The 54,262-nt window shown below is 72.5% G+C and carries 53 protein-coding genes and 2 pseudogenes (2 of these 55 only partly in view); 29 read left to right on the top strand and 26 right to left on the bottom strand.

Features of this window, described 5'->3' with window-relative positions; all coding sequences use genetic code 11:
* Positions 1-261, bottom strand: the 5' portion of a protein-coding gene (locus tag AC07DS_RS01670) for an FBP domain-containing protein (protein WP_479142133.1). 234 nt of this gene lie to the left of the window's left edge; 261 of the gene's 495 nt are visible here — the first part of the coding sequence; the start codon lies at positions 259-261; its stop codon lies off the left edge, out of view.
* Between the two features lie 113 nt (positions 262-374).
* A complete protein-coding gene (locus AC07DS_RS01665) occupies positions 375-1,019 on the bottom strand; it encodes a PAS domain-containing protein (protein WP_479141629.1) in 645 nt (214 codons plus the stop codon).
* Between the two features lie 189 nt (positions 1,020-1,208).
* On the opposite strand from AC07DS_RS01665, the gene AC07DS_RS01660 reads away from it, so the two are divergent.
* The 3 genes and pseudogenes from AC07DS_RS01660 to AC07DS_RS01650 all read left to right on the top strand — a co-directional run bounded on the left by AC07DS_RS01660 (position 1,209) and on the right by AC07DS_RS01650 (position 6,317).
* Positions 1,209-4,424, top strand: a complete 3,216-nt coding sequence (locus AC07DS_RS01660; RefSeq protein ID WP_479141627.1) for a bifunctional cytochrome P450/NADPH--P450 reductase — start codon at positions 1,209-1,211, stop codon at positions 4,422-4,424.
* A 24-nt stretch (positions 4,425-4,448) separates the two neighbouring features.
* Positions 4,449-4,781 (top strand): annotated as a pseudogene (locus tag AC07DS_RS01655) (aminoglycoside phosphotransferase family protein); the annotation flags it as partial.
* 246 nt (positions 4,782-5,027) lie between these two features.
* The gene (locus AC07DS_RS01650) at positions 5,028-6,317 is read left to right on the top strand and encodes an ROK family transcriptional regulator (protein WP_479141625.1); all 1,290 of its coding nucleotides are present in this window, start codon (positions 5,028-5,030) and stop codon (positions 6,315-6,317) included.
* Between the two features lie 225 nt (positions 6,318-6,542).
* Here AC07DS_RS01650 and AC07DS_RS01645 read toward each other — a convergent pair whose 3' ends face one another.
* The gene (locus tag AC07DS_RS01645; RefSeq protein WP_479141624.1) at positions 6,543-7,577 is read right to left on the bottom strand and encodes a PHP domain-containing protein; all 1,035 of its coding nucleotides are present in this window, start codon (positions 7,575-7,577) and stop codon (positions 6,543-6,545) included.
* Between the two features lie 165 nt (positions 7,578-7,742).
* Between AC07DS_RS01645 and AC07DS_RS01640 the strand changes: the two genes are divergently transcribed.
* Positions 7,743-7,988, top strand: coding sequence for a hypothetical protein (locus AC07DS_RS01640; RefSeq protein WP_145876901.1), 246 nt, complete (start codon positions 7,743-7,745; stop codon positions 7,986-7,988).
* 12 nt (positions 7,989-8,000) lie between these two features.
* Here AC07DS_RS01640 and AC07DS_RS01635 read toward each other — a convergent pair whose 3' ends face one another.
* The gene (locus tag AC07DS_RS01635) at positions 8,001-9,233 is read right to left on the bottom strand and encodes a ricin-type beta-trefoil lectin domain protein (protein WP_479141622.1); all 1,233 of its coding nucleotides are present in this window, start codon (positions 9,231-9,233) and stop codon (positions 8,001-8,003) included.
* Between the two features lie 326 nt (positions 9,234-9,559).
* Between AC07DS_RS01635 and AC07DS_RS01630 the strand changes: the two genes are divergently transcribed.
* The 7 genes from AC07DS_RS01630 to AC07DS_RS01600 all read left to right on the top strand — a co-directional run bounded on the left by AC07DS_RS01630 (position 9,560) and on the right by AC07DS_RS01600 (position 14,378).
* Positions 9,560-9,742: a hypothetical protein gene (locus AC07DS_RS01630; protein WP_479141620.1), complete on the top strand. Its 183-nt coding sequence runs from the start codon at positions 9,560-9,562 to the stop codon at positions 9,740-9,742.
* Positions 9,739-10,191, top strand: a complete 453-nt coding sequence (locus tag AC07DS_RS01625; protein ID WP_479141618.1) for an MrpF/PhaF family protein — start codon at positions 9,739-9,741, stop codon at positions 10,189-10,191. Before AC07DS_RS01630 ends, AC07DS_RS01625 begins: the two co-directional genes overlap by 4 nt.
* 35 nt (positions 10,192-10,226) lie before the next feature.
* Entirely contained in the window at positions 10,227-10,487 is a 261-nt protein-coding gene (locus tag AC07DS_RS01620) for a Na(+)/H(+) antiporter subunit B (protein WP_479141616.1), read from the top strand.
* Entirely contained in the window at positions 10,484-11,224 is a 741-nt protein-coding gene (locus AC07DS_RS01615) for an MnhB domain-containing protein (protein WP_479141614.1), read from the top strand. The genes AC07DS_RS01620 and AC07DS_RS01615 overlap by 4 nt, the downstream gene beginning before the upstream one ends.
* A 10-nt stretch (positions 11,225-11,234) precedes the next feature.
* The gene (locus AC07DS_RS01610; RefSeq protein WP_479142131.1) at positions 11,235-11,582 is read left to right on the top strand and encodes an NADH-quinone oxidoreductase subunit K; all 348 of its coding nucleotides are present in this window, start codon (positions 11,235-11,237) and stop codon (positions 11,580-11,582) included.
* Entirely contained in the window at positions 11,582-13,348 is a 1,767-nt protein-coding gene (locus AC07DS_RS01605) for a complex I subunit 5 family protein (RefSeq protein ID WP_479141612.1), read from the top strand. Before AC07DS_RS01610 ends, AC07DS_RS01605 begins: the two co-directional genes overlap by 1 nt.
* Before the next feature lie 76 nt (positions 13,349-13,424).
* The gene (locus AC07DS_RS01600) at positions 13,425-14,378 is read left to right on the top strand and encodes a ribose-phosphate diphosphokinase (RefSeq protein ID WP_479141610.1); all 954 of its coding nucleotides are present in this window, start codon (positions 13,425-13,427) and stop codon (positions 14,376-14,378) included.
* Positions 14,379-14,395: 17 nt separating this feature from the next.
* Here the strand turns inward: AC07DS_RS01600 and AC07DS_RS01595 are convergent, their stop codons facing one another.
* Positions 14,396-14,776, bottom strand: a complete 381-nt coding sequence (locus tag AC07DS_RS01595; RefSeq protein WP_479141609.1) for an anti-sigma factor antagonist — start codon at positions 14,774-14,776, stop codon at positions 14,396-14,398.
* 270 nt (positions 14,777-15,046) lie between these two features.
* Between AC07DS_RS01595 and AC07DS_RS01590 the strand changes: the two genes are divergently transcribed.
* Entirely contained in the window at positions 15,047-15,622 is a 576-nt protein-coding gene (locus tag AC07DS_RS01590) for a hypothetical protein (RefSeq protein WP_479141608.1), read from the top strand.
* A 4-nt stretch (positions 15,623-15,626) separates the two neighbouring features.
* On the opposite strand, the gene AC07DS_RS01585 is transcribed toward AC07DS_RS01590, so the two are convergent.
* The 5 genes from AC07DS_RS01585 to AC07DS_RS01565 all read right to left on the bottom strand — a co-directional run bounded on the left by AC07DS_RS01585 (position 15,627) and on the right by AC07DS_RS01565 (position 21,095).
* Complete coding sequence (locus AC07DS_RS01585; RefSeq protein WP_479141606.1) at positions 15,627-16,190, bottom strand: TetR/AcrR family transcriptional regulator; 564 nt, start codon at positions 16,188-16,190, stop codon at positions 15,627-15,629.
* A complete protein-coding gene (locus tag AC07DS_RS01580) occupies positions 16,187-16,549 on the bottom strand; it encodes a DUF1304 domain-containing protein (protein WP_479141604.1) in 363 nt (120 codons plus the stop codon). The genes AC07DS_RS01585 and AC07DS_RS01580 overlap by 4 nt, the downstream gene beginning before the upstream one ends.
* A gap of 63 nt (positions 16,550-16,612) precedes the next feature.
* The gene (locus tag AC07DS_RS01575; RefSeq protein ID WP_479141602.1) at positions 16,613-17,851 is read right to left on the bottom strand and encodes a PucR-like N-terminal domain-containing protein; all 1,239 of its coding nucleotides are present in this window, start codon (positions 17,849-17,851) and stop codon (positions 16,613-16,615) included.
* A gap of 94 nt (positions 17,852-17,945) precedes the next feature.
* On the bottom strand, positions 17,946-19,574 hold the full coding sequence (locus tag AC07DS_RS01570) for an amidohydrolase (protein ID WP_479141600.1): 1,629 nt from the start codon (positions 19,572-19,574) through the stop codon (positions 17,946-17,948).
* A gap of 18 nt (positions 19,575-19,592) precedes the next feature.
* The gene (locus tag AC07DS_RS01565) at positions 19,593-21,095 is read right to left on the bottom strand and encodes an APC family permease (protein ID WP_479141598.1); all 1,503 of its coding nucleotides are present in this window, start codon (positions 21,093-21,095) and stop codon (positions 19,593-19,595) included.
* Between the two features lie 125 nt (positions 21,096-21,220).
* On the opposite strand from AC07DS_RS01565, the gene AC07DS_RS01560 reads away from it, so the two are divergent.
* Both AC07DS_RS01560 and AC07DS_RS01555 read left to right on the top strand, forming a co-directional pair.
* On the top strand, positions 21,221-21,940 hold the full coding sequence (locus tag AC07DS_RS01560; protein ID WP_479141596.1) for a TetR/AcrR family transcriptional regulator: 720 nt from the start codon (positions 21,221-21,223) through the stop codon (positions 21,938-21,940).
* A gap of 65 nt (positions 21,941-22,005) precedes the next feature.
* Complete coding sequence (locus AC07DS_RS01555) at positions 22,006-22,470, top strand: pyridoxamine 5'-phosphate oxidase family protein (protein ID WP_479141595.1); 465 nt, start codon at positions 22,006-22,008, stop codon at positions 22,468-22,470.
* Between the two features lie 34 nt (positions 22,471-22,504).
* Here the strand turns inward: AC07DS_RS01555 and AC07DS_RS01550 are convergent, their stop codons facing one another.
* Together AC07DS_RS01550 and AC07DS_RS01545 are read right to left on the bottom strand one after the other, a co-directional pair.
* On the bottom strand, positions 22,505-22,813 hold the full coding sequence (locus tag AC07DS_RS01550) for a DUF4235 domain-containing protein (RefSeq protein ID WP_479141594.1): 309 nt from the start codon (positions 22,811-22,813) through the stop codon (positions 22,505-22,507).
* Between the two features lie 225 nt (positions 22,814-23,038).
* Positions 23,039-23,488, bottom strand: coding sequence for a nitroreductase family deazaflavin-dependent oxidoreductase (locus AC07DS_RS01545; RefSeq protein WP_479141592.1), 450 nt, complete (start codon positions 23,486-23,488; stop codon positions 23,039-23,041).
* 231 nt (positions 23,489-23,719) lie between these two features.
* Here AC07DS_RS01545 and AC07DS_RS01540 point away from each other — a divergent pair, with 231 nt between their 5' ends.
* Positions 23,720-24,160, top strand: coding sequence for a nuclear transport factor 2 family protein (locus AC07DS_RS01540; RefSeq protein WP_479141590.1), 441 nt, complete (start codon positions 23,720-23,722; stop codon positions 24,158-24,160).
* A gap of 48 nt (positions 24,161-24,208) precedes the next feature.
* On the opposite strand, the gene AC07DS_RS01535 is transcribed toward AC07DS_RS01540, so the two are convergent.
* A complete protein-coding gene (locus tag AC07DS_RS01535; RefSeq protein WP_479141588.1) occupies positions 24,209-24,841 on the bottom strand; it encodes a LysE family transporter in 633 nt (210 codons plus the stop codon).
* Positions 24,842-25,135: 294 nt separating this feature from the next.
* Between AC07DS_RS01535 and AC07DS_RS01530 the strand changes: the two genes are divergently transcribed.
* Positions 25,136-26,365: a cytochrome P450 gene (locus AC07DS_RS01530; protein ID WP_479141586.1), complete on the top strand. Its 1,230-nt coding sequence runs from the start codon at positions 25,136-25,138 to the stop codon at positions 26,363-26,365.
* Positions 26,366-26,377: 12 nt separating this feature from the next.
* Entirely contained in the window at positions 26,378-26,578 is a 201-nt protein-coding gene (locus AC07DS_RS01525) for a ferredoxin (RefSeq protein ID WP_479141585.1), read from the top strand.
* A 385-nt stretch (positions 26,579-26,963) separates the two neighbouring features.
* Here the strand turns inward: AC07DS_RS01525 and AC07DS_RS01520 are convergent.
* Positions 26,964-27,509, bottom strand: a pseudogene (locus AC07DS_RS01520) (TetR/AcrR family transcriptional regulator); the annotation flags it as partial.
* Between the two features lie 119 nt (positions 27,510-27,628).
* Here AC07DS_RS01520 and AC07DS_RS01515 point away from each other — a divergent pair.
* Positions 27,629-28,087 carry a nuclear transport factor 2 family protein gene (locus tag AC07DS_RS01515; protein ID WP_479141583.1) on the top strand — a complete coding sequence of 153 codons (459 nt, stop codon included), beginning with the start codon at positions 27,629-27,631 and terminating at the stop codon, positions 28,085-28,087.
* Positions 28,088-28,096: 9 nt separating this feature from the next.
* A complete protein-coding gene (locus AC07DS_RS01510) occupies positions 28,097-28,630 on the top strand; it encodes a flavoprotein (protein ID WP_479141582.1) in 534 nt (177 codons plus the stop codon).
* Between the two features lie 24 nt (positions 28,631-28,654).
* On the opposite strand, the gene AC07DS_RS01505 is transcribed toward AC07DS_RS01510, so the two are convergent.
* Positions 28,655-29,428: an endo alpha-1,4 polygalactosaminidase gene (locus AC07DS_RS01505; protein ID WP_479142129.1), complete on the bottom strand. Its 774-nt coding sequence runs from the start codon at positions 29,426-29,428 to the stop codon at positions 28,655-28,657.
* A gap of 199 nt (positions 29,429-29,627) precedes the next feature.
* On the opposite strand from AC07DS_RS01505, the gene AC07DS_RS01500 reads away from it, so the two are divergent.
* Positions 29,628-30,596 carry an aldo/keto reductase gene (locus AC07DS_RS01500; RefSeq protein WP_479141581.1) on the top strand — a complete coding sequence of 323 codons (969 nt, stop codon included), beginning with the start codon at positions 29,628-29,630 and terminating at the stop codon, positions 30,594-30,596.
* A 22-nt stretch (positions 30,597-30,618) separates the two neighbouring features.
* Here the strand turns inward: AC07DS_RS01500 and AC07DS_RS01495 are convergent, their stop codons facing one another.
* On the bottom strand, positions 30,619-31,428 hold the full coding sequence (locus AC07DS_RS01495) for a phytanoyl-CoA dioxygenase family protein (RefSeq protein ID WP_479141579.1): 810 nt from the start codon (positions 31,426-31,428) through the stop codon (positions 30,619-30,621).
* Between the two features lie 69 nt (positions 31,429-31,497).
* Between AC07DS_RS01495 and AC07DS_RS01490 the strand changes: the two genes are divergently transcribed.
* Entirely contained in the window at positions 31,498-32,394 is an 897-nt protein-coding gene (locus AC07DS_RS01490) for a helix-turn-helix domain-containing protein (protein WP_479141578.1), read from the top strand.
* Positions 32,395-32,670: 276 nt separating this feature from the next.
* Positions 32,671-34,536 carry an RICIN domain-containing protein gene (locus tag AC07DS_RS01485; protein WP_479141576.1) on the top strand — a complete coding sequence of 622 codons (1,866 nt, stop codon included), beginning with the start codon at positions 32,671-32,673 and terminating at the stop codon, positions 34,534-34,536.
* A 172-nt stretch (positions 34,537-34,708) separates the two neighbouring features.
* On the opposite strand, the gene AC07DS_RS01480 is transcribed toward AC07DS_RS01485, so the two are convergent.
* Positions 34,709-34,990, bottom strand: a complete 282-nt coding sequence (locus AC07DS_RS01480; RefSeq protein ID WP_479141574.1) for a hypothetical protein — start codon at positions 34,988-34,990, stop codon at positions 34,709-34,711.
* 364 nt (positions 34,991-35,354) lie between these two features.
* The gene (locus AC07DS_RS01475) at positions 35,355-35,963 is read right to left on the bottom strand and encodes a TetR/AcrR family transcriptional regulator (RefSeq protein ID WP_479141572.1); all 609 of its coding nucleotides are present in this window, start codon (positions 35,961-35,963) and stop codon (positions 35,355-35,357) included.
* Between the two features lie 120 nt (positions 35,964-36,083).
* On the opposite strand from AC07DS_RS01475, the gene AC07DS_RS01470 reads away from it, so the two are divergent.
* Positions 36,084-36,845, top strand: coding sequence for an SDR family NAD(P)-dependent oxidoreductase (locus AC07DS_RS01470; RefSeq protein ID WP_479141571.1), 762 nt, complete (start codon positions 36,084-36,086; stop codon positions 36,843-36,845).
* A gap of 188 nt (positions 36,846-37,033) precedes the next feature.
* Entirely contained in the window at positions 37,034-37,420 is a 387-nt protein-coding gene (locus AC07DS_RS01465; RefSeq protein WP_479141569.1) for a PPOX class F420-dependent oxidoreductase, read from the top strand.
* A 316-nt stretch (positions 37,421-37,736) separates the two neighbouring features.
* Here AC07DS_RS01465 and AC07DS_RS01460 read toward each other — a convergent pair whose 3' ends face one another.
* The 5 genes from AC07DS_RS01460 to AC07DS_RS01440 form a co-directional block, all read right to left on the bottom strand.
* Positions 37,737-38,234 carry a universal stress protein gene (locus AC07DS_RS01460; RefSeq protein WP_479141567.1) on the bottom strand — a complete coding sequence of 166 codons (498 nt, stop codon included), beginning with the start codon at positions 38,232-38,234 and terminating at the stop codon, positions 37,737-37,739.
* A 65-nt stretch (positions 38,235-38,299) separates the two neighbouring features.
* Positions 38,300-39,553 carry an SLC13 family permease gene (locus AC07DS_RS01455; RefSeq protein WP_479142127.1) on the bottom strand — a complete coding sequence of 418 codons (1,254 nt, stop codon included), beginning with the start codon at positions 39,551-39,553 and terminating at the stop codon, positions 38,300-38,302.
* A gap of 61 nt (positions 39,554-39,614) precedes the next feature.
* Complete coding sequence (locus tag AC07DS_RS01450) at positions 39,615-40,856, bottom strand: polysaccharide deacetylase family protein (protein WP_479141566.1); 1,242 nt, start codon at positions 40,854-40,856, stop codon at positions 39,615-39,617.
* Between the two features lie 191 nt (positions 40,857-41,047).
* Positions 41,048-41,734, bottom strand: a complete 687-nt coding sequence (locus tag AC07DS_RS01445) for a DUF4232 domain-containing protein (RefSeq protein ID WP_479141564.1) — start codon at positions 41,732-41,734, stop codon at positions 41,048-41,050.
* Positions 41,735-41,892: 158 nt separating this feature from the next.
* Complete coding sequence (locus AC07DS_RS01440) at positions 41,893-43,281, bottom strand: serine/threonine-protein kinase (RefSeq protein WP_479141563.1); 1,389 nt, start codon at positions 43,279-43,281, stop codon at positions 41,893-41,895.
* Positions 43,282-43,328: 47 nt separating this feature from the next.
* Here AC07DS_RS01440 and AC07DS_RS01435 point away from each other — a divergent pair, with 47 nt between their 5' ends.
* On the top strand, positions 43,329-43,877 hold the full coding sequence (locus AC07DS_RS01435; protein WP_479141561.1) for an RNA polymerase sigma factor: 549 nt from the start codon (positions 43,329-43,331) through the stop codon (positions 43,875-43,877).
* A 72-nt stretch (positions 43,878-43,949) separates the two neighbouring features.
* On the opposite strand, the gene AC07DS_RS01430 is transcribed toward AC07DS_RS01435, so the two are convergent.
* Complete coding sequence (locus tag AC07DS_RS01430) at positions 43,950-46,325, bottom strand: SpoIIE family protein phosphatase (protein WP_479141559.1); 2,376 nt, start codon at positions 46,323-46,325, stop codon at positions 43,950-43,952.
* Between the two features lie 265 nt (positions 46,326-46,590).
* Here AC07DS_RS01430 and AC07DS_RS01425 point away from each other — a divergent pair, with 265 nt between their 5' ends.
* Positions 46,591-49,689, top strand: coding sequence for a glycoside hydrolase family 2 TIM barrel-domain containing protein (locus AC07DS_RS01425; protein WP_479141557.1), 3,099 nt, complete (start codon positions 46,591-46,593; stop codon positions 49,687-49,689).
* Positions 49,690-49,872: 183 nt separating this feature from the next.
* On the opposite strand, the gene AC07DS_RS01420 is transcribed toward AC07DS_RS01425, so the two are convergent.
* Together AC07DS_RS01420 and AC07DS_RS01415 are read right to left on the bottom strand one after the other, a co-directional pair.
* The gene (locus tag AC07DS_RS01420; RefSeq protein ID WP_479141555.1) at positions 49,873-51,501 is read right to left on the bottom strand and encodes a multicopper oxidase family protein; all 1,629 of its coding nucleotides are present in this window, start codon (positions 51,499-51,501) and stop codon (positions 49,873-49,875) included.
* A 95-nt stretch (positions 51,502-51,596) separates the two neighbouring features.
* Positions 51,597-52,319 (bottom strand): 2OG-Fe(II) oxygenase, encoded by a 723-nt coding sequence (locus AC07DS_RS01415; protein ID WP_479141553.1) that lies wholly within the window; start codon positions 52,317-52,319, stop codon positions 51,597-51,599.
* Between the two features lie 137 nt (positions 52,320-52,456).
* Between AC07DS_RS01415 and AC07DS_RS01410 the strand changes: the two genes are divergently transcribed.
* From AC07DS_RS01410 to AC07DS_RS01400, 3 genes are all read left to right on the top strand, one after another.
* Positions 52,457-52,696, top strand: coding sequence for a hypothetical protein (locus AC07DS_RS01410; protein ID WP_094221974.1), 240 nt, complete (start codon positions 52,457-52,459; stop codon positions 52,694-52,696).
* A 3-nt stretch (positions 52,697-52,699) separates the two neighbouring features.
* Complete coding sequence (locus AC07DS_RS01405) at positions 52,700-53,077, top strand: toxin Doc (protein WP_479141552.1); 378 nt, start codon at positions 52,700-52,702, stop codon at positions 53,075-53,077.
* Positions 53,078-53,596: 519 nt separating this feature from the next.
* On the top strand, positions 53,597-54,262 hold the 5' portion of the coding sequence (locus AC07DS_RS01400; protein ID WP_479141550.1) for an RICIN domain-containing protein. It continues 1,020 nt past the right edge of the window; only the first 666 of its 1,686 coding nucleotides appear in the window; it begins with the start codon at positions 53,597-53,599; its stop codon lies off the right edge, out of view.

Raw genomic sequence — 54,262 nt, 5'->3', positions numbered from 1 at the left:
CGTCAGGCACACCGAACACATGCTGCGGTGCAGGAACCCGCGCCGCGAGGCCGGAAAGCGCAGCGCGACACCGACGAGCCTGCCCTCCCGCTCGGTGACCAGATAACTGCGGTCGGGTGCACCGGGATCGCGCCAGCCGAGGAAGTCCAGGTCGTCCCACGGCTGTTCGCCGAGGTCGCGCGGGATCGCCAGGCGCTTGGCGTCGCCCTTGGAGCAGTTGACGAACGAGTTGCGGATGTCCTGCTCGGTGAGGGACTTCATGGGGAGGCCTTCCGGGTTCGATGCCATGAACCTAGAGGCTCTAGGTTCATGGCTAGCCTAGGCAGCCAAGAGGAGGGTCGGCGAACGGTTTTCCGGGCGGCCGGTGCCATGCCCTACTCCGCCTCGGCGACCCTCGCCGCCGGCGGCCACACGCCCGGTGCGAGCACCCCCGAGGCGTAGGCGCGGGCGACCAGTTCGGTGCGGTTGGCCGCGCCCCAGCGGGCCGACAGCCGGCGCAGGTGATAGGTGACGCCGTCCCTGCTCAGGCCCAGCTCACGCGCCGCCCGGGTCGTGGTGGCACCCCCGGCCAGAAGCGCCAGTACCTGGCCTTCCACCGGGGTGACCGGCGGTGGCTCCGGCTCGCGCCGGGCCTCGCGCTCGCCCTGGACGTGCAGCATCACGAGCAGGGCGGGCGTCTCGTCCACGCTGTCGCTCACCGGGTCCGCCGTCAGTTCGCCGTACCGCTCGGCCCCGCCGGGGGAGCGCCAGCACACCGACACCTCATAGCGCGAGCGGTGCCGCAGCCGCAGCGCCTCGGCGATCCGGTCGACCTGAGTGGCCTCCTGCGGCCGGAACAGCTCCAGCACGTCCCGGCCCCGCAGCCGCCCCGGAGTCGTACCGCACTCGGCGGCCATCGCCGGGTTGGCGAGTCGGACCCGGCCGTGCACGTCGCAGACCGCGACCGGTACGGAGACCCGGTCGAAGAGGGTCAGCGCACGGTTGCGCCACACCACGGCCTCGCTCCGGCCCAGGTCCATCCGCACCTCCCGACGTCCCGCCCATCCAAGAGGAACAGCCAGGTCAGCGGCAAACGCGTGGTTGTCGCGCAAGCCCTCGTACCGACTTTTGACTGCACGATCGTGTAGTGCCGCGGCCCGTGCGCCCCTCAGCGGTCGACCACGCTGGAACGCAGTACTCCCCGTACCGCGAAAGGCAGTTGTCGCGCCATGCCCCCCACCGCACTGCGCCCCGAGACCGCCGGTGTCCTCCCCGGTGTCCCCGTCGTGGACATCACCGCCACCGGGCCCGGCCGTACCCCCATCCAGCAGGTCATGGAGCTGATGCGCGCCCACGGGCCGGTGCTGGTGCGCCGGCTGCACGGGCGTCACGTGATGTTCGTCGCCGATGCCGACCTGGTCGCCGACCTGGCCGACGAGGAGCGGTTCGCCAAGCACGTCGGGCCCGCCCTGGAGAACGTCCGCGCCTTCACCGCCGACGGCCTGTTCACCGCCTACAACGACGAGCCCAACTGGGCCAGGGCGCACGACATCCTCATGCCCGCCTTCGCGCTCGGCTCGATGCGGACCTACCACCCGGTGATGCTGAAGGTGGCCCGCCGGCTCATCGACTCCTGGGACCGGGCCGCGCACGGCGGTCAGCCGGTGAACGTTCCCGACGACATGACCCGCATGACCCTCGACACCATCGGACTGGCCGGATTCGGCTACGACTTCGGCTCCTTCGAGCGGGCCGAGCCGCACCCCTTCGTGGAGTCGATGGTGCGCTGCCTGGAGTGGGCCATGACCCGGCTCGCCCGCACCCCGGGCCAGGACCACACGGCGGCCGACGCCGCCTTCCGCGCGGATGCCGATCACCTCACGCAGGTCGTGGACGACGTCATCGCCTCCCGCACCGGCACCGACCAGAGCACGGCCGACGACCTCCTCGGACTGATGCTCAGCGCCCCGCACCCGGCCGACGGCACCACCCTGGACCCGGCCAACATCCGCAACCAGGTCATCACCTTCCTGATCGCCGGCCACGAGACCACCTCCGGCGCGATGTCCTTCGCCCTGTACTACCTCGCCAAGCACCCGGCCGTGCTCCGCCTCGTCCAGCGCGAGGCCGACGCGCTGTGGGGCGACGCCCCGGACCCCGAGCCCACGTACGACGACATCGGCCGCCTCACCTACACCCGCCAGGTCCTCAACGAGGCGCTGCGGCTGTGGCCGACGGCCGCCGCCTTCAGCCGGCACGCCCGCGAGGACACCCTGCTCGGCGGCCGGATCCCGATGCGCGCCGGACAGGCCGTCACCGTGCTCGCCCCGATGCTGCACCGGCAGCCCGTGTGGGGCGACAACCCCGAGCTGTTCGACCCGGAGCGCTTCACCCCCGAGGCGGAGGCGGCCCGGCCGGTGCACGCCTTCAAGCCCTTCGGCACCGGTGAACGTGCCTGCATCGGACGGCAGTTCGCGCTGCACGAGGCGACCATGCTGCTGGCCATGCTGGTCCATCGCTACCGGCTGCACGACCACGCCGACTACGCGCTCACGGTGAAGGAGACGCTGACCCTCAAGCCCGAGGGCTTCACCCTGACCCTGACCCCGCGCACCGACGCCGATCGCGTCCACGCTCCGCTTCCCGGTGCGGCGGCCGCTCTCGGCGCCCCGGCCCCGGCCCCGGACACCCTCCCGGCCCGCGTCCGCCCCGGCACGGGCGCCCTCTTCCTGCACGGCAGCAACTACGGCACCTGCCGTGCCTTCGCCGACCAGCTCGCCGACGAGGCCGCCGCCGTCGGCTGCGCCACCGAGGTCGCCGCCCTGGACGAGTACGCGGACGGCCTGCCCACCGACCGGCCCGTCGTCATCACCGCCGCCTCCTACAACGGCCGCCCCACCGACGACGCCACCGCCTTCACCGCCTGGCTCGACGGCACCCCCGACCTCACCGGCGTGACCTACGCCGTCCTCGGCGTCGGCGACCGCAACTGGGCCGCCACCTACCAGCACGTCCCCACCCGCGTCGACGCCCGCCTCGCCGAACTCGGCGCCTCCCGGCTGACCGACCGCGCCGCCGCCGACGCCTCCGGCGACCTGAGCGGCACCGTCCGCGACTTCACCGCCCGGCTGCGCACCGCCCTGCTCCAGGAGTACGGGGACCCGGACGCCGTCACCGGCCCCGAAGAGGAGCCCGCCACGGCGTACGAGGTCCGCCCCGTCACCGGCGGCCCGCTGGACGGCGTGGCCGAGCGGCACGGGCTGGTCCCCATGACCGTCACCGAGGCGTACGACCTCACCGCGCCCGGACACCCGCGCACCAAGCGGTTCCTGCGCATCGCCCTGCCCGAAGGTGTCGCCTACCGCACCGCCGACCACCTGACCGTGCTCCCCGCCAACGCCCCCGGTCTCGTGGAGCGTGCCGCCGCCGCGCTCGGCGTCGACCTCGACGCCGTCCTGGACATCCGGGCCACCCGCCCGCGCCGCGACGGCCTCGCCGTGGACCGTCCGCTCACCGTACGGCAACTGCTCACGCACCACGTCGAGTTGCAGGAGCGGCCGACCGCACGCCGGCTGAGCCTGCTCGCCGAGGCCAACCCCTGCCCGCCCGAGCGCGCCGCCCTCGCGGCCCTGGCCGGCGACGATCCGCGCACCCTGGTGGAGATCGCGGAGGACCACCCCGCCCTGCGCGGCGCACTGGACTGGCCGCACCTCCTCGACCTGCTGACCCCGCTGCGTCCGCGCCACTACTCCATCTCCTCGTCCCCCGCGGCCGACCCGCGCCACGCAGACCTGATGGTCTCCGTGCTGGACGCCCCCGCACGCTCCCACTCCCGGCTGCGCTCCAGCGGGGGGACCCCCATGGGCAGGGACCGCTACCGGGGCACCTGCTCCGGGTACCTCGCCGCCCTGCGACCCGGTGACACCGTGTACGCCCGTGTCCAGCCCTGCCGGGAGGTGTTCCGGACCGACGGCGGCGCACCCGTCGTGATGATCGCCGCGGGTACCGGCCTCGCGCCGTTCCGCGGAGCCGTCGCCGACCGCACCGCGGCCCGTGCCGCCGGCACCGAACTCCCGCCGGCTCTGCTCTACTTCGGCTGCGACGCCCCCGACGCCGACTTCCTGCACGCCGGTGAACTCCGGGCCGCCGAGGCCGCCGGAGCCGTCCGCCTGCGCCCGGCCTTCAGCGCCGCCCCCGAGAACGGCGCCCTGTTCGTGCAGCACCGCATCGCCGCCGAGGCCGACGAGGTCTGGGAACTGCTCCGCGCAGGGGCCCGGGTCCATGTCTGCGGCGACGGCTCCCGCATGGCACCCGGAGTTCGCGAAGTGTTCCGTACCCTGTACCGGGAACGGACTCCCGGCGCCGATGAGGCGGCCGCCGGGCGGTGGCTCGACTCGTTGATGGCGGACGGGCGTTACGTCGAGGACGTGTACGCGGCGGGCTGACCGCCAGGGGGAAGGGGGCGCACGATGCGGGAGCCGGAGGAGCGGGCCCGGCGGGTCCTGACCGCTGCGGGCATCGACCCCGGCCGGCCGGCCGCTGTGCGCCCGCTGGGCTGCGGCACCTGCAACACCGTCGAGGAACTGCGGCTCACCGACGGCACCCGCTGCGCCCTGAAGACCGCGCCGACGGCACCGGGCCTGCGCCACGAGCCCCGGCTGCTGCAGACCGCCTGCCCCGGAACCCCTCGGGACGACTCCCTCTCCGACGCGGAACGAGCCGACCTGTGCGGGGAGCCGGGGCCGGTCGCCCGCCTGCACCGGGTGACCGGCCCCGGCTTCGGCTGTCCGTCCGGCGGCCTGATCGACGGTGAGAGCATGTTTTGGGGCGGTCCTGATCATGCTGATCGTGACGTTCCCGCGAGCGGCCGACGAAGGGCGCTCCCGCCGGGCCCGGGACACCGTCGCCCCGGAGCCCGTCGCCGCGCTGGACGGGATCAAGGCGGCCGACGCTTAGCTCATCACATGAAATAAGGGTTGTCCGAAAGTCGCGTGCAGCCGGTTCCGAGGGGTATGTTGCAGGTCGGGACATGGTTCGAAGGGAGCCACATGGCGGGGCGGAACGGGCGAACGGTACGCGACCTCAGACGGGGAAACCGCACGGCCGTGCTGCAACGGCTCTACTTCGACGGCCCGCTCAGCCGCTTCGAACTGGGCCCGGTCACCGGACTGAGCTCCGGCTCGGTCAGCAACGTGGTCGCGGACCTGGTCGCCGACGGACTGGTCGAGGAGGCCGGCAGCGTCGACTCCGACGGCGGCCGCCCCCGGACCCTGCTGCGCGTCTCCCCGCACAGCGGCCAGATGATCGGCGTCGACGTCGGCGAGACCCGCGTCCGCGTCGAGCTGTTCGACCTGGCCCTCACCGAACTCGCCCGCACCGAACGCCCGCTCACCCAGCAGGGCTACGACGTCGACGTGATCGTCGGGCACATCCGTGACGGCATCGCCGAGGTCCTCGAGGCCGAGGGGGCCTCGCCCGAGCGGCTGCTCGGCGTAGGCGTCGGCGTCCCGGGCATCGTCGAGCACACGCCGGACAGGGGTGCCGTCGTGCATGGGCAGACCATCGGCTGGGACGCGGTACCGCTGGAGCGGCTGCTCCGCTCGACCTCCCGGCTGCCGGACACCGTGCGGTACTTCATCGACAACGGCGCCAAGACCCTGGGCCAGGCCGAGATGTGGTTCGGCGGCGGGCGCGGCGCCCGCAACGCGGTGGTCGTGCTTTTCGGCTCCGGCGTCGGCGCCTGCCTGGTCACCCCCGAGGTGGAGTACGGGCGGGCCGTCGAATGGGGCCATCTGACCGTGCGGGTCCGTGGGCGCCGCTGCCGGTGCGGTGCGCCGGGCTGCCTCGAGGCCTACGCCGGTGCCGAGTCGCTGCTCGCCCGCTGGAGCGAGGAGGGCGGACGGCCGCCCGAGGGCGCCGACGAGGAGACCGCGCTCACCGCGATGCTCGCCGCCGCCTACCCGGCCGAGGGCAGGGACCCCGACCCGGTCGCGCTCGCCGTTCTGGAGGAGACCGCCGAGTACCTCGGTGCCGGCCTGTCCGACCTGATCAACCTCTTCCAGCCCGAGCGGATCCTCATCGGCGGCTGGGCCGGACTCCAGCTCGGCACCAGGTTCCTGCCCGCCGTACGCCGTCACGCGTCGACGTACGCCCTGCGGTACCCGGCGGACAAGGTCAGCATCGATCTCGGCCGGCTCGGTCCCGACGCGGTCACCGTCGGCGCGGCGATCCTGCCCCTGGCCGACTTCTTCGCGCGCGGCGGCCGCCGCGCCGAACAGGCGACCGAGGACCGGAACCCCGCCTGGCGGGCCGCGCTGGAGGAACGCATACCGCGCTGACCCTCGTGACACACCTCATGGACCCCGGCTGGACCACCACGAGACGGTTGCCCGTTGAACCAGCCGTGGGTGCGGACGGGACAGTGTCCCCGGGCCTCACCATCCGCCCGCAGGGACGATCGTCCGGCTGAAGCCCTGTGGTGCCCATCGCCGAGAGGCGACCGCCGTCCGTGCCCACCACCTGGCCGCCCCGGCCGTGATTCCCCCGTCGCGGTCGGGGCTTTCTCATGACGCCCGGGCGGGTGTACGGCCCTCCCGTGTCCAGGCCAGCAGCTCCTCGGCCGGCCAGGCCGTCACCACCCGTTCGGCGGGCACCTCGCACTCCTCGGCCCGGGCGCAGCCGAGGATCTGCCAGTCCAGCTGGCCGGGCGCGTGCGCGTCGGTGTCGATCGAGAACAGCACCCCGGCCGCCACGGCCCGGCGCAGCAGCCGCCGCGGCGGGTCCAGCCGCTCGGGACGGCTGTTGATCTCCACGGCCGTACCCGCCTCGGCGCAGGCGGCGAACACCTCGTCCGCGTCGAACTCCGACTCCGTCCGGCCACGGCCCGTGACCAGGCGTCCCGTGCAGTGGCCGAGGATGTCCGCGTGTGGATCGCGTACGGCGGCCACCATGCGGCGGGTCATCGAGCGGGCGTCCATCCGCAGCTTGGAGTGCACGGACACCACCACGACGTCCAGGCGCTCCAGCAGCTCGGGCTCCTGGTCCAGCGAGCCGTCCTCCAGGATGTCGCACTCGATGCCGGTGAGCAGCCGGAACGGCGCCCACCGCGCGTTCAGCTCCGCCACGACCTGCAGTTGCTCGCGCAGCCGCTCCGGGCTGAGGCCCCGGGCCACGGTCAGCCGGGGGGAGTGGTCGGTCAGGGCCGTCCACTCGTGGCCCAGCCGGGCCGCCGCGCGCCCCATCTCCTCGATCGGGCTGCCGCCGTCCGACCAGTCCGAATGCGTGTGGCAGTCACCGCGCAGCAGCGCCCGCAGCTCGGCGCCGCCCTCGGCGGTGAGCGGTCCGCCGCTCTCCTCCTCCACCCTGCGCAGATAGCCGGGCACCTCCCCGGCCAGCGCCTCCCGCACCACCTGCGCGGTCTTCGGCCCGACCCCCTTCAGCGACTCCAGCGTCCCGGCCGCCGCACGCGCGGCGACCTCGTCCCCGGGCAGCTGGGACAGCACCCGGGCGGCGGTCCGGAAGGCCCGCACCCGGTAGGTGGGCGCCAGCGCCCGTTCCAGCAGGAAGGCGATCCGGTCGAGGGCCGCGACGGGGTCCATGGTCACCTCCAGCGAGCGATGCCCCCGAGCGATGCCCCTCCAGGGTTCCCCGGGCGGACCCGCCCCGCACGCCCGCCGGCCCGCGCCCGAATTGCCGAGGGGCGAGGGGCCTGGACGGCGGCACGGACGAGTCGTCGGCCCCGGTTGCGTTCTACGCTCTATTGCATGACCGAACAAGCAGTGCCCTACATCTCCCATCCGCGGGTCCTGGTGCACGGCGTGTGCGCGGGCAGGCCGGGGGAGCCGCCCTTCCGGGTGGTGGAGATCGACGGCGAGGTGGTCGGCCGGGCCAGGACCGCGACCGACGTGCTGGAGGTCGCCGCCGCCCACGGCATCACGATCCACGACCTGAACGATCCGGACTCGGTCCGCTGGGTGGGCGGCGGCCAGTACCACTGGACACCCATCTGATCCGCAGGCGGCTCAGCCGACCGTCCACTTCTGGTTGCCGCCGCCGGTGCACGTCCAGATCTGCAGCCGGGTGCCGTTGGCCGAGTTGTTCCCGGTCACGTCGAGGCACTTGTTCGCCTGCGGATTGACGATGTCGTGCGCCGCCGAGACGGCCCACTTCTGGTTGGGGCCGCCCGTGCAGTCCCACAGCTGGACGGTCGAGCCGTCCGCCGTACCGTTGCCGGTGACGTCCAGGCACTTTCCGAGCGCCCGTATCGTGCCGTCCGAGCCGACCTTCCACTGCTGGGCGCCCGTGCCGTTGCAGTCGTAGAGCTGGACCGGGGTGCCGTTGGCGGAGTCCGCGCCGGCCACGTCCACACACTTGCCCGCCAGTCCCCGGATCGGGACACCGGCCGAGCTGTCGCTCGTCGTCACCGACACCGAGTCGACGACCAACTGCTGCGGGAACTGCGTGGAGCCGTCCGGGTCGCCGGGCCAGTAGCCGCCGACCGCAAGGTTCAGGATCAGGAAGAACGGCTTGTTGAACACCCAGGTCTTCCCGCCGAGGTCGGCGGGCGTGCGCCGCTGGTAGACGTTCCCGTCCACGGACCAGGTGATCGAGTCGGGCGCCCAGTCGACGGCGAAGGTGTGGAACGCGTCCGCGAAGGCCTGCCCGTTCGGCAGGGTGTAGCCGGCGCCGATACCGCCCGAACCGGAGTAGCCCGGGCCGTGGATGGTGCCGTGCACGGTCGAGGGCTCGAAGCCGACGTTCTCCATCACGTCGATCTCTCCCGAGTCCGGCCAGTTCACCGGAGTGCCGAGCATCCAGAACGCGGGCCACATGCCCTGCCCGCGCGGGATCTTCATCCGGGCCTCGACATGGCCGTACTGCGCGTTGAACTTCCCGGCGGTGTTCATCCGCGCAGAGGTGTACTGGCAGCTGCCGTACCAGCACTGGTAGCCGGCCGGGTTCTCCTTGCGGGCCGTGATCACCAGATGACCCTGGCCGTCCAATGCCGCGTTCCTGGTCCCGGAGGTGTAGTACTGCCGCTCGTGATTGTTGACGTTGTCGCCGGTCTCCAGCGTCCACTTCGAGGAGTCGACCGCGGCGCCCGCGGGCCCGTCGAAGCCGTCGGAGAAGGTGGTCACGGCCGCGGCCGCCGGGGCCGCGGCCTGCGCCCGGGCCGGACCGACGGCGGCCGAGCCGACCAGCACGGCGGACAGAGCGGCGAACAGACATCTGCGGAGCAGGCGTGGGGAGGCCATGACTCTCCGTTCATGTGGGGGGCGAGATGACTCTTGATTTAAGGAGTGAAGTAAGAAGGCGTCAATACCTTGGTACGGACCTCTCGTCGGCGACCGCTCGGTCGACGGCCCAGTCAAGTCCCGCGTTTCGCAGGGCGGTTGGACGGTAGGGCGGCGCCCCGGCCGTGTCGGACGCCTGTCCGCCGTTTCGACTCGTGCTCCCGGGGCACCCGCTTCCGAGCCCGCGTGCCGCCGCCGATGGCAGGGCTCGCGGTGCTTGGATGCCCCAAGCGGCGCACCGGACAAAGGTGTGCAAAGCACTGCGGAACGGACCGAGGAGGAGGCGGATGACCTGGCGCGCGGCCTTCCTCGTCCTCGGTGAACTCCTCGCCTGGTGGGCCGGACTGGCCCTGCTGTGGCTGGTGTTCATCAGCTCGGTCGACACCCTGGAGCGGATCGTCGGCGCGAGCGCCGCCGCCGTGGGCGCGCTGCTGGCCCGGGCCGGACGACGGGCGGTGACCTGGCGGTGAACGGCTGGATCCTCGCCGCGACCGTCGAACTCGGCGGCGCAGGTACGGCAGTGCTGTGGGGGACGGCCACCGGCCCGCTGCCCCGCCGGGTCATGGCCCAGAACCTGGCCACCTCCGCGGTCTGCCCGGCCCTGCTGCTCCTCGCCCAGGGCTACGGCCGCCCCGCCTACGTCGACCTCGCCCTGCTGATGGCCCTGCTGGGCCCGGTCGGCACCCTCGTCTTCGCCCGTCTGCTCGCCGACGACCTGGCGGACGGGCCGCCGCGCGCCTGGGCACTGACCTGGGCCGCCGTCGGCCTGGCAACGACGGTCGTGGTGGCGGTGTGCGTGGCCACCGGCCCGAGCCGGGCGATGGTGAAACTGCTGGTGATCGGTGCCCTGCTGATCGGCGGCAACATCATCGCGTCCCGGGCCCTGGCGGGTGGCTTCCGGGCGGTGGGCGATGCCTGACGCGGCAGCGGCGCGGGGCGGGAGCGAGGTGCGGCATGACTGATGCCGTGATCGTCGTGGCCCTGCTGCTCGTGGCAGCCTCCGCCACCGCCGCCGTGGCCCAGCGCGAACCGGCCCGGCAGGCCCTGGTGCTGTCCGTGCTCGGTGTCGTCCTGGCCGTCCTGTTCACCGTGCTCCAGGCCCCGGACGTCGCCCTGTCCCAGCTCGCCGTGGGCTCCGCGCTCACCCCGCTGCTCATCATGCTGTCGGTGCGAAAGGTCAGACGGCGGGGCCGCACGAAGGACCGCGCGCGATGACCCGGCGGCTGCGGCTGTGGCTGCTCGCCGTGGGCGGCGCCGGGGTGGCCGCCCTGCTGGTCGCCGCCGGCCTCGACCTGCCCGCATTCGGCGGCCGGTGGCACCCGTACGGCGAGCGGGCCGTCCGCGCCTCCCTCGCCCGGCACACCGCCAACACGATCGCCTCCGTCAACTTCGACCAGCGCGCCTACGACACCCTCGGCGAGACGAGCATCCTGTTCGCCGCCGTCCTGGGCTGCCTGGTCCTCCTGCGCCAGGCCCAGGACGAGCACCGGGTACGGCCGCAGCCCGCCGAGGTGGCCCGGCCCGTCCGCCGCTACGCCCTGATCGTGCTGCCCGTCGCCCTCCTCACCGGCGTCTACGTCATCGCCCACGGCCAGCTCAGCCCCGGCGGCGGCTTCCAGGGCGGGGTCGTCGCCGCGACCGCCCTGCACCTGCTGTACCTCGGCGCCGACTACCGCGCCCTGGAACGCGTCCGCCCCCTCGGCGTGTTCGACGTCTGCGACGCGCTCGCCGTCTCCGCCTACGCCGTCCTCGGCCTCGCCGGCCTCCTCGCGGGCACCGCGTTCCTGGCCAACACACTGCTGCCGTACGGCACCTTCAACACCCTGTCCTCCGGCGGCACCGTCCCCCTGCTGAACGCGGCCGTCGGCATGGAGGTCACCAGCGCGGTCGTCCTCCTGCTCGCGAGTTTTCTGGACCAGGCCGTCGAGATCGAGGAGGAACACGGGAGTTGAGAACGCCGTGATGCACGTCCTTCCCTACCTGATCGCCGCCTACGTCTTCCTGACCGGCTGCTACGGCCTCGCCACCAGCCGCAACCTGATCCACACCGTGGGCTGTCTGGCCGTGTGCCAGTCGTCCACGTACGTCCTGCTGCTGGCCGTCGGCTACCGCGACGGGGCGACCGCGCCGGTCTTCTCCGACATCGAGCCGGGGTCCCGGCCCGTCGTGGACCCGGTCGTGCAGGCGCTCACCCTCACCGACATCGTCGTCGGCGCCACCGTCACCGCGCTGCTGCTCGCCCTGGTCCTGCAGGTCGCCAAGCGGCACGGCATCCTCGACCCGGACGAGCTGAGAGAGCTGCGCGGCTGATGCACCACCTGCTTCCGCTGCTCTTCGCGGTGCCACTGCTCGGGGCCGCCCTGCTGGTGGCCACGGGCCGCCGGCTGTCCAGGGTCGTGGCCGAGACCACCGGGTGCGCCGTCTCCGGCGCCACGGCCGCCCTCGCGCTCGTGCTGCTCCTCAACTCCTCTCCGCCGCTGGTGGAATGGGTCGGCGGCTGGCGACCCGTCGACGGGGAGAGCGTCGGCATCGTGCTGGTCGGGGACGGTCCGGCGCTGGGCATGGCCGCGCTCGTCGCGCTGCTCACCCTGTCGGCGCTGGTGTACTCCTGGCGCTACTTCGACGAGCCGCCGATCGGCCACGCCGGCTCGTACCCCGCGCTGATGCTGGTCTTCCAGGGAGCGATGTGCGGCTTCGCGCTCGCGGGCGACCTGTTCAACGCGTTCGTGTTCTTCGAGCTGATGAGCGTCGCCGCCTACGCGCTGACCGGCTACCGGATCGACGAGGCGAAGGCCGTGCAGGGCGCGCTGACCTTCGGGGTGGTCAACTCCCTCGGTGCGTACGCGATGCTGTCGGGCATCGGTCTGCTGTACGCCCGCACGGGTGAACTGACCATGGCGAAGATCGGACGCGGCCTGGACGGCGCGGCCGTGCAGGGCGGGCCGGACGCCCTCGTGCTCGCAGCCTTCGTGCTGGTCATGACCGGGCTGCTGGTGAAGGCGGCCGCAGTGCCGTTCCACTTCTGGCTCCCCGACGCGCACGCGGTCGCCCCCACCCCGGTGTGCATGCTGCTGTCCGGCGTCATGGTCGAACTCGGCGCCTACGGCGTCTGGCGCGTGTACGGCACCGTCTTCGCCGGGCCAGGCGGCATCCCCGCCGCCGACCTGACCCGGGCCCTGGTGACCCTGGGCACCCTCACCGCCGCGGTCGGTGCCGTCATGTGCTGGTACCAGCGGCACATCAAACGGCTGCTCGCCTACTCCACCGTCGCGCACACCGGCCTGTTCCTCGTGGGCCTCGGCCTGCTCACCCCCGAAGGGGACGACGGGGTCGCCCTGTACCTCGTCGGGCACGCCGGGGTGAAGGCCGCGCTGTTCGCCTGCGCCGGCGCCCTCCTGAACCGTTTCGGCAGCGTCGACGAGCACGCCCTGCACGGCAGGGCCCGCGGGATGCGCGCGTTCGCCGTGATGTTCGCGATCGGCGGGCTCGCCCTCGCGGGCCTTCCCCCGTTCGGGACGGCCCTCGGCAAGGCGGTCACCGAGGAGACGGCCGGCGGCCCGCTCACCATGGTGTACGTGCTCGCCTCCGCGGTGACCGCGGGCGCGGTGCTGCGGGTCACCGCCCGGGTGTTCCTCGGGCTCGGGCCGCGCCCGGAGGACGCCGCGTACGAGACCAGCGGGTCCGGGGAGCAGCCCGAGACCGGCAGGAGACTGGCCCGCATCCCGTACTCCATGACCGCGGTGCCCGCCGTGCTGCTCGCCGCGGCCTTCGCCGTCGGCGTGACCCCCGGCTTCGCGGCACTGGTGGCCCGCTCGGTCAACGAGGCCGGGTCGGGCGGTGCCCACGCCGCCGTCCACTGGACAGCGCACGGCGTCCTGCTGGGCCTGGTCTCCGCCCTGCTGGCCGTGGGTCTCGCAGCTCTCGCCGTGACCCGCCCGCGCTGGGCGGCCGCCCCGGGCCGGGCGCTGCCGTTGCGCCGCCTGCAGTCGGGCCACATCGGCGACTACGTGGCCTGGCTCCTGGTCGGCGCCACCGTGCTGGGCGCGCTGACCCTGCCCGGGGTGCTGGGTGGCTGACCGTGCGATGCCCCGCCTCCCCGGCCGCCAGTAGCATGATCGACGCAGCCCGTGCTGATCATGCGAGGAGCGGATCGTGCGAGACATCGCCGTCTTCAGTGGCAGTGCCCATCCCGAACTGGCCCAGGAGGTCTGCGCCCACCTGGGCGTGCCGCTCAGCCCGACCCGGGTCAGCCGTTTCGCCAACGACTGTCTGGAGGTGCAGCTTCAGGCCAACTGCCGGGAACGGGACGTCTTCCTGATCCAGCCGCTGGTCAGACCCGTCCAGGAGCACCTGGTGGAGCTGCTGCTGATGTGCGACGCGGCCCGGGGTGCCTCGGCCGGCCGGATCACCGTCGTCATGCCCCACTACTCCTACGCCCGCTCCGACAAGAAGGACGCGCCCCGCATCTCCCTCGGCGGACGGCTGGTCGCCGACCTGCTGGTGGCGGCGGGCGCCGGCCGGGTCCTCGCCATGACCCTGCACGCGCCGCAGGTGCACGGCTTCTTCTCGGTGCCGGTGGACCATCTGCACGCGCTGCGCGAACTGGCCGCGCACTTCAGGCGGTACGACCTCTCGCGCACCACGGTCGTCTCCCCGGACCTCGGCAACGCCAAGGAGGCCGCCGCCTTCGCCCGGCTGATCGGCGCGCAGGTGGCGGCCGGGGCCAAGCAGCGGTTCGCCGACGACCGGGTGAGCATCAGCTCCGTGATCGGGGACGTGGCCGACCGGGACGTCATCGTCCTGGACGACGAGATCGCCAAGGGCAGCACCGTCATCGAACTCCTGGAGAAGCTGCGCGAGCTGGGGCCGCGCTCGATCCGGGTGGCCTGTACGCACGGTCTGTTCGCGGCCGGTGCGCTCAAGCGGCTGAGCGAGCAGCCCGACGTGCTGGAGATCGTGTGCACCAACACCGTCCCGGTACCCCTGGACGAGCACACCGACAAGCTGCGCGTTCTGTCCATCGGTCCCGCCCTCGCCGAGGCCGTACGCCGCATCCACAACGGTGAGTCCGTGAGCGCCCTCTTCGAGGAGCCGAGAGGCGCCTAGCCGGGAAGCAGCCGTCGTCACAGCGAGCCGGACGCGGCCTCGGGCTGTTCCAGGGCCGCATCCAGTGTCGCCTGCGGCGGCAGCAGCCGGGACAGTCCGGTGACCCGGAAGACGCGCAGGATCAGCGGGTGGGTGCACACCAGGTGCAGCCGCCCGCCCCGCTCCAGCACCCGGCTTCGGGCCCGGTAGAGCAGGCGCAGCCCCGAGCAGTCGAAGAACTCCACGGACCGCAGGTCGATCACGATCCGGGCCCCGGGCCGGTCGGTGATCCGGTCCAGGGCGGGAGCGATCTCCGTCGCCGCCGCGATGTCGATCTCGCCGCGGAACTCCAGCACCGTGTGCCCGCGGTCCTCGCGTATGCGCAGATGCCGAGTGAACGGCGTGGGCCCCTCCTGCACGACGGCATCACCTCCCACGCGCGCCTGGAAACCGTCTCTCGACCGTCAAGTTACCCTCGATAGAAGGAATTTGAGCATGTTCGATTGACATATGTCTTCGAGTTTGTCGCCGCGTGTCCCTCCGTGATGTGGACGGCAGGGTTCCAGGGCGGCCGGGGCAGCGCGTGCCATGCCGTCGCCGGATGGTCCGGCAGGCTCGCCGAGCCCCGAACGTTCCGGCCCGTCCCCGCGTCGGAGAAGCGTGACGACAGTCCAGTGACAGGGGTGGGCATGCGCAGGGGACTTGTGGCCGTGGCGGTACTGACAGCCGTGACGGCGGTGGGGTGCGACGACGGCACCGGAGTGCGGGTGGTGGTCGACGGCACTCCTCCGGCGACCCCCTGCAGCGGTCCGCTCCACGTTCCCGTCAAGGCCGTGGACGACGACGGCCCCCGGTCCCTCCGGCCGGCCTCCGGAGCCGCGGGCCGGGCGCTGGAGTGCGACGGGGAGATCTTCGAGGGCGGCGGCCCCGACAGGTGGGGCATGAAGGGCCGTACCGAGGTGGCCGTAGTGGTGGCCGAGGACCAGCAGGACCGGCCCGGTCGGGGCCCGGAGACGAACGCCTCCTGCGACCCCGCCGAACTTCCCGCGGAGGTCGCGGCCGCCCAGGGCTGGGAGGTCTGGACCGGCCTGCTCGCGGCGTCGTACCGCGAGCAGGTGAGCATGCCTGCGGGCGCTCGTGACACCGGGTACCACTACCGCGACCGGAGCCTGTGGCTCACCGGCGACAAGGACACGGCCTACGTCCGTACCTCCGGCGGAGTGGAGGCCCGGCCGCGGACGAGGAACGGTCCCGCCTGCAAGTGACCCGTCACCGGCTCCGGTGCAGCGCGACCAGCAACTGCCAGACCTGGTCCGCGACTTCCTCCGGGCCGGCCGTCAACAGTCCGTGCAGCCAGTCCGCGAGGACCCCCGCGAAGGTCGCCGCGACCGCGGAGGCGACCAGTGGGGCGTCCGCCGCGCCGGCCAGCTCGCGCTCGGCGAGGCTGCGGGCCCGCAGATCCCGGTTCAGCACCCGGCCGAGCGGCCCGCCGCCGCCCGGCGTGAGCAACGACCGGTACAGGGCGGCGTGCGGGGCGAGGCCCGCGAAGAACTCCCGCAGCGCGGGCGGTGAGTGGACCGGGTCGGGCCGCCCCCGCCAGGCGTGCAGCGCGTCCACCGCCTGCCGTACGACGTCCGCGCACGTGTCGACCGCCAGCGCCTCCAGCCCGTCGTAGTGGACGTAGAACGTGGCCCGGCCCACCCCGGCCCGGCGCACCAGCGCGGCCACCCCGACCTCCTCCAGCGGGCGTTCGGCGCACTCCGCGAGCAGGGCCGCGCGCAGCCGGGCGCGGGTGCGCGCGGCCCGCGGGTCCTCCTGGGGCGCCGGGGTCATCGCGCGACGAGCACGGCAGCCAGGGCCAGCGCGCCGGGCAGCGCCTGGGCGAACAGGATGCGGCGGTTGGCCGTGACGGCGCCGAACACGCCCGCCACCACGACACACGACAGGAAGAAGACCTGCACCCGGAACCCGGTCGGATCGCCGGCGAGCAGCCCCCACACCAGGCCCGCGGCCAGAAAGCCGTTGTAGAGGCCCTGGTTGGCGGCCAGCGGCGCGGTCGCCCGGGCCATGTCCGGATCGAACCCGTGCAGCCCACGCCCCGGCTTCTTCTGCCACAGGAACATCTCGAGCACCAGGATGTACGCGTGCAGCGCGGCCACCAGGCCGACCAGCACGTTCGCCACGATCTCCATGACCGGCGGCCCCCTCATCTACTTGGACAGGTGTCCAGGATAGCTGGACACCTGTCCAGGAAGTCACTCGGGGGTCCACACCCCGGCCGCGGCACCCCTGCGCAGCTCCCGGGCCCGTAACGCCAGCTGGATCTCGAAGCGGGCGGCCGGGTCGTGCAGCAGCTCACCGAACAACTCGTCCAGCTGCCGCATCCGGTAGCGGACCGTCTGCGGGTGCACCGCCAGACGTACGGCCACCTCCGCGACCCCGCGGCCGGACTGCAGCCAGCCCAGCAGGGTCTCCTCGAGCCGCTCCCGCTGCGGTGGCCGCACCTGCTCCAGCGGGCGCAGCCACCGCTCGGCCATCGCGTCCAGCAGCGCGTCGTCGCGCAGGAGCAGCAGCGTGGACAGGTGGTCCTGGCAGCGCACCACCCCGCCGGCCGGATCCGTGCCGGACAGCACACCGCGCCGCACGAGGTCCAGCGCCTCGGTGGCCCAGCGCAGCGAGCGCGCACCCTCGTGCAGCGCCACCGTGGGCCCCATCGCCGCGCGCAGCCCCTGCAGCGCCCCGGCCACCGCCCGCGCCCGGCCCGGCCCCTCCGGGTCGGGCACCACCAGCAGCGCGGGCTGGACGTCGAACCGGGTGAGGAACTCCGGCGGCACGATCGGCCCCGCTCCGGGGCCGGGGTCCACGGCCACCACCGCCACCGCCCGCGGCATCGTCCAGCGCGCGGCGTGCGCGAGATCGGTGATCGCCCCGGCCGAGGCAGGGGGATCGGCGGTCAGCAGATCGGCCAACCGGGCCCGCCGCTGGTGGAGTTCACCGGCCGCGTGCAGCCGGGCCTCGGTGTAGGCCGCGGTCGCCGCGGCCGCCATCTCGTCCAGGTGCAGGAACAGCGCCTCGCCGAAGGCGCCCAGCACATTGCGGGGCAGCAGCCCGCCGTCCACCAGGGCGTTGACCCGGCGCCAGGTCACCCGGGCGCCGAGCCGCAGCGCCGACTGGAACGAGTCGAGGCTGCGGCCCTCCTCGGCCTCCCCACGGCCGATGCGCTCGTACGTCTCCCGCACCGGCTCCCAATCGGTGTCCGGCTGGGCCATCCGCTCCAGCAGCCCGCGCAGCGCGTGGTCCACGCCCCGGTTCACGGCCTGCATGTACGTGTCGTCCATGGGGCGCGCGTACTCGGGGATCCCGGTCCCGATCGCGCGGACCACCTCCTCGGTGATCTCGGGGACATACGGTCTGAGGCGGTCCGGCAGACCCGGGGGCAACGCCTTGAAGGGGCCGCCCGTGTCCATGCCCGCCGCCGCGGCTCTCTTCGGCACTCTGGTGACGATACCCGCGGGTAACACCCGCGGGCTCATCACTCAGGGACAGTTGTCCGTGCGGTACTTGAGCGCCGGTGACAAACGGAGCACCTCACGCCCCGGACGTGTACACCCGTTCGCCTTCCACGTAGGTGAGCGCCACGCTCGTCTCCGCGATCGCCTCCGGCGGCCCGGCGAGCGGATCCCGGTCCAGCACCACCAGGTCGGCGAGCGCCCCGACGGCCACCCGGCCGGTGTCGTCCAGGTGGTTCACGTACGCCGACCCGGCCGTGTAGGCCGTGAGGGCGTCCGCAAGGCTGAGCCGCTCGTCCGGCAGGAACACCGGCCCGGTGCCGTCCGGTTCCACGCGGTTGACCGCGACATGGATGCCCTGGAGCGGATCGGGACTGCTCACCGGCCAGTCGCTGCCCGCCGCCAGCCGCGCCCCGGAGCGCAGCAGGGCCCCGAACGGGTACTGCCACGCGGCCCGTTCGGGCCCGAGGAACGGGATGGTCAGCTCGTCCATCTGCGGTTCGTGCGCGGCCCACAGCGGCTGGATGTTGGCGGTGGCGCCGAGCCGGGCGAAGCGCGGCACGTCGTCCGGGTGCACCACCTGCAAGTGCGCCAGGTGCGGCCGGGTGTCGCTCGGCCCGTTGGCGGCGCGCGCCGCCTCGACGGCGTCCAGCGCGTCCCGTACGGCCCGGTCGCCCAGGGCGTGGAAGTGGCACTGGAAGCCGAGCGCGTCCAGCTCGGTCACGTACTCCGGCAGCCGGGCCGGATCGATGAAGCTCTTGCCGCGGTTGGCGGTCGCGCAGCCGCACCGGTCCAGGTAGGGGTCGAGCAGCGCGGCCGTGTGGTTCTCGGCGACCCCGTCCAGCATCAGCTTCACGGTGCCCGCGCGGAACCGGCCGTGGCTCGACGCGGCCCGCTTCTCGACGAGTTCGGGGATCTGCTCGGCCCCGCGTTCCCGGTCCCACCACAGGGCGCCGGTCACCCGGGCCGTCAGCGAGCCGTCCCGGGCCGCCGTCAGATAGGCCCCGGCCGGGTCGTCCATGCCGAGGAAGTCCCCGACCAGCGCGTCCTGCCAGGCGGTGATGCCGAGCGCGTGCAGATGCCGCTGGGCGTGCAGCAGCGCGGCCAGCCGGTCCGCCGCGGTGGCGGGCGGGGTCAGCCGGCCGACCAGCTGCATCGCACCCTCCTGCAGCGTGCCGCTCGGCTCGCCCGAGGCGTCCCGCTCGATCCGTCCGTCGGCCGGGTCGGGCGTGTGCCTGTCGATGCCGGCCAGCTCCAGCGCGCGGCTGTTCACCCAGGCGCCGTGGTGGTCCCGGTTGGGCAGGTAGACCGGCCGGTCCGGGACGGCGGCGTCCAGCAGCTCCTTCGTCGGCGTACCGCCCTCGAACGCCTCCATCGACCAGCCGCCGCCGAGGATCCACTCCCGCTCGGGGTGGGCCTCGGCGTACGCGCGCACGGCGGCCACGGTGTCCTCGGCGGTCGTCCTGCCGCTCAGGTCGCACTGGGACAGTTCGAGGCCGGCCGGCACGGGGTGGACGTGCGCGTCCTGGAAGCCCGGCAGCAGCAGCCGCCCGGCCAGGTCGACCACCTCCGTGCGCGGCCCGGCCAGCTCGCGCACCTCGTCGTGCCCGACGGCGGTGATGCGGCCCCCGGTGACCGCCACGGCGGTCGCGGTGCGGCCGTCCGGAGTGAGGACGAGGCCGCCGGTGAAGAGCAGATCAGCGTGCATGATGCCTTTCCTGGTAGGTCAGTTGACGGTGGTCAGAAGCTGCTGGGAGTCTGCGTCGGTACCGACGCCGGTGCGGAAGTACGGTGATCGGCGCACCCACTTCGCCCACGCGGCGACGACGAACCCGGACGCGATCATCAGCAGCGGCATGAGCAGCAGGAACCAGCCGTTGTCCGCACTGACCTCGAAGTGGTCGGCGGAGCTGTAGAAGGACCAGCCGAGGTAGCCGCCGAGACCCAGCAGGGCGACGGCGCTCAGCGTGGGCAGCACCACCGCCCGTACCCCCTGGCGCCAGTCCTCGCGCAGCAGGGACCGGAAGCGCGCGGCGGCGGCGAGCGCGGTGAGCGCGTAGGACAGGGCGACGACGATCCCGACGGCGTTCACCGTCGCGTTGATCATGTCGGACAGGCGCGGGATCACCAGCGCGAGCACCGCGACCGCCGTGGCCAGGGCCCCGATCAGCAGGGTGCCGACCGCCGGCGTCCCGTACCGGGGGCTGACCTTGGACCACACCGGTCCGAGGGTACGGTCCCGGCTCATCGCGAACATGCCGCGGGCCGTCGGGATGACACCGGCCTGCAGCGAGGCCACCGCCGAGAACATGAGCGCCACCAGGGGCAGAGCGGCCAGCGGCTGAGCGGCCAGCCGGTCACCGAAGTACGCCAGGCCCTGTGCCCCGTGTCCGGCCAGCTCGCCTTCGGACAACACCCGTTGGAAGGCGATCGAGCCGAGCAGGAAGAGCCCGAGCATGGTCACCAGGGTGATCGTGCCGGCCCTGGAGGCGTCCCGGGGGTCGCGTACCTCCTCGTTGACGGTGAACGCGGCGTCGAAGCCCCAGTAGCAGAACACCGACAGCAGCATTCCCTGCGCGAGCCCGGTCGCCGAGGGGATCTCGAACGGGTTGAACCAGGACAGCCGGAAGGGGTGCGGGCCGGCCACGATGCCGTATCCGCAGAAGCCCAGCAGCACGGTGTACTCGAAGACCAGCAGCCAGGTCTGCAGCCGGGCCGCGGTGCGGACGCCGGTCACGGCGGTGAGGGTCACCACGACGAGGACCAGGATGCCCACCGCCGTGGTCTGCGCGGTCGAGTCCGGGTCCAGGGCGAGCGAGCCGATCCGGTGCAGGCCCGCGTCCCCGGCCAGCTGCAGCATCGCGGAACCGGTGACCGCCGTGGTGTACGCGAGGAACGCCACGCTCGCCACGAAGTTCACCCAGCCCACCATGAAGCCGAGCCAGGGGCTGAGACTACGACCCACCCACACGTAGCCGTTGCCCGCGTTGGGCTCCACCCGGTTCAACCGGGAGTAGGCACCGGCGATGCCGAGGATCGGCACGAAGGCCAGCAGCATGATGGCCGGCAGATGCAGGCCGACCACACCGGCCGTCACGCCGAGGCCGATGCCGATGCTGGTGGTCGCGGCCGTACTGGAGGCGGCGACGGCGACGCCGTCCAGCACGCTCAGGGACTTGCGCAGCTCGGGCTGCGCGGGTGGATCCACACCGAAGGGGGTCTCGCTCATCGCCGGTTCTCCGCTCGCACCGGGGGGCCTGGTCGGCCCCGGTGACCGCAGATGAAACCGCCCGTGGACTTCACAGGTCAACGGTGTTGTCGTAAGGTGCCGGGCACACACCAGGGAGGGCTCTCATGACCGACCGTGTCGTCCCGGCCGCCGACCGCCGGCGCAGGCGCCCCACCAAACAGGGCGTCGTGCTCTCCGCGGATCTGATCGTCGAGACCGCGCTCCGGCTGATCGAGGAGCACGGCGCCGACGCCCTCTCCGTCCGGCGCCTCGGGCGTGCCCTGGGCGCCGACCCCAGCTCCCTGTACCGGTACTTCCGGCACACCGACGATCTGATGCTCGCCATCGCCGACGAGCTGATCGGCCGTACCCTGCGGGTCTGGCGGCCGACCGGCGACTGGCGCGCCGACCTGCGCGACCTCGGACTGCGCATGCACGCGGGCGCCCTCGCCCACCCCCGGGCGGCGATGCTCAGCGCCCACCGGGTCACCGGCCGGGTGCACGAGATCCAGGCGGTCGAGAGCATGATCGGCGTGCTGCGCGTGGCCGGCTTCCCGGATCCGGAGGCGGTACGGATCTACCATGCCTTCGTCGACCAGGCCCTCGCCTTCGGCGCCCTCGACTCCGCCGTCACCGCCCTGCCCCGGGCCGCCCAGCAGGCCGAGGCCGAGGTGTGGCGGGACACCTACGCCCGGCTGCCGGCCGACACCCACCCGAACATCGCGGCCACCGCCCGCCATCTCGTCGCCTCCATGCGGACCAGTTCCTACCCGGCCGCACTGGAGCTGCTGCTGACGGCGGCTCAGACACGCCTTGATCAGTTCCGTGCGCAGACGGAAGGCTGACGGTCACACTGGACGCCGTTCACACGTCATACGAGTACAAGCCCGTCCCGAGGAGGCCGTACGACATGACCCCGCCGCCCGCCCGCACCGCGGAACAGCGCAAGAAGGACACTCTCCACCGGCTGGAGCACGACGAGGACGCCTGGGTCGCCACGGCGGGCGAGGACGGTGGCGCGCCCTATCTGGTCCCGCTGTCGTTCGTCTGGGACGGCGCCACGCTGCTGATCGCCACCCCGGCCGCGAGCCCCACCGGCCGAAACCTCGTGGCCACCGGCAGGGCCCGGATCGGCATCGGACCGACCCGGGACGTCGTCATCATCGAGGGCGTCGTCCGGGCCGTGACCCCCGAGGACCTGCCCGAGGAGGACGCCGAGATCTTCGCCGGCAAGACCGGCTTCGACCCGCGCCGACTCACCACCCGCTACCTGTACTTCAACGTCCTTCCGCAGCGTGTCCAGGCCTGGCGCGAGGAGAACGAGCTGCAGGGGCGGGAGCTGATGCGCGACGGGGTGTGGCTGGTCGCCGACTGACTCCCGTGACCGGCCCGCGGGCAGGGCCGGCGGGTCAGCCGTGATCCCGGCCGGCTTTGTCGGCGACCGGCCACGCACCCGTCGACCGGGCGATGGCCTTGGCGCCGGTACGGTCGACGGCGCTGCGCACCACCGCGAAGACGGCACCCTGGACCGCCGCGGCGAGCAGGACCTCGCCCCAGCCGCGGTCCGGGTCCAGCGCGTCGGGCGGGACCTCCTCGTGCCGGAGCGCCAGCCAGGCCCTGCGGAAGGCCAGCCCCGCGAGCGCCCCGCCCGCCCAGCTGAGCGCGAAGCCGAGCGGTGCGTAGACGAGAGGGAGTTTCTTCTTCTTGTACTTCGCCATGGGTCACTCCTTCCTCGCCCCGCGCCCCGCGCCCCGCGAGCGGGAGGCCCGCGCGGCGCCACCCGTTCGCCCGGGTACCTAGGACGGGCCGCCGGGCAGGGCACAGAAGGGCCCCGCCGCGACGGGGGAACGCGGCGGGGCCCTGACGCACGACTGCCCGGCCGGAAGCCGGTTCATGCCTCCCGGACACAGATTTTTCTAGAACGGGCCGTTTCCCGGCCTGAATCAGCTCACGCCGAACCGCTCCAGGACGAACACGGGGATCTCTCGCGAGGTCTTCTTCTGGTAGTCGGCGTACGGCGGGTACGCGGCCACGGCCCGCTCCCACCACTCGGCCTTCTCCGCACCGGTGACCTCACGGGCCCTCATGTCCTGCCTGGCCGCACCGTCCTGCAGTTCCACATGGGGGTCGGCCTTCACGTTGAAGTACCAGACCGGGTGCTTGGGAGCGCCGCCGAGGGAGGCGACCGCGGCGTACCGTCCCTCGTGCTCCACCCGCATCAGCGGCGTCTTGCGGACCTTTCCGCTCCTGCCGCCCCGGGTGGTCAGGATGATCACCGGCATCCCGGTGTCCATCAGCGTCGTGCCCTTCGTCCCGCCCGAACTCTCGTAGAGCTCGACCTGCTCGCGCACCCACTGCGTCGGGCTGGGTTCGTACTCGCCCTCAAGCGGCATGGCAACCGTCTCCTCGGTCGGTCCAACGACTCACGTGCGACCGGCTACAACACCCGCGGCCGCCCGAATCATCCGTACCGCCGGCCGATTCGCCCAGGCGGGTGATTACCCCGCGGGTCATCGCGCCGCCCCGGACGCCTCGGGCACAGTGATCCCGGGTGATCACCACACCCCCGCCGCGGCCGGCCCGGAGAAGAGAAGACGAGAAGACGAGAAAGGGGCTCGGCGCTCATGCTTCCCACCTGCACCACCCCGACCCGCTCCGTCGTGGAGGAACTGCTCCGCCGGATCGGCCGGGGCGACCCCGAGCGGATCGGCGAGCTGTACGCGGAGCACGGTGACTGGAAGCTGAGCTGGCCGGAGGAGGAGCACGGCCGCGCCGACACCCCGTGGATCCGGCACCGCTCCACCCGTGCCGACGCCGTCGCCCACTACCGCGAACTGGCCGCCCACCACATCCCGGAGAAGGCGGACACCCGGATCGAACACATCCTGGTCGACGGCGACGACGCGGTCGTCCTCGGCGCCATCCGGCAGACGGCCGAACCGACCGGCCGCTCCTACACCGCCCGGTTCGCCCTGCACCTCACCGTCCGGGACGGCCTGGTCGTGCGCCACCACGTCTACGAGGACAGCCTCGCCGTCGCCCGCGCCTTCGCACCCGGCCCCTAGACCCTGTCGTCAAGACCTGGCGCACCCGCGTGCCCTGACCGACGGCGGTCACCCGGGTGTCACCGTCATCCGCACCGCCAGCACCAGGATCACCCCGCTGGAGGCCAGCGCCGTCAGCAACCGTCCCCGGCGGCCGGTGAGGAGGCGGCCGAGCAGGGCGCCGCCCCCTGCCAGCAGCAGCTGCCAGCTCGCGGAGGCGGCGAAGGCCGCCACGACGAACACGGCCCGCTCCAGTGGCCGTACGGCGTCCGCGGTACTGGTGCCGAGCACCAGAGCCACGAAGTAGATCACCGTGACGGGGTTGAGGAGCGTGATCCCGAGAAGGCCGAGATACGCGCGTCCGGCGCCGGGAACCGGCCGCTCGGGTCGGGTGGCCCGGCGATGGGCGCGGTACTGGCGCAGAGCCAGGGCCGCGCCCCAGGCCGCGAGGGCGACGAGGACCAGGGCCGAGGCCCAGCGCAACGGGGTCAGCACCGGCCGCAGCGATGCCGCCAGGGCCGATCCGCCCGCCGCGGCCACCAGTGCGTACAGGCCGTCGGCCGTGGCGACGCCGAGGGCGGCACAGGCGCCGGTGCGCAGCGAGGTGCGGGCGGTGAGGGAGACCAGGTAGGTCCCGACCGCGCCGACGGGAATCGCGATGCCGTAGCCGGCCAGCAGACCGGCGAGGAGCGCGGCGGTCACGGGCGTGCGGGCTCGGGCCTCCGACGACGGCCGGGCTGCTGCTGGCCCCGCACCGGAAGGACGGTGGCGGCGGTCGGCGGCAGAATGGTGTCCATAAGCAACATGGGCAGATCCTCGGGCCGCCGGCTCCCCGGCGGCAAGCGAATTTCGGCGCGTTCCCGACCCCGGTGACCACACTCTTCGGCCAGATCGCACCGATCACCGATCTGGCCGAACTTGTCGTCGTCCCATAGGTGCCTGGGGCATCTAATGAAGATCGGCACGACGCACTTCTTTCGTCTGCGAGGTCTTTCCATGACGGAACTGACGGACATCACCGGCCCGGCGACCCCGGCCGAACCCGTCGCCTTCCCCCAGGACCGCACCTGCCCCTACCACCCGCCCACCGGATACCAGCCGCTGCGCGACGGGCGAGACCTGTCCCGCGCCACCCTCTTCGACGGCCGCGAGGTCTGGCTGGTCACCGGCCATGCCACCGCCCGCGCGCTGCTCGCCGACGGCCGCCTGTCCACCGACCGCAGCCGCCCCGACTTCCCGATCCCCACGGCCCGCTTCGCGGCCGTCCGCGACCGCCGGGTCGCGCTGCTCGGCGTCGACGACCCCGTGCACCAGCGGCAGCGGCGGATGATGATCCCGTCGTTCACCCTCAAACGCGCGACCGGGCTGCGGCCCGCCATCCAGCGGATCGTCGACGGGCTCCTGGACGAGATGGTCGAGAAGGGCCCGCCGGCCGAACTGGTCTCCGCCTTCGCCCTGCCCGTGCCGTCCATGGTGATCTGCGGTCTGCTCGGGGTGCCGTACGCCGACCACGAGTTCTTCGAGGAGCAGTCCCGCCGGCTGCTGCGCGGCCCGACTGCCGCCGACACCCAGGCGGCGCGCGAGCGGCTGGACGCGTATCTCGGCGACCTGATCGACCGCAAGGCACAGCAGTCCGAACCCGGTGACGGCGTCCTGGACGACCTCGTCCACCAGCAGCTGAGCGAGGGCACGCTGGACCGGACCGAACTGCTCTCGCTGGCCGTCATCCTGCTGGTCGCCGGCCACGAGACGACCGCCAACATGATCTCCCTCGGCACCTACACGCTGCTCCAGCACCCCGACCGGCTGGCCGAGCTGCGTGCCGACCCGGCGCTGCTGCCCGCCGCCGTCGAGGAGCTGATGCGGATGCTGTCCATCGCGGAGGGCATGCTGCGGGTGGCCCTGGAGGACATCGAGGTCGCCGGCACCACGATCCGGGCCGGCGAGGGCGTGCTCTTCGCGACCTCGATCATCAACCGCGACGCGTCCCTGTACGACGACCCCGACGCCCTGGACTTCCACCGCCCCGCCCGCCACCACGTGGCCTTCGGGTTCGGCATCCACCAGTGTCTGGGCCAGAACCTGGCCCGTGCGGAGCTGGAGATCGCCCTCGGTGCCCTGCTCCGGCGGCTGCCCGGCCTGCGGCTGGCCGCGCCCGCCGAGGAAATCCCCTTCAAACCCGGCGACACGATCCAGGGGATGCTGGAACTCCCCGTGACCTGGTAAGAGGCTCAGTCCATGCACATCGAGATCGACAAGGACGTCTGTATCGGCGCGGGCCAGTGCGCGCTGACCGCGCCGCGCGTGTTCACCCAGGACGACGACGGCTACAGCATGCTGATCCCCGACCACGAGGACGGCGCGGGCGACCCGATGGTCCGCGAGGCGGCCCGCGCCTGCCCGGTGGGAGCGATCAAGGTGACGGAGCCGGCCGGCTGAGCCTGCACCGGCCTGTCCACCGGATCGTGCCGGAATCACGGGGCCCGCCACACCCTCCCGACCCTCCCGCATCGCCTGAAGGGCGCGGGGGTTCTGCAGCCGCGTTGCCGCCGGCTGCAGATTCCCGACGCTCGCCCGCATTGCGTCAGGGGCGTGGCGAGCCCGTGGCCGCGTTGCCGCCGTCTGCCGGCTCCCCGCGCTCGGCTGCACTCGGCTGCGTTCGTGCGGACCCCTGTCCACCTCTGCCCGCCTCTGCCTGTGCCGGTGAGGTGCCGTCGCCCGGGGCCGGCCTGATCCGCCCGGACAGGCCCGGCCCCAGGGCCTGTCCGACAACTCCCGCCTGCCCCGCGGCGTCCGGCCCGAAGCCGGACAAGCCCTGACCGGCGGCAGCCACCAGCACCCGGGCCGCCTCGCGGGCCTCGGCCGCCGGCCGGGTGCTGCCGGTGACGCCCGCCGTGACCATGGCGCCCTCGGCCAGCAGGAACAGCGGGGCGGTCAGTGCGGGGGGCAAGTCCGCCCCGGTCACGAGCGAGGCGAGGTAGTCCCGGAACGCCTCCTTGTGTGCGCGCACCTGCTCCGCCACACGGGCCGACGTGGCGCCCAGTTCGCCGTACGCGTTGATCCAGGCACAGCCGCGGAAGCCGTCCTCGCCGAACCACCCTTCCAGCCAGTCGAAGACGGCCGGGATCCGCTCCCGCGGGTCCGGCTGCCGTGCCACGTGTTCGGCGAGCCGTCCGCGCCAGCGCTCGTCCCGCCGGGCCAGATAAGCCTCGACGAGCTGCTCCTTGGTGGGGAACAGCTGGTAGAGGCGCTTGAGCGACACGCCCGACGCGCCACGCAGCTCGTCCATGCCCACGGACTGGATGCCCCGGGCGTAGAACAGGGCTTCCGCGGCGTCGAGCGCCTGGTCCCGGGCGACCGCGCTGTCCATCTGCGACCCCACTCCTTGACGAGAGAACGAACGTTCTCCTACGGTAGCAGCACATACGGAGAACGCTCGTTCTCCGCTGTCGTGCAAGCCGTGCGACCCGTACAGGCCGAGGAGCCGCCATGACCGACCGACCGCCCTTGCCCCCCTTCACCCACGAGACCGCCGCGCAGAAGGTCCAGGCCGCCGAGGACGCCTGGAACACCCGCGACCCGCACAAGGTGGCGCTCGCCTACTCGGAGGACTCCGTCTGGCGCAACCGCGACACCTTCGTCACCGGCCGCGCCGAGATCGTCGAGTTCCTCACGGCCAAGTGGCACCGCGAGCGTGACTACGCGCTGCGCAAGGACCTGTGGTCCTTCGAGGGCAACCGCATCGCCGTCCGCTTCCAGTACGAGTGCCGGGACGCCGACGGGCAGTGGTGGCGCTCCTACGGCAACGAACTCTGGGAGTTCGACGAGCACGGTCTGATGACCCGGCGGGAGGCGAGCATCAACGACCTCCGCATCGAGGAGGACCAGCGGCGCATCCGCGAGCCGCGGCCCGAGGCCGAGCGGGGGCAGACCTTCCCGCTTCAGTAGGGTGCCCGGATGACCGCACAGGACCGGAAGCCCTTCCTCTACGTCGTCGTCTGCGCGGCCGGGATCGCCGCCGGCGTCAGCAAGCTGATCACCGCCGCCCAGGAGCGGGGCTGGGAGGTCGGGGTCATCGCCACACCGGTCGCCATGGGCGGCTTCTTCGACACCGCCGCCGTCGAGGCGCAGACGGGCCGGCCGATACGGTCCGCCTGGCGGTCCCCGGCCGACCCGCGCCCGTTCCCGCCGCCGGACGCCGTGGTGGCGGCCCCCGCCACCTTCAACACCGTCAACAAGTGGGCGGCCGGGCTGGCCGACACCCTCGCCGTGGGCACCCTGTGCGAGGCCGCCGGGCTGGGTGTGCCGATCACCGTCCTGCCCTGTGTGGCGGATGCGTTGGCCGCCCACCCGGCCTACCAGGACAGCCTGATCCGGCTGCGTGGGATGGGCGTCCGCTTCGGTGAGCCGTACTCCGGCATGCCCGAGGAAGGCGGCGGGCGGCCCGAGTTCCCCTGGGAGAGCGCGCTGGACCTGCTGGAGCGGCCCTGAGGGGCGGCGGGCCGCTCCGGCGAGTCACCGCACCTTTCGGACGTATTCCGGCTTGCCCGGTGTGGAGACGTCCACGTCCCGGCGGACGATGCTCAGCCGCTCGCCCCAGCGGGCGAGGGCCTGGCGCAGGCCGCTGTCGGTGTACTCGATGTCCACCACGCGGTCGTCGAACGCCTTGGCGTACACCTCGCACTCGTCGTACTGCCCGCACTCCTCCGCGACCGCGAAGTCCAGCCCGGCCTGCCGTCGCCGCCCGGCCAGTTCGGCGGTGTTCTTCTGCCCGACGGCCAGGTTCAGGCCGTGTGCGTGCCGGGAGATCAGGCGCATGAACGCGGTCGCGTCGGCGGCCGTGAGCAGGTGGTGGGACCGGGTGTAGCTGTCGTAGTTGTCGGGCTCGACGGCGTCGTAGCCCTTCTTCGCGCAGCCGTCGATCCACTGGTTGACCCGGTCCGCCACACGCTTGCGCCTGGCCGGGGTGCGCAGGTCGAGCAGCGGCTCGTTCCAGTCCTCGTCGATGACGACCTTGCCGCGGCCGTCCCGCAGCAGCAGGTCGGCGGGCCAGGAGGAGCGCTCCTCCGGCTGGGCCTGGAAGGCGTTGACGTAGCAGATGTTGTACAGGCCCGGCGCCGGGGAGTCGGACCGGTCGCGGCTGACGATCCGGACGCCGGCGGGCGGGGGATAGCCGCCGCCGATCTGGTAGTCGAAGCCGGCGTGGCGCGGCGGCAGGCGTACGGCGGCAGGCTTCTGGGACCGCTCGTCGGGCGTGCTGCCCGAGTCACAACCCGTCAGGGCCGACATCGCGACGGCGACGGCGAGCAGTACGGTGCCGACGGTCCTCCCGGGACCTGGGACACCGGAGACGCCTCTGGTGGGCACGTCCGCTCGATCGATCACGTGTCAGGATCCAATCGTCCGCCCGACGTCGCAGTCAAGTCGGCGCCGGAGCACGCCGTACGCTCCTGAGTGACCATCGCCCCGGAAGGCAGGAGCAGTGACGATGCAGTACGTGAAGCTCGGTTCGACGGGCCTGGACGTCTCGCGGATCTGTCTGGGCTGCATGACCTACGGGCTGCCCGACCGCGGTGTCCACGAGTGGACCCTCGACGAGGAGGCGTCCCGGCCGCTGATCCGGCAGGCGCTGGAGGCGGGCGTCAACTTCTTCGACACCGCCAACGTCTACTCCGACGGCACCAGCGAGGAGATCGTCGGCAAGGTCCTGCGTGAGTTCGCCGACCGCGACGAGATCGTGCTGGCCACCAAGGTGCACGGCCGGATGCGGCCGGGCCCCAACGGGGGCGGGCTGTCCCGCAAGGCCGTCATGTCCGAGCTCGACCACAGCCTGCGCCGCCTCGGCACCGACTACGTCGACCTCTACCAGATCCACCGCTATGACCACGCCACGCCCGTCGAGGAGACGATGGAGGCGCTGCACGACGTGGTCAAGGCGGGCAAGGTGCGCTACATCGGGGCGAGTTCGATGTACGCCTGGGAGTTCTCCAAGGCCCAGTACACGGCCGAGCGGCACGGCTGGACCAAGTTCGTGTCCATGCAGAACCACTACAACCTGCTCTACCGCGAGGAGGAGCGGGAGATGCTGCCGCTCTGTGCGGACCAGGGTGTGGGGGTGCTGCCCTGGAGCCCGCTCGCCCGCGGCCGGCTCACCCGCGACTGGGGCACCGTCACCGAGCGCAGCGCCCAGGACAACTTCGGCAGCCGGCTCTACCTGGAGAGCGACCGCTCGATCGTCGAGGCCGTCACCCGTATCGCCGCCGACCGCGGTGTCCCGCGCGCGCAGGTCGCCCTCGCCTGGCTGCTGCACCAGGACGCGGTGGCCGCACCGATCGTCGGCGCGGCCAGGCCGCAGCACATCGAGGACGCGGTGGCCGCCGTCGAACTGGAGCTGAGCGACAAGGAGATCGAGGAACTGGAGGAGGCCTACACCCCGCGCGCGATCAGCGGCCACTGATCCCCGACGGGTCCGTTGCTCCTCAATGCGGTCCGTGCGGTGCGAACTCCGTGCCGCACGGACCTCCACCCTCGCTGCTCGGAAGCGGGACCCGCGCACCGGACATGGCCAGCGTCCGGTAGTAGCCCCCGATGCGCTCGGCCGAACGGCCCACGTAGTGCCCGATGAAGGAGCGCCGGAAGCGGTCGGCGCTGCGGTTGGGCCCCGAACCGTGCACCAGGCTGCCGTTGAAGAACAGTACGTCGCCCGGTGCCATGTCCACGGGCACCGGAGCCAGACCGGGCGGCGGCGGGACGTACTCGCGGGCGAACGACAGCTTCTCGTCGGCCGCTTCGGGGCAGAACAGATCCATCCGGTGCGTGCCCGGCACGACTTCGAGGCCGCCGTTGTCCCGGTCGATGACGTCACAGGCCACCCACGCGGCCACACAGGTGCCCGGCTCGACCCGCAGATAGAAGTTGTCCTGGTGCAGCGCCTGGCCCCGGGCGCCCGGGGGCTTGAAGTAGAACATGCTCTGCGCGGCCAGCACCTCCTCACCGAACAGCACCTCCAGCACCGCCCGCAGCCGGGCGTCCAGCAGGAACTCCCGTGCCGGCGCGCTGAACTCGTGCGGCTGCATCACCCGGGGATGCCTGCGCAGCGGGTCGGGGTCCGCGGGCCGCGGCTCGAAGTGCCCGGGGACCGGTCCGGCCGCCTGCAGCGCCGCGAAGCCGTCGCGCAGCCGCTCGATCTCGTCGTGTCCGAACAGCCCGCGCACGACGGTGAATCCCGCCTCCTCGAACTGCCGGCGCAGTGCGTCGGGCAGGATGCCGCCGTTGCCCGTGGCTGTCATGTGTCCGCTCCTCGTCCGCTGGTCACCTGCCTGCCACGCTAGGGCGACGCGCCTTCGCGGAGGATGCCCATGCATGCTGACGGACTGCCCGGGACTGCTGCCGGCGTCCCGTCGCCGCACCCGGGCCTGGTGGTGACCGGGCGCTACGACCAGGGACCGGGGTACGGCGTGGACCGGCCGCGGGGGTCGGACAGCTGGCTGTTCACCTTCACCACGGGCGGGCGCGGCACGATCAGGCAGGGCGGCGCGCGTGCCGAGGCGGCCGCCGGGCATCTGGTGGTGCTCGCCCCGGGGGTGGCCCACCGCTACGCCGTGGCGTCCGGTGCTCCGCACTGGCGGTTCTGGTGGGTGCACTGCCAGGCCCGCCCGTACTGGGCGCCCTGGCTCGGCCCGTACGCCCTCGCCGACGGTCTGTACGTCGTCGCCCCCGTCTCCGCGGGCCTGCACGGGCGTATCGAGGCCGCGTTCGGCCGGATGCTCGCCGACGCCCGCCGGCCCGCACCGGGCACGCCGCCCGAGGTGGCGGACCCGGTGGCCGTGGCCCACGACAGCCTGGCGCGGGAGCTGGCCCTGTGCGCGCTGGAGGAGGTCGTACTGCTCGCCGCCTCGCGCGCCCACGAGCCGGCACCCGAGCCGGGCGACGACACCCGTGTGCGACACGCCGAGGAGCTGATCGCCGCCGACCCGGGCGCGCCGCACACCGTCGCCTCGCTCGCCGCGAGCGTGTCGCTCTCCCCGTCCCGGTTCGCCCACCTGTTCACCCTGCGGACCGGCAGACCGCCCATGCGCGCCCTGCGTGAGGCCCGGCTGCGGCACGCGGCACGGCTGCTGGAGGCCACCGACCTGACGGTGGAGCGGGTGGCGGCGGCGTCCGGGTTCCCGAGCCCCTTCCATTTCAGCCGTGTCTTCCGCCAGCGCTACGCAGTGCCGCCCGGCGCCTATCGCGCGGGGGAGCGTCGCTCGTAATGCACGGCAAAGGCCCTCATTGACGAATGATCAAATAGCCGCCTGTCGACGCAATGTTTAAAAGTGAGAGATCTCTTGTTCAATGGCGTCGGCCTGTGCAAAAGTGTGCGCTGTCGGCGTGCAGACAATTACATTTCCTGCTGCATGCGCCAGGCCGCTCCCGTTCGCCCCCCACGCTTCAAAAGAGCAGCCCAGGCGGACGTTCGGGATGCCGAATCCCAATTCCGTACCCTTGGTACGGACTAAATCCCGTGTCGCGCCCGGAGGAACGCAGCCGTGAATGACGCAGGCCGGTCGGATTCCGTCCCAACCACCCGTCGGTTCGACGTCTCGGACGAGCAACTGAGCGCCGAACTGAAGAAGTGGACGGGAACGACACCCGCGCTCCACCCGGTCGGTGAACTCCTGGACCGGCACTGGGAAGCGGCCTTCGCCTACGCCCGGTTGTGCACCGACGGACCGCGCGCCGCCGGCATGCTCACCACGGCCGCCTTCACCCGGCTCTTCGGCGAGTCGCTCCGTCAGGCGGGCCCGTCAGCCGCCTGGCGCCCGCATCTGCTGGTCACCGTCCGCCGGATCGCGGCCGAATGGGACGGCGACGGCCGTCAGGAACTCCTCCACCCCGCGCTGCGGGCGGACACCGGCAACGGGGAGCGGGCGGCCGCCCGTCTGCTGCCGCCGTCCGGCCGGCGACTGCTGTCCCGCGCGTTCCAGCGGCTGCCCCAGTCCGCCCGCGCGGTGCTGTGGCACATGGAGGTCGAGGCCGAACCCCTCGCCGTCCCCGCCGCGTTGCTCGGCCTGGACGACGAGGAGACCCGGGTCGAACTGCGCCGCGCCCGCGAACGGCTGCGCGAGGAATGCCTCCAGGCCCACCGCGAGCTCGCCCCCGAGGCCGAGTGCCAGCGCTACCTGCGCATGCTCGACGTGACCTTCCGCCGCGGCGGGATCGACGTCGACCCGGACCTGCAGCAGCATCTGTCCGGCTGCCGGCACTGCAGCCAGACCGCCGACCAGCTGGCCCAGTTCAACAGGGGACTCGGCCTCGCACTCGCCGAGGCGGTCCTCGGCTGGGGCGCCCACGCCTACATGGAATCCCGGGCGGCCCGTACAGAGGAGACCACCGCCCCGGCCCCGGAGCCCGCACCGGCCCCCACGGTTCCCCTGGGCGGTGAGGCCTTCACCCCCGTGGCACCCGCGCCCGCCGCCGCCCCTGCCGACGCGCCCGGCCGCTCCCGCCGTTCCGCGCACCGGGCGGCCCGCCGTGTCCGGCGCCGCAATCTCACCCTGGCCGTCGTCACCGTCAGCGGCCTGGTCGTCCTCCCGCTGATACTGTGGTCGGTGCTCGGCTCGGGCGACGACCGGACCCCGGCCCCCGGCGGCACGCCCTCCCGGGCGCCGGGCAAGGACTCCGGCACGCCGGCTCCGTCCTGGGCCGGTGCGAGCGGCACCACCAAGGGCGTGCTGCGCGGCCGGCTGCACAACCTCGCCTCGGGGCAATGCGTGGGCGTCGTCGGCAGGAAGGCGGTCGAGGGCGCGGAGACCGAACTCGCCGACTGCTCCTCGGAGGCGAGCCAGCAGTGGTCGTACGAGACCGACGGACTGCTGCGCAACGCCTCCGCCCCGGATCTGTGTCTGGACTCCCATCTCGGCTACTCCGTGCGGCTCGCCCCCTGCTCGGTCACCGGTGCGGCCGCCAAGGACATCCGCTACGACTTCACGCTCCAGGGCGCCCTGGTGCCCCGCTCGGACCAGGACCTGGCGCTGACCCCCGCCGCGACCGACGGCTCCGGCGCCCTCGTCCTCAAGAACCGCGCCGCGAACCCGGCCCAGCGCTGGACCGTCGACACCGCCAAGCCGGACCTGCAGATGGAAGTCGTCAACTGGGACACCGACAACACCCCCGCGCCGCCCCCGTCGGTCAAGTCCACCTCCAAGGCCTCGGCGACCCCGTCCCCGACCCCCACCCCGACCGCGTCCAAGTCGAGCCCGGCGCCGTCGAGTTCCCCCACGCGCGACTACTGCTCGGTCTACCCGGACTACTGCGACTGGGGCGGTGACGGCGGCTACAACGACGGCGGCTACAACGGCGGCGGCTACAACGGCGGCGGCTACGGCGGCGGCACGGGGGGTCACCACCGCTGAGCGTCGCCCGGCCGCAGCCCGCCCGCGGTGCGGCTCAGTGGTGGGGCATGACCCGGATGCGCCAGAAACCCGCCATGGGATGATCTTGGACATCTGACGGGACCAGTGGCGGGCGTCGGTGAGGGCGGTGACAAGGTTCGCGTACTCGCGGCGGGCCTTGCGCTGGGCCGGGTCACGGCGGTCCCCGGGTTGCCGTCGAGGGGCTGGCAGAGGTCGAGAAGTCGGCGGTGGACCGCGAGCACGGCGGTGACGTGCAAGGCGTAGCCCTGCCCTCGCCGTACGGTGACGCCCTGGTCGAGCACGGCCCGCTCTGTGCCGTCCAGCCGGGCTGCGCGGCGGAAGCCGGCGACCTTGCCCGGCATATCGAGGACGACCGGGCGGTGTGGTGCTGGATGGCCACCTTGTTCTTGCCGGTCCGGCACGGGGAGCCCGCGGGGGCGGCGCAGGTGGACACCGGACAGTCGTGCGATTCCACGCGCTTGAAATCGTCGCTCACAAGCCCGGGCTGTTACGTGAGGGTGTTCCTGTCCCGCGGGATGCACTCCCAGAACCCGTGACGGTCGGCGAGGGTGACAGTACACAAGGTAACTGTTAGCGCGCGGGCGCCATGGGTGTTACCGTCGAGAAGTAGAGTGACCGGTCTACCTACTTGCTGGGGTGGCCGGCAAGGCATCCCACTCGGGCCATCTTCCCGGGAGGGCTGCCGTGGGTCGCCGATGCACATCGGCAAGCGATCAGAGGATTCCATGAAGTCGATCCCTGTCCCTGCCTGGCCGGGGCACCGCACGGAGCCGGTGCTCCGCGCGGTCGCGCCAGGCTCAGCCTCCGGATCGGATCAGGCGGACGGCGTCCAGCAGCGTCTTGTGGGCGGCCGTCGAATCGTCCAGGTAGCCGGCCGCCATCGCTCCGTCGTACAGCATCAGCAGCGCACCGGCCGCCGACTCCGGGTCGGTGTGGCCCAGGCGGGTGAGCAGGCCTTGGAGCAGGCCGCGGATCCAGTCCCGGTGTGCCGTCACCAAGACGCGGACAGGGTGGTCCGCGTCCGGGTACTCGGCGGCCGCGTTCAGGAACGGCGATCCGCGAAAGCCGCGCTCGCGCGCGTGCTCGGCGATGGCCTCGAAGATCAGGTCGATCGCTTCGGCGGGCGGGTGTGCGGCGGCCAGCGGTTCGGCCACCTCTTTGTAGTAGGCGTCCTTGGTCAGGAGATAGGCCACGACCAGGTCGTCCTTGGCGGCGAAGTGGCGGTAGAAGGTCACCTTCGTCACCCCGGCCTCGGTGATCAGCCGCTCCACGCCGACCGCGCGAACGCCCTCGTAGTAGAAGAGCCGCGACGCGGCCCTGACCAGGCGCTCGCGGGGCGAAAGCCCTCCGTCCGCCCGAGTCCCCTGCCGCGTCGTGTCGGTCGTCTGCTGCCTGCTGATGCTCACTTCCCCATTGTGCCTTTGACTCGGCGCCGGACCGACAGGGCCGTATCCCCCTCCCGTCCGCCCCGCACGACGTGGCTGTACTACTTCGCAACTCCTTCACAACCGAAAGGCTCGAACATCATGACTCGCCGTCTTGAAGGAACCGTCGCCCTGGTCACCGGGGCATCCAGCGGCATAGGCCGTGCCACCGCCCTGGAGCTGGCCCTCGAAGGTGCCTCCGTGGCCCTCGTCGGCCGCCGTGAAGACCGGCTCACAGCCCTCGCCGCGGAAATCTCCGGCACCGGCGGCAAGGCCCTGGTTGTACCCGCCGACGTCACCGACGCCACTGCCGCCGCGGCAGCGGTCGAGCGGACCGTCGAGGGCCTGGGCCGTGTGGACACCCTGGTCAACAACGCCGGTCTCATGCTGCTCGGCCCCGTCCCCGGCGCGGACCTGGACGAATGGCGCCGCATGATCGACATCAACCTCATGGGCCTGATGTACACGACCCACGCGGCCATCCCCCACCTGGTGAAGGCCGCCGCCGACGGGCCGCGCCAGGTCGCAGACATCGTCAACGTCGGCTCACTCTCCGGGCGTAATGCCTACGCCATGCAGGCGGTGTACTGCGCCACCAAATTCGGTGTCGGCGCGTTCAGCGAAGCGCTGCGCCAGGAACTGGCCCGCCAGCACGTCCGCGTGTCCGTAGTCGAGCCGGGCAGCGTCGACACCGAACTGCGCAGCCACAACTCGGACGCCGTACAGCAGCAACTCGCCGCCGTCATGGGGGGCATCGAGCGTCTGCAGAGCCAGGACGTCGCCGAGAGCGTCGGCTTCATCGTCACCCGCCCCCGGCACGTGGCCGTCGCCGAGGTGCTCGTGCGCCCCACCGAGCAGGTTTGAGCACCGGCACCGCCACCGCGCTCGAAAGCGGCCCGGCCCCAAGGACGCAACCAGTTCCCGCGGGCGGAGGACCTCACGCCGCTGGGGGCCGGCCCCCAGCGGCGTCGACGCGGAAACCGACGCAACGGCCGGTACCACCGGGCCACCGGTCGGTGCGGCGAATCGACAGCAAGGAGCAGAGACGCATCATGAGCGACACGCTGCTGGAACAGCTCGGCACCGGCAAATACGTGCTGGTCACCAGCTACCGCAAGAACGGCACCCCGGTCGCCACCCCTGTGTGGGTGGTGCGCGACGGTGACACGCTGGGCGTGCGGACCCCTGCCGACTCCTGGAAGGTCAAGCGGATCCGGGCACGCGGCGACATCCTCGTCGGCCCCTGCGACCTGCGTGGCAACCTGACGGGCGACCAGGTCCCGGCAACCGCCGAGATCGTCGACGAGGCGACCGGCGCCCGCTACCGCAAACTCATCGCCCGCAAGTACGGCATCCTTGGCCGCTTCATGATCCTCAGCAGTCGGCTGAGCCGGGGAGGGGACGGGACGCTGGGCATCCGTGTGCGCCTCGCCCCGTAGCAGGCATGGACCACCCCGCCGTCGAGGCCGACCGGACGGCACAAGGATCCCGGGCCGACGAGCTTCGAGAAGAAGGACACCGCCGGCTGCTCTGCCCTCCAGGACAAGGTCTGGTTCCACGGCTTCATCGAGTTTCCGTGGTCGATCGGTCGCAGACTGGAGCAGATCAGGGCGGATCCTTCTCGACCCGGGTCCGGCCCAGCGGCTCGATCTTCCGGGCCCTGCACTCGACCAGCAGAGCCTCGCGCTGCCGGTCCTCCACCAGCTCGACCGGACAGACCTCCATGGCCGGCCACTCGGCCGGCGCCTATCCGGGTCATGCCCCGTGGTGGTGCGGCGGCGGGGGAGGGATCGTCCCGAGACCCGGGGCCGGTTCGGGCCACACCAGCAGTACCGGGCAGGGCGCGTGGTCGACGGCGAACCGGACGGCCGGGCCCAGGCTGTGCGGCCCGAGCCGGGAACGGTCACCGTCCCGCGCCAGCACCAGCAGATCGGCCCCGTCGGCCGCGGCCACCACCTCCCGCTCGACGCGCCCGGCCCGCTCCTCGCAGGTGCACGGGCGTCCCAGCCGCTCGGCCGCCGCGGCCAGGAGTTCGGCCGCCGAACTGTCACCGAGCGCCTCCAGGCGGCTGCCCGGGTCGCGTTCGGGACGGCCCCGGCCGAGGAGCCCCGCGTACGCGCCGTGCGCGACCCCGGGCACGTCCGGACCGGTCACATGCAGCAGCACCACCTCGGAGGCGTGCGGGGCGTGGTCGCGTACGGCGTCCACACAGGCGGGCCAGGTGCCCTCGACGAGCCAGGCGATCACACGCATCCGGCCGGCCTCCCTCGGCTCTCGGAACCCTCGGAGAAGGGGAACCCCCTGGAGGAGGGGAACCCTCAGAGAATCTGCAGCGACCCCCACAGTGCCACCACCGACACGGCCAGCGTGGAGGGCACGGCGATCAGGCCGAGCCGGGTGAACTCCCCGAGGTCCACGCCGTGCTCGTGCTGGTGCACGATCCGCCGCCACAGCAGGGTGGCGAGCGACCCGGCGTAGGTCAGGTTCGGGCCGATGTTCACCCCGAGCAGGACGGCGAGCACCGCGCCGGAACCGGCGGGAGCGGCGAGCGGCAGCAGCACCAGCACCGCGGGCAGATTGTTGATGAGGTTCGCGAGGACGGCGGCCAGCGCGGCCGTCCCGAGCAGTGCGAGCAGTCCCGTGCCGCCGGGCAGGACGTGTCCGAGCGCGTCCGCGAGCCCGTTGTCGACGACCGCGCGCACCACGATGCCCAGCGCCAGTACGAACGCCAGGAAGGCCGGCGCCGCCGCCCGTACGACGGTGACAGGAGTCGCCTTCCGCCGTACCAGCGCCCGCCCGGCCAGCACCAGCGCCCCCGCGGCGGCCACCCACGCGGGGTCCACCCCGAACGCCGACGCCACCACGAACCCCGCCAGCGTGCAGCCGACGGTCACCAGCGCGAACAGGGGCAGCCGCGGCGCCTCACCGGTGTCCCGGCCGGCCGGGGCCGCCGCGCTGAGGTCACGGGCGAAGAACCGGCGGAACACCAGGTACTCGGCGCCGATCGCCACCAGCCACGGCAGCACCATCAGCGCCGCGAACCGGGTGAAGGTCAGCCCGCTCGCCGCGAAGGCCAGCAGGTTCGTCAGGTTGGAGACGGGCAGCAGCAGCGACGCCGTGTTCGACAGATGCGTGCAGGCGTACACGTGCGGCTTCGGCCGTACGCCCGTTCGCGCGGCCGTCGCGAAGACGACCGGGGTGAGCAGCACGATCGTGGCGTCCAGGCTGAGCACCGCCGTGATCGCCGACGCCAGCGCGAACACCGCCGCCAGCAGTCGCACCGGACGGCCCGCCGCCCACCGGGCCATCCACGCCCCGCACGCCTGGAACAGCCCCTCCACATCGCAGAAGTGGGCGAGCACCAGCACGGCCGCGAGGAACCCCACCACCGGCCCGAGCTGTTCGGCCTCGGCCCGGGCGTGGTCCGGCGAGATCGCCCCGGCGGCGACGGCGATCCCGGCGGCCGGGACGGCGAGTACCGCCTCCGGCCACCCGAAGGGCCGTACCACCGCCCAGGCGAGCACGGCGGCGAGCAGCACGGCGGACAGGGATTCGAGGAGCAGGGTGTTCAGGGCGGGTCCTCCGGATCGATCAGACGGTGCCCGCCCATGAAAACAAACGCCGGAGCGCGGACTAGGAGGACCGGGTGCCCGCCGCGCCCAGGAACTCCTCCCAGCCGCCCACCGGGGCCTGCCCCGGCGCCAGCGTGCGCAGTTTGCGCAGCACCGCCGGGTCCTGGGCCTCCAGCCAGGCCACGAGCTGCTTGAAGGACACGAACCGGACGTCGTCGTGCTCGGCCATCCGGCCGATCGCCTCCTCGACGGCGTCCATGTAGATGCCGCCGTTCCAGCGCTCGAAGTGGTTGCCGATGAAGAAGGGAGCGCGGTTGGTCTCGTACGCGCGCCGGAACCCGGCCAGGTAGGTGTCTCTGGCCTGGGCGCGCCAGGCGTCGAACCGGGTGCGATCGCCCAGGGGGTTCCCGCCGGACTGGTTGAACATCATGTTGTAGTCCATCGACAGCACTTGGAAGGAGTGGCCGGCGAAGGGTATGGACTGCAGCGGGAAGTCCCAGATCCGGCCGCCCTGCACCTTGCCCGGCCAGATCTGCAGGCCGCCGGGGGAGCTGGCGTCGTACTTCCAGCCGAGCGCGGCCGCGGTGGGCAGCAGGTTGGCCTGCCCCTCCAGACAGGGGGTGCGGCCGCCGGTCAGCTCCTTTCGGTAGTCGAAGGGCAGCGGTTCGAGGTCGGAGAAGCCGGTGTTCGTCTTCCACTTCGTGACGAAGTCGATCGCCTGGTCGATCTCGCTGCGCCACTCGGCGGGCGACCAGTTGCGCACCCCGGTCGCGCCGCAGAAGTGCCCGTTGAAGTGGGTGCCGATCTCGTGGCCCTCCAGCCAGGCGGACCGCACCTGCTGGATGGTGGCGTGGATGTGCCGGTCGGCGAGGTAGCCGATGTCGGACGCGCCGACCGCGTGCCGCGGCGGCCGGTACAGCTCCTTCTTGGCCTCCGGCAGCGTGTAGATGCCGCTGAGGAAGAAGGTCATCTTGGCGCCGTGGTCGGACGCGACCTTGCGGAACCGGGTGAACAGCTTGTTGCTCAGCTCACCGGCGCCGTCCCAGGAGAACACCACGAACTGCGGCGGCTTCTGGCCCGGCTTCAGCCGGACCGGCTTCGGCTGGTGCGGCTGCGGGCCGGTGTCGGCGGTGGACCCGTCGCCGATGGGCTTCGCCGGGCGGGCCTGCTCGCTGCCCTTGCCGTACGCCGGGTCCTTCTCGCCGACGGACAGCCCGCCGGCGGTGGAGCAGGCGGACAGGGCCCCGAGGGCGCCCGCGGCCGCCCCCGCCGTCAGCACCCGCCTGCGTGAAATGCCGCTCATGTTCTTCCCCGGTTTCCTCGTCGCGGCTCCCTGCGGAGCCTTCTCGCTGTGCGGTCGACGGGTTCGATGAGGGGTCCACGCGGAAAGATCGCGGCGGCCGGAACGTGTTGCCGTCCTGTGACACTTGTGGCGCGCTCATGACGAACCCCGCTGTCCGTGACCGGGCAGCGGGGTTCTCGGAGGGGCTTCGGTCAGGCGCCGGTACCGGAGTTGAAGACGGTCAGGAAGACGGAGGAGGAGTTCCCGGACACCGGGACCGCTCCGGCCGTCCACGCCACCCTCAGCGGGTCCCGCTCGTCCGGCGGGGTGACCACCAGGGTGGCCGGCGTGGCCGTCTTGGCGCCGCTGATCTCCGGGTTGGAGAAGGTCAGGCCCGCCCAGGCGCTCTGTCCGGGCCGCAGGGTCACCGTCACCGGCGAGCCCCCGGACCGCTTGGGGTCCGGGCCGAGCTGGGTCCCGGAGGCGTTCACGAAGGCCGCGCCCGGATAGCCGCGCAACGTGCAGGTCCGGGCGGACTTGTTGGTGAGCACGATGGGGAAGTTCTCCTGGCCGGCGCCCGGGTTGTTGCTGCCGACGGCGGCACGCAGCTCGGAGGTGTGGCACCGGGTGCTGCCGCTCTGGGTCGTGGTACCGGTGCCGGAGGAGGTGGCCTTGCCCGGGGCGGCGGACGCCGTGCCGCCGTCCGGTGTCGAGGCGGTGGCGGACTTGCCGGACGAGGGTGCGCCGCCCGTGGTCTCGGTCGCCGGAGCCGCGGTGCCCGGCACCGTCTGGGGTGTCGAGTGGGTGTCGTTGCTGCCGCAGGCGGTCAGGAGGCCCAGTACGGCCGCCGTGCCCGCGAGCAGGGCCCCGCGCTGCAATGACCGGGATGAGTACGCCATGTCGCTCAACACTCCTGGATGTTCGTGGCACGCGGCTGCCGCGTGCCTTCGGCGCCGGGTGCGCCGTCATCACACTGCGATGCCCGGGCCACCGGAAAAGTTCGGGACTCGCAGGGTTCTTTTCCCCGATTTGACCCCGCCCGACCTCGTGCGTCGCGTCAGGTGACCCGCAGGGAGCGGATTATGGCCTCGGTCGGGTCGCTGTCACCCTGCCGGCGTACCTGCACGTACACCTGTGGCCCGGTGGAGCCGTCCGCCGGGCGGAGCGCGGACTCGGTGACGGAGCCGCCGTCCGGACAGGTGTCCCAGGTCCGGATCAGGCCGCGCCAGCGGGTGCCGGCGAAGGTGCGGCTGCCGGTTTCGCGGCAGCCGGAGTGGGCGAGGGTCTTCACCCGGGCGGTGACGTCGCCGTGCTCGCTGACCCCGAGGAAGACGCCGTCGACCGCGGCCCCGAGGTCGGACCAGTGCGCCACGTCGTCGGCGACCACCAGGCCCGGCTCGTGCCCCGCCGGCAGCCCGAGCGCGTGCGGATCCCAGCCGGAGCCGCGCACCTGCCGGGCCCAGCCGGCCGGCACCTGCACGGCGACCCGGCCGGTGGAGTCCTTCACCGTGGACTGTTCGGCGGTGTCCGGCCGGTGGAGCAGCACGGTGACGGTGACGGCGGCGGCCCCGGCGGCGAGTACCGCGGCCAGCACCAGCGTCCCGGTGCCGAGCCGGCCCCGGACGCCGTCGAGCCGCCTGCCGTGCCGTACGCCGGAGGCCGCGGCCAGCCGCTCCAGTTCGTCCGCGAACGCGTGCGCTCCCGGCCAGCGCCGCTCCCGGTCCGGCTCCAGGGCGCGCAGGAGCGCCCGCTCCACGTCCTCGCCGAGGTCCGGCCGCAGCCGCCGGGGCGGTACGACCCTGCCCGGCGGCCCGGGCACGGTCCCGGTGACCAGCTCGTAGCCCACCGCGCCCAGGCTGTAGACGTCGGCGCGGGCGTCGATGCCCTCCCCGGGTTCGGCCTGTTCCGGCGGTTGATAGCCCGCCGAGCCCGCCGCGAGCGTGAGCACCGAGGCCTGTGCGAGGCTCTTGGCCAGCCCCAGGTCGGCCAGCAGCAGTCGCCTCTCGCCGTCCGGGGCGGTGTGCAGCAGCACGTTGCTCGGCTTGATGTCGCGGTGGACGATGCCCGCCTCGTGCAGTGCGGCGGCGCTCCGCGCGGCCTGCGCGGTCAGCACGAGCGCCTGGGACACCGGCAGCGGGCCGGCCGCCAGCAGATCGGCCAGGGTGCCGCCGTCGGCGTACTGCATCACGAAGTACGGTCTGCCGTCCGGCAGTTCACCGATGTCGTAGACCTGGACGACCCGGCTGGAGCCGGCCCGGCGCAGCAGCCGGGCCTCGGACAGGAAGCGCTCCCGGATGTCGAGCCGGTGGGCCCAGTTCTCGGCAAGGACCTTCACCGCGACCAGGGCGTCCAGCTCGTCGTCGTGAGCGAGCCACACCGTGGCGAAGGCGCCGGTGCCCAGGGTTCGTTCGAGGCGGTAGCGGCCGATCCGCTCCAGGGAGTGCATACGACTATCATGCCTGCCCTGAGATCGACTTCGAGGGGGACCCTGACGTGCAGGATGGGGTGACGGCCGAAGACCTCGCCCGGCGTGCCGCGGCGGGCGACCGAGCGGCCCTGGACCGGCTGCTGAGCGAGCTGCGGCCCGAGGTGGTGCGCCGCTGCGGGCGCTTCCTGCCCTGCCGGGAGGACGCCGAGGAGGCCGCCCAGGACGTACTTCTCCAGGTGGCCCGGCACATCTCCGCCTTCGAGGGCCGCAGCCGTTTCAGCACCTGGCTCTACACGGTCGTCGCCAACTGCTGCCGGCAGAAGTACCGCGAGCTGAAGCGCCGGGCGGCCGAGCAGCCCGTGGTCATCGAGCCCGCCGAGCACATCGACCCGCGCACCACCAGCGTCATCGCGGGCTCCCGGATCGATCTGCTGGAGGCACTGGACCGGCTGGAGCGCGAGCACCCGCACCTGGTCGCGCCCCTGGTCTACCGGGACATCTGCCAGCTGGAGTACGCCGAGATCGCCGAGCGTGTCGGCATCCCCCTCGGCACGCTCAAGTCCCGGCTGCACGAGGCCCGCAAACTGGTACGACCCTGGCTGCGGGGCTACTGAACCGCTGCTTCCGACTCCTGGTCACCGATCCCCTGCCACTGGACCTCCAGACGTCCAGACCTGCGGCAGCGGTCACTGGTCCTCGTCGAGCAGCGACAGCTCCGCCCAGATCGTCTTGCCCTCCGCGGTGTGCCTGCTGCCCCAGCGCTGGGTGAGCTGGGCGACCAGCAGCAGCCCGCGGCCGCCCTCGTCGAAGGTCTTGGCACGCCGCAGGTGCGGGGCGGTGTGGCTGGTGTCGGACACCTCGACGATCAGCGTGACGGGGTCGTGGATCAGCCGCAGCCGTATCGGGTGGGCGCCGTACCGGATGGCGTTGGTGACCAGCTCGCTCACCACCAGCTCCGCCGTGAACCCGACCTCGCTCAGCGACCAGCGCTCCAGCTGCTCCAGGACCTGCTTGCGGATCGGTGCGACCAGCGCCGGATCGGCGGGGATGTCCCAGGTCGCCACCTGGGAGGAGGCCAGCCCCCGGGTGCGGGCCAGCAGCAGCGCCACGTCGTCGGCGGTGCCGCCCGGCGGCAGCAGCGCGTGCAGGATCTGGTCGCAGGTCTCGTCCAGGGAGTCCGCGTGGGCCCGCAGCGCCTGGAACAGCTGCTGCCGGCCGGTGTCCCCGGCCCGGGACACCACCAGACCGTCCGTGTACAGGGCGAGGACGGTGCCCTCGGGCAGCCCCACCTCGGCCGACTCGAACGGCAGCCCGCCCAGGCCCAGCGGGGGACCGGCGGGCAGGTCCAGCTGCCGGGGCTCGCTGCCCGGCACCAGCACCACCGGCGGCGGATGCCCGGCCCGGGCCAGCGTGCAGCGCCGCGACACCGGATCGTAGACGGCGTACAGGCAGGTGGCGCCGACCTCGCCGGGGCTGCCCTCGCCGCCGGACTCCTCCGACAGCCGGACCACCAGGTCGTCGAGGTGGGTGAGCAGCTCGTCCGGGGCCAGGTCGATGTCGGCGAGGGTGCGTACGGCGGTGCGCAGCCGGCCCATGGTGGCCGAGGCCTGGATGCCGTGCCCGACGACGTCCCCGACGACCATCGCGACCCGCATCCCGGACAGCGGGATCACGTCGAACCAGTCGCCGCCCACCCCGGCCCGGGCCGCCGGCAGATAGCGGGAGGAGGCCTCCAGGGCGGCCGTGCGCGGGAGCGTGCGGGGCAGCAGGCTGCGTTGCAGCGCGAGGGCGGTCTCGCGCTCACGGGAGTAGCGGCGCGCGTTGTCGATGCAGACGGCGGCCCGGGCGGTGATCTCCTCGGCCAGCAGCATGTCGTCGTCGGTGAACGGCCCCGGGCTCCGGTGCCGGGTGAGGACCGCCACCCCGAGGGTCAGTCCACGGGCCTGGATCGGCACCGACATCGAGGAGTGGATGCCGAAGTCCCGCACGCGGTCGCCGCGCACGCTGCTCCAGGTGAGCCACTGGGCCATGTCGCCCGCGGCCACCGTGGCCCGGATGGTGCGGCCGGCGGTCAGCGAGTCCGCCTGCGGGGAGAAGTCCGGGTACACCTCGGTCTGCCCGGGCTTGGCGACCGCCTCCGGAATGCCGCGCAGGATCGACTGGTGTGCGACCCGGCGCAGGTTCACCGGGGCCGTGATGCGCGCCGGGGGCTCGCCGCCGTACTCCTGCGGGTCCAGCAGGTCGATGGTGACGAAGTCGGCGAGCGCGGGCACGCACACGTCCGCCAGCTCCTGTGCCGTACGGGTGACGTCGAGGGTCGAGCCGATGCGCACGCTGGCCTCGTTCAGCAGCTGCAGCCGCTGCCTGGCCCGGTAGTTGTCGGTGACGTCGTGTGCCGCCAGGCACACGCCCCGCACCCGGCCCTCGTCGTCGGTGACCGGCGCCATCCGGGCCAGCCAGGCGTGCGCCCGGTCCCCGCCGCCGGTGCGCATGAGGGTCTCGATGTCCAGCGGTCGGCCCGTGGTCAGTACTTGGAGCATGTTCTGCTCCAGCTCCTCGCTCTGCTGTTTGCCGCCGATCTCCGCGACCCTGAGGCCCCGCACGCGCTCCTCGGGCAGGCCGATCACCTCGGCCATGGCCTCGTTCATCCGGCGCAGCCGCAGCGCGTCGTCGTACACGGCGACGGCGCACGGCGACTGGACCAGTCCGGCCCGGGTGAGCGGGTCGTCGTCGGTGCCGGGGTCGCGGCCGGTCAGCGGGGTGACCACGAGCCAGTCGCCGCGGTGCCCGTCACCGGGCGGGCGGCGGTGGGCGAGCAGCCACACGGAGACCGTGCGGCCGTCCCGGTGGCGCAAACCGACCGTCCCCTCCCAGCGCCGGCCGGAGGGCGTGACCAGGGAGTCCTGCCCGGCCAGCAGCAGGGTCGCGGGGCGGCCCACGACCTCGTCGGCCGGGTGGCCGAGCAGGCGTCGCGCGCCCTCGTTCCACTCCACCAGTGTTCCGTCGTCGTCGATGACAGCCCGGGCCGTCGCCGCATCGTCGAACGGATAGACCCGGCTCATCGTCGCCGCTCCCAAGCGCACACTCACAGTGAACAGGTGGCACCACTTGCGTTCCAGCGTAGTGCGTCGCGCACCCCCGTGAACCCCGACCCCCGGAGACCGGGCCGATCCGTCGAACACGGTCAAGGGGGAATTCAGGCCGAAGTGCCGGCCAGGGCAGGTACAAGGTGCGGCGCCCTTGACGATCGCCCGTGGCGGACCGTCAGAATCTGTTTGTTCACGATCAGTTGTGAGTACTTCTGGGCCCTGATGAGGGAGAGTCGTCATGACGGTCACTCGCAGATCGGTTCTGGTCGCAGCCACGGCAGCGCCCGCGGCCGGAGCACTCCTGAGCGGCCCGGACGCCGCGGCCGCACCGGCCGCCGGGGCGTCCGGTGCCGCGCCGGGACGCCACACCGTCCCGCTGCGCGACGGCTGGCGCTTCGCGCTGGTCGACCCGGGTGGCATCACCGACCCGACCGGCGCCTACGCACAGGCCGCCGAGCCCGGATACGACGACTCGGCCTGGCGCGAGGTTGCCGCACCCCACGACTGGAGCATCGAGCAGACCCCCACGACGGCCCATGGCACCACCAGCGGCACCGGATTCCTCCCGGGCGGCCTCGGCTGGTACCGGCTCGCCTTCACCCTGCCGCCCGCCCAGGCCGGCAAACGCGTCTCGGTGGAGTTCGACGGCGTCTACATGGACTCGTACGTCTACTGCAACGGCGCCGAGGCCGGCCGCCACCCCTACGGTTACACCGGCTTCGCACTCGACCTGACCGACCTGGTGCACACCGACGGCAGCACCCCGAACGTCCTCGCGGTCAAGGTCAACAACCAGCTGCCGAGCAGCCGGTGGTACTCGGGCAGCGGCATCTACCGCGAGGCCCGCCTGGTGATCACCGAGCCCGTGCACGTGGCCCGCTGGGGCACGTACGTCACCACACCCGAGGTCGGTCCGGAACGGGCCGTGGTGCGGGTCGCCACCACCGTGCTCAACGAGTCCGGTGCCGGTACCGACGTCGAGATCCTGTCCCGGATCACCGGCCCCGACGGCCGCACGGTCGCCCGCACGTCCACCACCGCCGCCGTCTCCGAGCAGGCCACCGAGACCCACGAACTGACCGTCCCCGAACCCCTCCTGTGGGACTTCACGAGCCCGGAGCACCGCTACACCCTGCACACCGAACTCCGCGCCGGCGGCCGCACCACCGACACGTACCGCACCCCCTTCGGCATCCGCACCTACCGCTTCGACCCGGACGAGGGCTTCTCCCTCAACGGCACCTACGCCAAGATCAAGGGCGTCGACCTGCACCACGACCAGGGTGCCCTCGGCGCGGCGATCAGCGTCGACGCGGTGCGCCGGCAGATGACGATCATGAAGTCGATGGGCGTCAACGCCTTCCGTACCTCGCACAACCCGCCCTCGCCGCAGATGATCCAGGTCTGCGAGGAGCTGGGCATCCTGATGATGGTGGAGGCGTTCGACTGCTGGAAGACCGGCAAGACCAGGTACGACTACGGCCGGTTCTTCGACGAGTGGTGCGAGAGGGACGCCACGGAGATGGTGCTGGCGGCCCGCAACTCGCCCGCCGTCGTCCTGTGGTCCATCGGCAATGAGATCCCCGACTCCACCTCGACCGCCGGGCTCGCCATGGCCGACCGGATCATCGGCGCCGTCAAGGCCGCCGACGGCACCCGCCCGGTCGTCATCGGCTCGAACAAGTACCACGGCGTGCCCGCCACGGGTTCCGCGGCCGACCGCATGCTCGCCAAGCTCGACGGCCTGGGCCTGAACTACAACACGGCCAGGTCGGTCGACGCCCTGCACGCCAAGTACCCCCATCTGTTCCTCTTCGAGTCCGAGTCCTCCTCGGAGACCTCGACCCGGGGCTCGTACCAGGAACCGGAGCACCTCAACACCGGCGAGAACCACACACCGGGCAGGCGGGAGGCCTCCTCCTACGACAACAACCTCGCGTCCTGGACGATGAGCGGCGAGTACGGGCACAAGAAGGACCGGGACCGGAAGTGGTTCGCGGGGCAGTTCCTGTGGTCGGGCATCGACTACATCGGCGAGCCGACCCCGTACGACGTCTTCCCGGTGAAGGCGTCCTTCTTCGGCGCCGTCGACACGGCCGGCTTCCCGAAGGACATGTACCACCTGTTCCGCAGCCAGTGGACGACCGAGCCGATGGTCCATCTGCTGCCGACGACCTGGAACCACGAGGAGGGCGACACGGTCGAGGTCTGGGCGTACGCCAACGTCCCGTCGGTCGAGCTGTTCCTCGACGGACGGTCCCTCGGGGTGCGGGAGTTCGAAGCCAAGAAGACCACCGACGGCCGCGGTTACCTGGAGACCACCGAGGCCACCGGCGACGACAAGACCTTCACCGACGGCCCCTACCCGGGCAGTTACACCAGCCCCAACGGCAGCGCGGGCAAGCTGCACCTGACCTGGAAGGTGCCGTACCGGCCCGGTGAGCTGAAGGCGGTGGCCCGGCGGGACGGCAAGGTGGTCGCCACCGACGTGCTGCGCACCGCGGGCGCCCCGCACGCCGTGCGCCTGACCGCCGACCGGGGGGCCCTGGCCGCCGACGGCCGTTCACTGGTCTTCGTGACCGCCGACATCGTGGACGCGCACGGAGTGGTCGTGCCCGACGCCGAGCACCTCATCACCTTCGACGTGACCGGCGGCTCCCTGGCCGGCCTCGACAACGGCCGCGAGGAGAGCGCCGAGCGCTACCAGGCCAGTACCCGCACCGCGTTCCACGGCAAGGCCCTCGCCATCGTCCGTTCCGGCGCCGAGCCGGGCACCCTGAAGGTCACGGCGCGGGTGGACGGCCTGCGCAAGGGCACGACGAGCGTGCGCACCACACCGGCCCGCGGCGCCACCACCACCGATGCGCCCGCCTTCGAGCCCGACTGGCCGGCCGCCCCCGGCCATCCCCACGCGGACGCCAGTTACTCCGGCCGCCCGGACACCCTGCCCGCCGCGACGCTGGACGGCGACCCTGCCACCGGCTGGTCCAACGCCTTCGCCAAGTCGGCCACAGCTCTGCTGCCCGCCTTCGACGGGGCCCGCGCCGAGGACTGGGTGTCGGTCGGCTTCGGGCGGGCCCGGACCGTCGACCGGGTGGCGGTCTCCTTCACGGTCGACGGCACCCACGCCCTGCCCGCCGCGGTCGAGGTGGCGGTGTGGGATGGGAGCGCCTATGCGCCGGTGACGGGCGCCGAGGTGGACTGGGCCACCGCCTCCGACAGCCCGACGGTGATCACCTTCGCCGCGGTACGCGGCTCACGCGTGCGCCTCACGCTCACCAGCGCGCACCCGGGCGAGGCCGGGGGAGCGGTGCGCATCAGCAGGCTCGACGTCTAGTCGGTTCGAGGGTCCGGACGGGGACGGCCCGCGCAGTCCGGCTGCCCGGGCCAGTTCTGCTACGTCGACGACATCCAGTCCTGGTCCACCGACGAAACAGCCGTCGACCGGAACGCGGCGCCGGCCTGGATGGCCTCGTTCGTGGCGGACCAGGGGTAGGAGTGTCCCCTCCGGATCACCCGGTCACTTGCGGTACCCGAGGATGGTCATCATGCCGCTCTCCGAGTGGTACTGGTTGTGGCAGTGGAGCATCCAGAGGCCGGGGTTGTCGGCGTCGAAATCGACGACCAGCTTGCGGTGCGGGAGCACGATCGCGGTGTCCTTGCGCGCGCCGGCGGCGTCCAGCCCGGTCAAGGCGAACGTGTGACCGTGCAGGTGCAGCGGGTGCCACATGTCGGTGGCGTTGATGAGGGTGAGCCGCACCCTCTCACCGGCGCGGACCGGGTGGCGCTGGCGCTCGTCGTACTGCTCGTGGTCGAAGCCCCAGTCGTACTTCTCCATCGTGCCGGTGACCCGGACGCGCATCTCGCGGTCGGGTTCGCGGTCGTCGAGGACCACGGAGTCGGCCGGTACGAGGCGGCGGGCCAGTACGACCTCCCCGTCGAGCTCGTCCGGGCGGACGTCGGCCGGGGGAACGGTCCTCCCCTTGTCGGTGCGCAGGACGGCGAGGGCCTGGCCCTTCTTGCCCTCGGCCAGCGCGACCAGGGGGAAGACGCCGTCCTTGGCGGTGACGAGAACGTCGTAGCGTTCGGCCATGCCGATGAGGAGGGCGTCGGTCGTCCTGTGCTGCACCGGATAGCCGTCGGTGTGCGTGACGGTCAGTCGGTGGCCCGCCAGCGCGACGCGGAAGGCGGTTTCGGAGCCGGCGTTGATGATCCGCAGCCGGATGCGCTCACCGGGGCGGCAGCGGAACGTCGAGGGCTGGGTGGGAATGCGGCCGTTGGCGAGGTAGAGCGGATAGTTCACGCTGCCGGCCTCGCCGCGCAGCAACTGGCTGTGCGAGCCGTGCAACACGCGGGAGGGGCCGGAGGACTTGTGCGAGGGCGAGGCGTGCGGGCTCGCCGGCTTGCCGGAACTGTGATCGTCCTGCCCGGGGCCCATGGCCATGCTGCCCATCTTCATGCCCGCCGGCATGAGCTGGGCGAGCACACCGTCGGGGGTGGAGCCGTCCACGCCGTCGAGCCAGTCGTCCAGCACGAGGATCCATTCCTTGTCGTACTTGAGGGGCTCCTTGGGGTCGTCGACGATGAGCGGGGCGTACAGACCGCGGTCGGGCTGGAGCCCGACGTGGGAGTGGAGGAAATAGGTGCCCGGATGGGCGACGGTGAACCGGTAGGTGAAGTCGTCTCCCGCGTCGATGGCCCGCTGGGTCAGGCTCGGAACGCCGTCCATGTCGCAGCGCATGCGCACGCCGTGGGAGTGGAGCGTGGTGGTCGTCGGCAACCGGTTGGCGAGGTTGAGGCTGAGGACGTCGCCGGCGGTGACGCGCACCAGCGGCCCGGGCAGCTGGTCGTGGTAGGCCCAGGTCCGCACGTTCCGCCCGCCCAGGTCCAGCGTCGTCTCGGCGGCGGTCAACTTCAGCATGCGCACCGGACCGGAGCCGCGCTTGCGCTCGGCGGCTCGGACCTCCGGACCCGACGGCTCGACATATCCCTTGGGACCCGGGGGGACGAAGTCCCCGTCGCCGGCCGCCGCGCCCCGTCGTGGGCTGGAGTGGGGGTGGGAGCCGGAGTCGGTGCAGGCAGCCAGGAGTCCCGCGCCGGCGGCAGCGAACGGGGCTCGGAGCAGGGTACGCCGCGAAGGTGTGTGCATGAATGAAATAAGACACGTTTTGCGCTGATATGTGAGGGAACCTCGGCGGCGCGTCTGATGATGTCGGGTCGCGGAGGCGGTGGAACCCGGCCGTCTCAGGCGGCGTCGTGGAACACCAGCCCCAGGGTGCGCCGGCGGCCGGACCGTACGGTGCTCACCCCGTGCCGCACCGCTCCGGCCGTCCAGCCGCGGCGGCTGGCCACGGGCCGGTCGCGGGTCGTGAACACCAGGCCGTGTCCCTGCCGCAGGACGGTCGCTGTGCCCCGGGACTGGGCGCGCGCCCGCTGCTCGACCAGCAGGAACTCGCCGCCGGTGTAGTCGGTGTCGTACGCGTCCAGGGCGATGACGACCTGGAGCGGGAAGACCAGCTCGCCGAACACGTCCCGGTGCAGGGCGTTCCAGTCGCCCGGACCGTAGCTCAGCAGGATCTGCGCCGAGCGGTCCTGGCCGGCTGCGTGGCAGCGCTCCAGCCACCCGGTCAGGGAGTCCGGCCAGGGCGCCGGTCGGTCCAGACGGGCCGCCCAGTCCCGGGCGACGGGGAGCAGACGCGGATAGAGGGCGGCCCGCAGCGCGGCCACGGGGGCGGGCAGGTCGTGCGTGAAGTAGCGGTACTCGCCGGACCCGAACCGGTGCCGGGCCAGATCGACGGTGGTGCGGAACAGCTCGGGCCTGTCGTACAGGGCCGCCAGGCCGGCGCACTCCTCGGTGGTCAGCAGCGGGCCCGTGGGCGCGCAGCCGTGCTCGTCCAACTCGGCCGCGAGCGCGGCCCAGTCGGTGCCGGCCACGCGACGGCGGGCCTCGGCCGGGGTGAACTCCATGGGCCCAGTCTGCTGCGCCCGGCGTCCTGCCACCGGCGGCATTCGGACGCCGCGCTGAGGGGTGGTAGGTACCGCAGCGCATGGTGTCTGACCTGTGTGTATTTACGGGTGAGTACCCGCGCGGTACCGTGAGGGGCATGCCAGCTCTCAACGTGGAGTTCAGCGAACGCGAACTAGAGGACCTGCGGCAGATCGCCAAGGAGCGGGGTACGTCGATGAAGGCCCTCGTGCGCGAGGCCGCCGCCGCCGACATCGCCCGGCACCGGGCGCTGCAGGAGGGCGCGGAGGCCTTCCGGAGCTTCTTCACCGCCCATGCCGAGGAGTTCGCGGCCGCGTTCCCCGACGACGAGGCCCCCGCCAAGGGCGAGGCCGCCTGAGCGATGTCCTCCGTCATCCATATCGACGTCCCGTGGCTGCTCCAGCGCCACGAGGAGGTCCTGCCCGACCAGCCCACCGTCGACGACTTCTCCGCGCTGGTCGCCGCCGTCGCCCGGCACCGTGTCGACCCGCCCCGGCTGGGGGTGGACTCCGATCCGGCCTGGCGGGCCGCCGCCCTGCTGCACACCCTCACCATGCTCAAGCCGCTGCCCGCGGCCAACGCCCGCTTCGCCTGCGCGACCGCGGTGGCCTACATGTTCGTCAGCGGCGTCGGCATCGACCCGCCCTACGGTGCCCTGGTCGACCTCGCCCGCGACCTGATGTCCGGCAAGGCCGATGTGTACGGGGCGGCCGACCGGCTCCGTTCCTGGCAGATCTGATCCGGGCGGATCCGTCACCGCCCGCGGCCGCCGGGGGAAGCCGCCGGGGCCGCCGGCCGCGGGCGGGAGGAACGGGGCCGGCGGCCGGTTTCGCGCGAGAGAGCCTCCCCCAATTCTCGGCTTCGCTCGAGCCGGGGGGACCCCCACCTCGCGCGGGGCCTTCCGAGAGGGCCGGAACCCAGTCCACTACCGGGCCGCAGGCCCCGGGAGCGTGCGCGGTGGGCCGGTGTGTGCGCACCCTTCACACGGGGCGCACGGAAACCCGAAAGCCGCAGCGGCGGACCTGCGACCCCTGCCGAATTCTGACTTTCTTTCAAACCGGCCGATGTCGTACGTGCGCCTTGTTGCATGTGTGGAAGTTGTGCAAGGGTTGAAACGACCGTGCGGGGGGTAATCGCCGGAGTCCTTTCGGCAGTTGGGGAACCGGGCCGGTAGAGCCGCACCGGAGAATTCCCGCTCCCCGCGCGCACATCCCCGAGATGGGCGCCAACTCGCCATACGCACAAAGGAATCCACTCAGTGCCCACCCCCCACCCCCCTCGTCCTCCCTATCCGCCCCCAGGGGGCGATGCCGGGGAGTCGGACGAGTCCCTCGCCGCGCCGCTGCGCGCCGGCTCCGACGCGGAGGCCTCCCGGTCCGCCGCCCTCCTGATGGCCCGGCACTGGCAGCCGGTCCACGACTACGCGGTCATCTGCCTGGCCGCACCCGGGCCCCTCGCCCACATGGTCTCCGCCGCGGCCTTCCACCAGGTTCTCGACCGGCTCGCGCTCGGCGAACCCGCCGACGCGATACGGCCGCGCCTGCTCGTGGCGGTCCGGGACACCGTCGTGAACTGGGCCGCCACGGACCGGATAGCCGACGTACTGCCGGGCCTTATGAAACCCGCCGGTGGCCGCGGTATGCGTACCGCGAAGACCCTGATACCGGAAAACCGTGCACTGTCCGAACATTCTTTCCAGAGCCTTCCCCGGCTCGAACAGGCGTTGCTCTGGCACACCGAGGTCGAGGCCGAACCGATAAGCGTCCCCGCGGGACTGCTCGGCATGGACTTCGACAGTGCGGCGGCCGCACTCGATCAGGCCCGCGACACATTCCGGGAAGGCTGTGTCCGCGCCCATCGGGAACTCGCGCCGAGCACCGACTGCCGCCACTACAACCGCCTTCTCGACGTGCCGATCCGCCGG

Source organism: Streptomyces sp. NPDC044064 (genome assembly GCF_056434245.1).
The sequence above is the reverse complement of the archived record's forward strand: the minus strand, read 5'-3'. Positions and strand labels throughout refer to the sequence as shown.

Excerpts from the sequence above, each read along its gene's own strand:
- AC07DS_RS01530 (WP_479141586.1), top strand. The coding sequence starts at position 25,136 with ATGACGGAACTGACGGACATCACCGGCCCGGCGACCCCGGCCGAACCC.
- AC07DS_RS01465 (WP_479141569.1), top strand. The coding sequence starts at position 37,034 with ATGAGCGACACGCTGCTGGAACAGCTCGGCACCGGCAAATACGTGCTG.
- AC07DS_RS01650 (WP_479141625.1), top strand. The coding sequence starts at position 5,028 with ATGGCGGGGCGGAACGGGCGAACGGTACGCGACCTCAGACGGGGAAAC.
- AC07DS_RS01510 (WP_479141582.1), top strand. The coding sequence starts at position 28,097 with ATGACCGCACAGGACCGGAAGCCCTTCCTCTACGTCGTCGTCTGCGCG.
- AC07DS_RS01410 (WP_094221974.1), top strand. The coding sequence starts at position 52,457 with ATGCCAGCTCTCAACGTGGAGTTCAGCGAACGCGAACTAGAGGACCTG.
- AC07DS_RS01540 (WP_479141590.1), top strand. The coding sequence starts at position 23,720 with ATGCTTCCCACCTGCACCACCCCGACCCGCTCCGTCGTGGAGGAACTG.
- AC07DS_RS01525 (WP_479141585.1), top strand. The coding sequence starts at position 26,378 with ATGCACATCGAGATCGACAAGGACGTCTGTATCGGCGCGGGCCAGTGC.
- AC07DS_RS01635 (WP_479141622.1), bottom strand. The coding sequence starts at position 9,233 with ATGGCCTCCCCACGCCTGCTCCGCAGATGTCTGTTCGCCGCTCTGTCC.
- AC07DS_RS01430 (WP_479141559.1), bottom strand. The coding sequence starts at position 46,325 with ATGAGCCGGGTCTATCCGTTCGACGATGCGGCGACGGCCCGGGCTGTC.
- AC07DS_RS01640 (WP_145876901.1), top strand. The coding sequence starts at position 7,743 with ATGACCGAACAAGCAGTGCCCTACATCTCCCATCCGCGGGTCCTGGTG.
- AC07DS_RS01440 (WP_479141563.1), bottom strand. The coding sequence starts at position 43,281 with ATGCACTCCCTGGAGCGGATCGGCCGCTACCGCCTCGAACGAACCCTG.
- AC07DS_RS01460 (WP_479141567.1), bottom strand. The coding sequence starts at position 38,234 with ATGCGTGTGATCGCCTGGCTCGTCGAGGGCACCTGGCCCGCCTGTGTG.
- AC07DS_RS01565 (WP_479141598.1), bottom strand. The coding sequence starts at position 21,095 with ATGAGCGAGACCCCCTTCGGTGTGGATCCACCCGCGCAGCCCGAGCTG.
- AC07DS_RS01445 (WP_479141564.1), bottom strand. The coding sequence starts at position 41,734 with ATGGCGTACTCATCCCGGTCATTGCAGCGCGGGGCCCTGCTCGCGGGC.
- AC07DS_RS01450 (WP_479141566.1), bottom strand. The coding sequence starts at position 40,856 with ATGAGCGGCATTTCACGCAGGCGGGTGCTGACGGCGGGGGCGGCCGCG.
- AC07DS_RS01620 (WP_479141616.1), top strand. The coding sequence starts at position 10,227 with ATGACTGATGCCGTGATCGTCGTGGCCCTGCTGCTCGTGGCAGCCTCC.
- AC07DS_RS01665 (WP_479141629.1), bottom strand. The coding sequence starts at position 1,019 with ATGGACCTGGGCCGGAGCGAGGCCGTGGTGTGGCGCAACCGTGCGCTG.
- AC07DS_RS01555 (WP_479141595.1), top strand. The coding sequence starts at position 22,006 with ATGACCCCGCCGCCCGCCCGCACCGCGGAACAGCGCAAGAAGGACACT.
- AC07DS_RS01490 (WP_479141578.1), top strand. The coding sequence starts at position 31,498 with ATGCATGCTGACGGACTGCCCGGGACTGCTGCCGGCGTCCCGTCGCCG.
- AC07DS_RS01515 (WP_479141583.1), top strand. The coding sequence starts at position 27,629 with ATGACCGACCGACCGCCCTTGCCCCCCTTCACCCACGAGACCGCCGCG.
- AC07DS_RS01580 (WP_479141604.1), bottom strand. The coding sequence starts at position 16,549 with ATGGAGATCGTGGCGAACGTGCTGGTCGGCCTGGTGGCCGCGCTGCAC.
- AC07DS_RS01645 (WP_479141624.1), bottom strand. The coding sequence starts at position 7,577 with ATGGACCCCGTCGCGGCCCTCGACCGGATCGCCTTCCTGCTGGAACGG.
- AC07DS_RS01610 (WP_479142131.1), top strand. The coding sequence starts at position 11,235 with ATGCACGTCCTTCCCTACCTGATCGCCGCCTACGTCTTCCTGACCGGC.
- AC07DS_RS01550 (WP_479141594.1), bottom strand. The coding sequence starts at position 22,813 with ATGGCGAAGTACAAGAAGAAGAAACTCCCTCTCGTCTACGCACCGCTC.
- AC07DS_RS01605 (WP_479141612.1), top strand. The coding sequence starts at position 11,582 with ATGCACCACCTGCTTCCGCTGCTCTTCGCGGTGCCACTGCTCGGGGCC.
- AC07DS_RS01590 (WP_479141608.1), top strand. The coding sequence starts at position 15,047 with ATGCGCAGGGGACTTGTGGCCGTGGCGGTACTGACAGCCGTGACGGCG.
- AC07DS_RS01425 (WP_479141557.1), top strand. The coding sequence starts at position 46,591 with ATGACGGTCACTCGCAGATCGGTTCTGGTCGCAGCCACGGCAGCGCCC.
- AC07DS_RS01545 (WP_479141592.1), bottom strand. The coding sequence starts at position 23,488 with ATGCCGCTTGAGGGCGAGTACGAACCCAGCCCGACGCAGTGGGTGCGC.
- AC07DS_RS01500 (WP_479141581.1), top strand. The coding sequence starts at position 29,628 with ATGCAGTACGTGAAGCTCGGTTCGACGGGCCTGGACGTCTCGCGGATC.
- AC07DS_RS01570 (WP_479141600.1), bottom strand. The coding sequence starts at position 19,574 with ATGCACGCTGATCTGCTCTTCACCGGCGGCCTCGTCCTCACTCCGGAC.
- AC07DS_RS01420 (WP_479141555.1), bottom strand. The coding sequence starts at position 51,501 with ATGCACACACCTTCGCGGCGTACCCTGCTCCGAGCCCCGTTCGCTGCC.
- AC07DS_RS01630 (WP_479141620.1), top strand. The coding sequence starts at position 9,560 with ATGACCTGGCGCGCGGCCTTCCTCGTCCTCGGTGAACTCCTCGCCTGG.
- AC07DS_RS01660 (WP_479141627.1), top strand. The coding sequence starts at position 1,209 with ATGCCCCCCACCGCACTGCGCCCCGAGACCGCCGGTGTCCTCCCCGGT.
- AC07DS_RS01495 (WP_479141579.1), bottom strand. The coding sequence starts at position 31,428 with ATGACAGCCACGGGCAACGGCGGCATCCTGCCCGACGCACTGCGCCGG.
- AC07DS_RS01405 (WP_479141552.1), top strand. The coding sequence starts at position 52,700 with ATGTCCTCCGTCATCCATATCGACGTCCCGTGGCTGCTCCAGCGCCAC.
- AC07DS_RS01560 (WP_479141596.1), top strand. The coding sequence starts at position 21,221 with ATGACCGACCGTGTCGTCCCGGCCGCCGACCGCCGGCGCAGGCGCCCC.
- AC07DS_RS01615 (WP_479141614.1), top strand. The coding sequence starts at position 10,484 with ATGACCCGGCGGCTGCGGCTGTGGCTGCTCGCCGTGGGCGGCGCCGGG.
- AC07DS_RS01505 (WP_479142129.1), bottom strand. The coding sequence starts at position 29,428 with ATGTCGGCCCTGACGGGTTGTGACTCGGGCAGCACGCCCGACGAGCGG.
- AC07DS_RS01585 (WP_479141606.1), bottom strand. The coding sequence starts at position 16,190 with ATGACCCCGGCGCCCCAGGAGGACCCGCGGGCCGCGCGCACCCGCGCC.
- AC07DS_RS01470 (WP_479141571.1), top strand. The coding sequence starts at position 36,084 with ATGACTCGCCGTCTTGAAGGAACCGTCGCCCTGGTCACCGGGGCATCC.
- AC07DS_RS01415 (WP_479141553.1), bottom strand. The coding sequence starts at position 52,319 with ATGGAGTTCACCCCGGCCGAGGCCCGCCGTCGCGTGGCCGGCACCGAC.